The following is a 57,275-nucleotide window of genomic DNA, read 5'->3' on the forward strand; positions in this document are numbered from 1 at the left end:
TCGCGGGCGGCTGAGCGGGCCGTCCGGCCCTCACGCGGAGCCCTCCCCGGCCTGCGGTTTCGTAAGACCGTGAAAAAAATGATCGATCAAATGAGTCGTGAAGGTCACAGACATCTTCCGGATGGGCAAGACAGGGGGCAGGATGGCAGGTTGGCGGCACTCAGTGCCGTCAATAGGCCCAATGGTCGACCCCGAGTGCACTCTCCTGAGCCGAATGGGGGAGGGTAGAGACAGTCAGGGCAACCTCGAAGATGAGGCACAACGTCGGTGAGGGAAGACGTGAGCGACAACTCTGTAGTAGTGCGTTACGGCGACGGCGAGTACACCTACCCGGTGATCGACAGCACCGTCGGCGACAAGGGCTTCGACATCGGCAAGCTCCGCGCCCAGACCGGTCTGGTGACGCTGGACAGCGGCTACGGCAACACGGCCGCGTATAAATCCGCCATCACCTACCTCGACGGCGAGGCGGGCATCCTCCGCTACCGCGGCTACCCGATCGAGCAGCTGGCCGAACGCTCCACCTTCCTGGAGGTCGCCTACCTGCTGATCAACGGCGAACTGCCGACGGTCGACGAGCTCTCGTCGTTCAAGAACGACATCACGCAGCACACCCTGCTGCACGAGGACGTCAAGAACTTCTACAAGGGCTTCCCGCGCGACGCCCACCCGATGGCCATGCTGTCCTCGGTCGTCTCGGCGCTGTCCACCTTCTACCAGGACAGCCACAACCCGTTCGACGAGACGCAGCGCAACCTCTCGACGATCCGGCTGCTCGCGAAGCTTCCGACGATCGCCGCGTACGCGTACAAGAAGTCGATCGGGCACCCGTTCGTCTACCCGCGCAACGACCTCGGCTACGTCGAGAACTTCCTGCGCATGACGTTCTCGGTGCCGGCCCAGGAGTACGAGCTCGACCCGACCGTCGTCTCGGCGCTGGACAAGCTGCTGATCCTGCACGCGGACCACGAGCAGAACTGCTCGACCTCCACGGTCCGCCTGGTCGGCTCGTCGCAGGCGAACATGTTCGCCTCGATCTCCGCCGGCATCAACGCCCTGTGGGGCCCGCTGCACGGCGGCGCCAACCAGTCGGTGCTGGAGATGCTCGAGGGCATCCGCGACGCCGGCGGCGACGTCGACTCCTTCATCCGCAAGGTGAAGAACAAGGAGGACGGCGTCCGCCTGATGGGCTTCGGCCACCGGGTCTACAAGAACTTCGACCCGCGCGCCAAGATCATCAAGGCCGCCGCGCACGACGTCCTCTCCGCTCTCGGCAAGTCCGACGAGCTGCTGGACATCGCGCTCAAGCTGGAGGAGCACGCGCTCTCCGACGACTACTTCGTCTCGCGCAGCCTCTACCCGAACGTGGACTTCTACACCGGCCTCATCTACCGGGCCATGGGCTTCCCGACCGAGATGTTCACGGTCCTGTTCGCCCTGGGCCGGCTGCCGGGCTGGATCGCCCAGTGGCACGAGATGATCAAGGAGCCGGGTTCCCGCATCGGCCGCCCGCGCCAGATCTACACGGGCGTCGTCGAGCGCGACTTCGTCCCGGTCGAGGAGCGCTGAGCCGCCCCCTCCGCGTCCTGGAGCCCCGTGTCCGACCCTGGTCGGGTGCGGGGCTTCCGTACGTCACGGAGGCGTCGCGGGAGACAGGGAGCGTGGCATAGAAGAAGGCGCCCTGGCGGCGGTCCCCCCACGGGCCGACGTCCAGGGCGCCTTCCCATGTCCCGGTGCGGATTCCCCCCACGGGATCCGGCCGGGCGTCTGTGAGGACAGCGCCTGAATCGCTGTTGAGCACAATGAGCGGAACTCGACGTACTCATGTATGCGGTTGTTCTGTGCGGTCTGCCGGGACAGCGCACGCTCGGGAGGGCCGCTCAAAGCTTCCCGAGATGCGTGCCCCGGCAACGCAACTCCGAGGAAGTCCCCCAAGACATCCTCAGATGCCAGTGGGCGCCCCCCAAGACGCCGCCTGACATCGCCAACTTAGACCCTCGAACCCCTTCGATGGTTACGTTCACATCACTGTGATCTGCGTCTCTTGCATATGTCCGTTAGATGCGCAAGAGCCCCGATACGGCGATCGGGTCCCCAGCGTAAGGATGATGCGTGAGCCTTGTGAAGAGCTTATGTGAGCCTGGCGGCGGACTCCAGGGGGGTCCGGGGTGTTCTTCCTACGAATTCACCGGAACGTTCGCAGACGCAGACTGTTGGTCACCACGAACACGGACGAGAAGGCCATCGCCGCGCCCGCGATCATCGGGTTCAGCAACCCGGCCGCGGCCAGGGGCAGCGCGGCGACGTTGTAGCCGAAGGCCCACACCAGGTTGCCCTTGATGACGGCCAGGGTCCGCCGGGACAGCCGGATCGCGTCCGCGGCCACCCGCAGGTCACCGCGGACCAGGGTCAGATCGCTCGCCTCGATCGCCGCGTCCGTGCCCGTGCCCATGGCCAGACCCAGATCGGCGGTGGCGAGCGCCGCCGCGTCGTTGACGCCGTCGCCCACCACGGCCACCGACCGCCCCTCGCGCCGCAGCCGCCGTACGGCCTCCAGCTTGTCCTCGGGCAGGACCTCCGCGATCACCTGATCGATACCGACCGTGTGCGCGACCGCCTCGGCCACCCGCCGGTTGTCCCCGGTCAGCAGCACCGGTGTGAGCCCCAGCGCGCGCAGCGCGCGCACCGCCTCGGCGCTGCTCTCCTTCACGGTGTCCGCGACCGCCAGGACACCCCGTGCCACCCCGTCCCAGCCGACCACGACGGCCGTACGGCCCTCCCGCTCGGCCTCCTCCGCGGCGCGGGCCAGCTCGGAGGGCAGGGCCGCCGTGTTCTCGGCGAGGCGGCCCACGGCGACGTCATGGCCCTCCACACGCCCGCGTACACCCTGCCCGGGAACGTTCGTGAAGTCCTCCACCGCGGGCAGCCGTCCGGCCCGTTCCTCGGCGCCCGCGGCGACCGCGCGGGCCACCGGGTGCTCCGAGGCGTGCTCCACGGCGCCCGCGAGCCGCAGCAGCGTCTTCTCGTCCACTCCGTCGGCGGCGTGCACGCCCTGGAGCGTCATCCGGCCCGTGGTGACCGTGCCCGTCTTGTCCAGCAGGACGGTGTCGACGCGGCGCGTGGACTCCAGCACCTCGGGACCCTTGATGAGGATGCCGAGCTGCGCGCCGCGCCCCGTGCCGACCATGAGGGCCGTGGGTGTGGCCAGGCCCAGCGCGCACGGGCACGCGATGATCAGCACCGCGACGGCGGCGGTGAACGCGGCGGCCGTGTCGTCGGTCGCGCCGAGCCAGACGCCGAAGGTGGCGACCGCGAGGGCGACGACCACGGGCACGAAGACGGCGGAGATCCGGTCGGCGAGCCGCTGGACCTCGGCCTTGCCGCTCTGTGCCTCCTCCACCAGCTTCGCCATGCGCGCCAGCCGCGTGTCCGCGCCGACCCGGGTCGCCTCCACGACGAGCCGGCCGCCCGCGTTGACCGTGGCCCCGGTCACGGCGTCCCCGACGCCCACGTCGACCGGCGCCGACTCCCCGGTCAGCAGGGCGGCGTCCACGGCGGAGGCGCCCTCCACGACGGTGCCGTCGGTGGCGATCTTCTCGCCGGGCCGTACGACGAACCGGTCCCCGACGGCCAGCCGCGCCACCGGGACGCGGACCTCACGTCCGTCCCGCAGGACGCCGACGTCCTTCGCACCCAGCTCCATCAGGGCGCGCAGCGCGTCACCCGCGCGGCGCTTGGCCCGTGCCTCCAGATGGCGGCCGAGGAGGATGAAGGTGATCACCCCGGAGGCGACCTCCAGATAGATCTGGGAGGCGCTGTCCCCGCGGGACACGGTGAACGTGAAGCCGTCGCGCATCCCGCTCATACCGGCGTCGCCGAGGAACAGGGCCCACAGCGACCAGCCGTACGCGGCCAGCGTGCCGACCGAGACCAGGGTGTCCATGGTGGCGGCGCCGTGCCGGGCGTTGGTGAACGCGGCCCGGTGGAAGGGCAGTCCGCCCCACACCACGACCGGGGAGGCGAGGGTGAGCGCCAGCCACTGCCAGTTGTCGAACTGCAGGGCGGGGACCATCGACAGCAGGACGACCGGCAGGGACAGCAGCGCGGAGACGGTCAGGCGCTGCCGGTAGGCGTCCGGCCCGGTGTCCTCGGGGGTCGCGGCGGGCTCCTCGGGCGCGGGCCGGGGCGGCTCCGGCTCGCGGGCGGTGTACCCCGTCCGCTCCACGACGGCGATCAGGTCGGTGACGGAGACGCCGGCGGGGTGGCTGACCTTCGCCTTCTCGGTCGCGTAGTTCACCGAGGCGGTCACGCCGTCCATGCGGTTGAGCTTCTTCTCGACGCGGGCCGCGCAGGACGCGCAGGTCATCCCGCCGATGAGCAGCTCGACCTCGGAGGCGGCGGCGGTCCCGGCGGCGGCCGCCGGAGCCTCGGCTATGTCCGGTTCGCCGGTGGTGGTGCGGGGCATGGCGGGATCAGATCCGGCCGACCAGTTCGAAGCCGGCCTCCTCGACGGCCTCGCGCACGGCGGCGTCGTCCAGCGGGGCGGCCGAGACCACGGTGACCTCGCCGGACGCGGCGACGGCCGTCACGGAGCTGACGCCGGACAGCTCGGAGATCTCACCGGACACGGCCCCTTCGCAGTGCCCGCAGCTCATGCCGCTCACCTTGTAGACGGCGGTGACGGAACCGGTGGTGTCGGTCTGGGCGGTCATGTCGTTCTCCTCGTCGAGGCGTGTGGGGCGGAGGGGGCCGACGGGGTCCCCTTCCCCAGCAACCGTATACCCCTATGGGGTACTGCTCAAAGAGGGGTCGAGCCTGTCGGTGCAGCACGCTTGTTCGGTGGGTACCGCGCTGACGCGCCGGGATGCCGGGCCCCTCACGTCGCGGGCAGGGGCCCCTGGGCGTCCGCGTGGCCCATCCGGTCGCCGACCAGCGGCCCGAGGTAGCGGATCAGGACATGCTTCAGCTCCCGCACGTACGCCTCGCGCTCGGCGCCCTCGTGGGCGAGGACCAGTTCCAGGCCCGTCTTGTACAGGCCCAGGCACATCTGGGCGGTGCGGTTGAGTTCGGCCGGGTCCGCGCCGGGCAGCAGCGAGGAGAGCAGGGCCTCGACACGCCCCAGCAGGGTCGCGTGCAGGGCGTCGTGCTCCTCCGCCATCCGGCCGGGGATGTCCGGGCCGTGCATCAGGGTGAAGAACACCGGATGCTCGCAGTTGAACGCGATGAACCGGTCCACGGCCGCGGTGACCGCCTCCTCCAGAGAGGTCGTGGGGTCGACCGGGGCGAGCGCCTCGCCGTACGTCTCGCGCATCTGCCGCATGAGGCGCCCGCCCAGCTCGATGGCGATCGCCTCCTTGTTCGGGAAGAACTGGTACAGGGTGCCCGGCGAGACGCCGGCCTCGCGGGCGATGGCGTTGGTGCTGGCCGCCGCGTAGCCGGTGGTCGCGAAGACGGCGGCCGCGGCCTCCAGCAGCTGGGCGATACGGCGCTCACCGCGGGCCTGACGGCGGCGCGGCTGCTCCTTCTCCTGGCTGTCCCGGCCGTCCTGGCTGTCCAGGCCGTCGCGGCCGTCCTGGCCGTCCTTCTCCCGGTTGGCGGACACGCGTCATCCCCAGCTTTCCGAACGCGATTGACAAACGCGAGTCACCGCTCGCATTCTTGTAAACGCGAGCGATCGCTCGTGTTTGCCAGTCTATGGCAGTGACGCTTCCATGCTGCCCTCCTTGCGCACCACCGGATCAGGGTGAAGGGGACACCGCACCATGAAGGACGCCGACAGCTCACCCCGGGTCGGAGGCTGGACCCGCTTCGTGACGGCCCGGCCCCGGCTGTCCCTGCTGGTGGCCCTGGTGGTCACCGCGCTCGCCGTGCTGGCCGGCAGCGGGGTCGCCGACCGCCTGGGCAGCGGCGGCTGGGAGGACCCGGACGCCGAGTCCACCTACGCCACCCGGGCCCTGGAGCGGGCGTTCCCCGCCTCCCAGCCCAACCTGCTCCTCCTGGTCGACGCGGGCGAAGCCTCCGTCGACGCCCCCGCGGTCGCCGCCGAGGCCGAGAGGCTCGCCGCCCGCCTGGCGCGCGAGAAGGGTGTCGTCGGAGTCGGCTCCTACTGGCGGGCGGACCCCGCCTCGGCCCCCGCCCTGCGCGCCGAGGACGGGCACGAGGCGCTGATCGCCGCCCGCATCACCGGCGACGAGAAGCAGATGGGCGAGACCCTGGACCGCATCGCGCCCGAGCTGCGGGGCGCGCACGGGCCGGTGCGGGTGTCCGTCGGCGGCCCCGTCGCCGTGCGGCACGAGATGCAGACGACCATCCAGGAGGACCTGATCCGGGCCGAGGTGATCGCCCTGCCGGTCACCCTCGTGCTGCTCGTCATGGTCTTCGGCAGCGCCGTGGCGGCCCTGCTGCCCCTAGGTATCGGCATCGTCGCGATCCTCGGCACCAACGCGGTGCTGCGCGGGCTCACCGAGCTCACCGACGTGTCCGTCTTCGCCATGAACCTCACCACGGCCCTCGGCCTCGGACTCGCCGTGGACTACGCCCTGTTCATCGTCCGCCGCTTCCGCGAGGAACTGGCCGCCGGGGCGGAACCGCTGACGGCGGTCGGCACCACCCTGCGCACCGCCGGGCGCACCGTCCTGTTCTCGGCGCTCACGGTCGCCGTCTCCCTCGCCGCGATGCTGCTCTTCCCGCAGTACTTCCTGCGGTCCTTCGCCTACGCCGGTATCGCGGTGGTCCTGCTGGCCGCGGCGGCCGCCCTGATCCTGCTCCCGGCGGCCCTGATCCTGCTCGGGCACCGGGTCAACGCGCTCGACCTGCGCCGGCTCTTCCGGCGTGGACGGCCGCCGGCCGCCGAGGGCGCCGCGCGCGCCCAGGGCGGGGCGTGGGCCCGTACCGCGCGGGTCGTCATGCGCCGCGCCCCCTTCTTCGCCCTCGGCACCACCGCGGTGCTGGTCCTGCTCGGGCTGCCCTTCCTGGGCGTGAAGTTCGGCACCGCCGACGACCGGCAGCTTCCGTCGAGCGCCGAGTCCCATGTCGTCCAGCAGCACATCCGCGACGGCTTCCCGGGCAGCCCCGGCGGCGGCCTGGAGGTGCTCGCCGAGGGGCGGGCCACCCCGGCCGAGTACACCGCGTACAAGGAGCGGATCTCCGCGCTGCCGCAGGTGCTCCGGGTCGACGGGCCCCTGGTGCGGGAGGAGACGGCGTACTTCACCGTGCTGCCCGAGGGCGAGGCGGTGGACGACCCGGCCCAGGCCCTCGTGGACGAACTGCGCGCCGTGCCGGCGCCGTTCGACACCAAGGTGACCGGGGCGGCGGCGGTGCTCGTCGACTCCAAGGACGCCATAGCCGAGCGCCTGCCGGCGGCGGCCGCCTTCATCGCCGTCGTCACCCTGCTGCTGGTGTTCCTGCTGACCGGCAGCGTGCTGATCCCGCTCCAGGCCGTGGTGCTCAACGCGCTCAGTCTGACGGCGATGTTCGGCGCGGTGGTCTGGGTCTTCCAGGACGGGCACCTGTCCGGCCCGCTGGGCTTCACCAGCCCCGGCTCGATCGAGACGACCCTGCCGGTGCTGATGTTCTGCGTCGCCTTCGGACTCTCCATGGACTACGGCGTGTTCCTGCTGTCCCGCATCAAGGAGGAGTACGACGCGACCGGCGACCACGAACAGGCCGTCCGGCACGGGCTGCAGCGCACCGGCGGCCTGATCACCGCCGCCGCCGTGATCCTCGCGGTGGTGATGGTCGCCATCGGCACCTCCCGGGTGACCAACACCAAGATGCTCGGCCTCGGGATCGCGCTGGCGGTGCTGATGGACGCGATGATCGTCCGCAGTCTCCTGGTCCCGGCGGTCATGCGGCTCACGGGCCGGGCGACCTGGTGGGCACCGGGACCGCTGCGACGGTTCCACGAGCGCTTCGGCGTGAGCGAGTCCGACGGCCCACCGGCGGGCGCGGCGGCCGTCGAGAAGCCGGACCGGGTGCGGGACAAGGTGACCGCACGCGGATAGCGTGACGCGGGCCCGCCGGGGAGCGGGAGTCCGAGGGCCGAAGGAGTCGGGGATGCGCGCAGTGGTGTTCGAGCGGTTCGGGGAGCCGGCACGGGTGCGGGACGTGCCCGACCCGGCCCCCGCGCCGCACGGCGTGACCGTGCGGGTCGAGGCGACCGGCCTGTGCCGCAGCGACTGGCACGGCTGGCAGGGGCACGACCCGGACATCGCGCTGCCGCATGTCCCGGGCCATGAGCTGGCCGGGGTGGTCGAGGCCGTCGGCGACCGGGTGACCGGCTGGCGGCCCGGCGACCGGGTCACCGTGCCGTTCGTCTGCGCCTGCGGATCGTGCGGGGCGTGCGCGGCGGGCGACCAGCAGGTGTGCGAGCGGCAGACCCAGCCCGGCTTCACCCACTGGGGCTCCTTCGCCCAGTACGTGGCCCTGGACCACGCCGACGTCAACCTGGTCGCCGTGCCCGAGGAGATGTCCTTCGCGACGGCGGCCTCCCTGGGCTGCCGGTTCGCCACCGCGTTCCGGGCGGTCGTGCGGCAGGGACGGGTCGCGGCGGGGGAGTGGGTCGCCGTGCACGGCTGCGGCGGGGTCGGCCTGTCCGCGGTGATGATCGCGGCGGCCTCCGGCGCCCGGGTCGTCGCCGTCGACGTGTCACCGCACGCCCTGGACCTGGCACGAAAGTTCGGGGCGGCGGAGTGCCTGGACGCGTCCGGCACCCCCGACACCGCGGCGGCCGTCCGCGACCTCACCGGCGGCGGCGCGCACCTGTCCCTGGACGCCCTCGGCTCCCCGGTCACCTGCGCCGCCTCCGTCGGCTCGCTGCGCCGCCGCGGCCGGCACGTCCAGGTCGGCCTGCTCCCCTCGGAGTCCGGCACGACCCCCGTCCCCATGGCCCGGGCGATCGCCCTGGAACTGGAGATCCTCGGCAGCCACGGCATGGCGGCGCACAGCTACCCGCCGATGCTGGAGCTGGTGCGGGCCGGTGTGCTGCGGCCGGATCTGCTGGTGACGTCGACGATCCCACTGGACGACGTGCCGGGCGCGCTGGAGGCGATGGGAGCGGCGCCGGGCGCCGGGGTGACGGTCATCGAGCCGTGGAACCGGACCCGCTGAGAGGGGGGAGGTCCGGGAGATCCGGGTGCCCCCGATGGGCCGCCCACTCCCGTGCGAGCATCGCCATCAGCACCCAGTCCATCCACCGGCCGTCCCGGAAGTCGGCCTCCCGCCGCACGCCCTCCCGCACGAAGCCGACCTTCTCGTAGACCCGCAGGGCGCGGGCGTTGTGGCCGTACACCTCAAGCTCGATCCGGTGCAGACCGAGCTGCTCGAAGCCGTGGCCGACGATGAGCCGGGTGGCCTCGGTGCCGAGCCCCTGCCCGCGCCCGCGCGGCCCGATGAGCGTGCGGAACGTGCAGCCGCGGGCGCGCGCGTCCCACTCGTACAGCACGACCTCGCCGACGAGTTCGCCGGTGGCCCGGTCGGTGACGGCGAGATCGAGACGGTCGGTCTGCTCGGACCGCGAGCCGTACCAGGAGCGCAGCCGCTCCTTTGTCAGCTCGGCGGGGGGTTCGCCGGTGAAGCGGACGACGTCGGGATCGTCGATGATCTCCGCCATGACGGCGGCGTCGTCCGCCGTGAAGGGCCGCAGCACGGTCCGTTCGCCGGTCAGCACGGGTTTGACGGAGAAATCGCTCATGGACACGACTGTGCCCCACGGGTCGGGTGGGGCACAGGTGGTTTTCCGGGGGTCAGTCCGGCCTCAGGCCCCGGTTGCGGGGCCGAGACGCCACCCAGGCGCGGACGGTGTCGGCGTACCAGAAGGGCTTGCCGCTCTCGACGTGGTCGGGCGGGGGAAGCAGTCCGTGTTTGCGGTAGGAGCGCACGGTGTCCGGCTGCACCTTGATGTGCGCCGCGATCTCCTTGTACGACCAGAGCATTCGGTCGGTCATCGGTGGCACCTCCTCGCGCGCGCCGCGGTGGCGACCGGGGGCCGGCCGTCGGGGGGACCGGGCGCTGCGCCTGGCGTTCACAAGCCTGTGTCCGGTCAACGACACTCCGTGACGACGGGCAGGGCCTGTGCGCCGGGTGTGACGCACGTCCCGCGGACATGCGACATGTGTGACACGGAGGTGGTGTTTGTGACAGGCGTGCAGCAAAGGCGCACGCGGGCGTACCGGCGCGGCGTGTTGACACCCGGGCCGTTCGCCTGCGCCTCGCCGACCCGCGTTCGCGGCGCCCTCGTTCGAATGTCTGGACAAAACATTGACATGCCCTCCCGGGCGGGCTACAAAGCCGTGGAGGGCCGCCTCGCTGCGCCGGCCCGCGACTCGTGACGAGGGAGACCGAGGGCACCGATGGCGTACGACGTGATCACCATGGGCCGGATCGGGGTGGACCTCTACCCGCTGCAGACGGGGGTCCCGCTGCCGCAGGTCACGTCCTTCGGCAAGTTCCTCGGCGGCTCGGCGGCCAACGTCGCGGTCGCCGCCGCCCGCCTCGGCCGCCGGACCGCCGTGATCACCCGCACCGGCGACGACCCCTTCGGCACCTACCTCCACGAGGCCCTCCAGGGCTTCGAGGTCGACGACCGCTGGGTCACCGCCGTCCCCGGACTGCCCACCCCCGTCACGTTCTGCGAGGTCTTCCCGCCGGACGACTTCCCGCTGTACTTCTACCGGCAGCCCAAGGCCCCCGACCTGGAGATCGACGCCCACGAGCTCGACCTCGACGCCATCCGCGACGCACGCGTCTTCTGGGTCACCGGCACCGGCCTGAGCGAGGAGCCCAGCCGGACGGCGACGCTCGCGGCCCTCGCCCACCGCGCCAAGTCCGGCGTCACGGTCCTCGACCTCGACTGGCGCCCCATGTTCTGGAAGGACCCGGAGGCGGCCCGCCCGTTCTACGCCGAGGCGCTGAAGCACGCCACCGTCGCCGTCGGCAACCTCGACGAGGTGGAGGTGGCGACCGGCGTCCGCGAACCCGACGCCGCCGCCCGCGCGTTGCTGGACGCCGGGGTCGAGGTCGCCGTCGTCAAGCAGGGCCCCAAGGGTGTCCTCGCCGTCGACCGGGACGGCGGCCGGGCGGAGGTGCCGCCGCTCCCCGTGACGGTCCTCAACGGCCTCGGCGCCGGTGACGCGTTCGGCGGCTCCCTCTGCCACGGCCTGCTGGAGGGCTGGGACCTGGAGAGGGTCATGCGGCACGCCAACGCGGCCGGCGCCATCGTCGCCTCCCGCCTGGAATGCTCCTCCGCCATGCCGGCACTCGGCGAGATCGAGGCCGCGCTCGCCGCGGGGGCCGTCCGGTGAGCGTCGACGTCGCGGAGCTCTTCCGGCCGCGCCCCCGACACCCGCGGGCCGTCGCCGAGGCGGCGGCCCGCCGGCCCCTGCCCGGCGACTCCGGCCGGCGGCGTGGCCGCCGCCGTGGACACGGCCCTGGGGCTGCTGTGAGCCCGCCATGACGACGGGCCGGACGCCCGGCCGCGCAGGCGCGTGGACCGTCCGGCCCGGCACGACGCCGGCCCGCCCCTCGTGGCGCCGGCGCACCGAACGCCTCCGGCGCGGCAGGCCGCTTTGCTTTGGCAGGAGCGAAGAGCGAGCGACGACTCCCCGCCCGCTACGGCCCCGCGCCGGAGGTCCCCGACCCGGATGGGGAGGACACGGCCGTACGGGAGGAACGACGGGCGCCCCGCCCCCCGTCGGCCCGGCCGCCGGCGCCACCGGCCCCGGTACGCGGGTGCCGCGCGCGAGGACCGTACGGGACCCGCGAGAGGCGCCCGCCGCCGACACTCCCACATGTGTCTACGCCGGGACCGAAACGGCCGACACTGTGTCGGGCCCGCCACCCGCGCGGGCCTGGTGGGATGTACCTGTGGCCGAGACCGCGACCGGAGCGTCGGCGGTGAAGGCCCGAGAGCTGTACGAACGGCACGTGTCCTCCCGACGCCGCCATCTGTGAAGGAGTAACCGGGCATGACGAAGATCGTCAACCACTGGATCGGCGGGAAGACCGCCGAAGGCGCCTCGGGCACGTTCGGGCCGGTCACCGACCCGGCGACCGGCGCGGTCACCACGAAGGTCGCCTTCGCCTCCGTCGAGGAGGTGGACGCGGCGGTCGCGGCCGCCAAGGAGGCGTTCCTGACCTGGGGCCAGTCCTCGCTGGCGCAGCGCACCTCGATCCTGTTCCGGTTCCGCGCGCTGCTGGACGCGCACCGCGACGAGATCGCCGAACTGATCACCGCCGAGCACGGCAAGGTGCACTCCGACGCCCTCGGCGAGGTGGCGCGCGGCCTGGAGATCGTGGACCTCGCGTGCGGGATCACCGTGCAGCTCAAGGGCGAGCTGTCCACGCAGGTCGCCAGCCGCGTCGACGTGTCGTCGATCCGGCAGCCGCTGGGTGTCGTCGCCGGCATCACGCCCTTCAACTTCCCGGCGATGGTCCCGATGTGGATGTTCCCCATCGCCATCGCGTGCGGCAACACCTTCGTGCTCAAGCCCAGCGAGAAGGACCCGTCGGCCTCGGTCAGGCTCGCCGAGCTGCTGGCCGAGGCCGGCCTGCCCGACGGCGTCTTCAACGTCGTCCACGGTGACAAGGTGGCCGTGGACCGGCTGCTGGAGCACCCGGACGTCAAGGCCGTCTCCTTCGTCGGTTCCACGCCGATCGCCCGCTACATCCACACCACCGCCTCCGCCAACGGCAAGCGGGTGCAGGCGCTCGGCGGTGCCAAGAACCACATGCTGGTCCTGCCGGACGCCGACCTGGACGCGGCCGCCGACGCCGCCGTGTCGGCCGCCTACGGCTCCGCCGGTGAGCGCTGCATGGCCATCTCCGCGGTGGTCGCCGTCGGCGCGATCGGCGACGAGCTGGTGGAGAAGATCCGCGAGCGCGCCGAGAAGATCAAGATCGGTCCCGGCGACGACCCGGCGTCCGAGATGGGCCCGCTGATCACGGCCGTGCACCGCGACAAGGTGGCGTCCTACGTGAAGGGCGCGGCCGACGAGGGCTGCGAGGTCGTGCTCGACGGCACCGGCTACACCGTCGACGGCTACGAGGACGGGCACTGGATCGGCATCTCGCTGCTCGACAAGGTGCCCACGTCCGCGAAGGCGTACCAGGACGAGATCTTCGGCCCCGTCCTGTGCGTGCTGCGCGCCGAGACGTACGAGGAGGCCCTGGCCCTCGTCAACGCCTCGCCGTTCGGCAACGGCACCGCGATCTTCACCCGGGACGGCGGCGCCGCCCGCCGCTTCCAGCTGGAGGTCGAGGCCGGCATGGTCGGCGTGAACGTCCCGATCCCGGTCCCGGTCGGCTACCACTCCTTCGGCGGCTGGAAGGACAGCCTCTTCGGAGACCACCACATCTACGGCAACGACGGCACGCACTTCTACACCCGCGGCAAGGTCGTCACCACCCGCTGGCCCGACCCGGCCGACGCCCCCACCGGCGTCGACCTGGGCTTCCCGCGCAACCACTGATGCCGCACCCGGGGCCGTCCGCGATGCGGACGGCCCCGTTTTTTTGGGCGGGCCCGCTGCGGTTCCCGCAGCTGCGAAACCCGTACGGCGCGGGCCTTGATGCGACGTTAACGCGCGAAATCATGATCACGAACAACTGATTCCGTAGCTGAACACCCATTGACGTGACGGTTTCCGTCGATGTTGCATCCCCCTCGTGACCGACACCCTCACCCCCGCCGAGGCCCCCGCCGCCGAGGCGCCGGGCAGTCCCCGGCAGCTCAAGCGCTCCATCGGCGTGGTCGGCGGCACGCTGCTCACGCTCTCCTGCGTGACCCCCGCGTCCACGCTCTTCGTGGTCGTCCCCGACCTCTTCGGCTCGCTCGGCACCGCCACCGCCCTCACCATCGCGGTCGGCTCCCTGCTGTGCGTCGCCGTCGCCTTCTGCTACGCGGAGCTCGGCACCCTCATCCCGAGCGCCGGCGGCGAGTACGCGATGGTGTCCACGCTCGCCGGACGGCTCGCGGGCTGGCTGGTGTTCGTGCTCTCCCTGCTGGTCGTCATGGTCGTACCGCCCGTGATCGCGATGGGCACCGCCGACTACCTCGCCCCGATCGCCCACCTCGACCCCGCCCTCACCGGCGCCGGCGTCATGCTGCTCGCCACCCTCGCCGGCCTGCTCGACCTGCGCGCCAACGCCTGGATCACCGGCGTCTTCCTGGTCCTGGAGGTCATCGCGGCGGCCGTCGTGGCCGTTCTGGGCTTCGCCCACGCCGAGCGCGGCCCCGCCGGCCTGGCCTCCCTGGAGGTGGCCGGCGCGGACGGCCGCACCGACACGGTGACGGCGCTGCTGGTCGTCTCCGGGCTCGCCATCGCCCTGTTCATCACCCAGGGCTTCTCGACCGCCGTCTACCTCTCCGAGGAGCTGGAGAACCCGCGCCGCAACGTCGCCCGCACGGTCCTGGCCACCCTCGCCATCTCCACCGTCATCATCCTGGTGCCGGTCGTCGCCATCACCCTGGGCGCCTCGGACGTCGCCGAGCTGACCGGCGGCGACATCTCCGCCATGGTCACCGCCTGGTCGAACTCCGCCGTCGGCACCTTCGTCAGCCTCTGCGTGGCACTGGCCATCGTCAACGCGGGCATCGTCATGGTCATCCAGAACTCCCGCGTGCTGTTCGCCTCGGCCCGCGACAAGGCATGGCCCCGGCCGGTCAACGAGGGCCTCGCCCGCCTCGGCCGCTTCGGCTCGCCGTGGGTCGCCACCCTCGCCGTCGGTGTGCCCGGCGCCGCCCTGTGCTTCGTCAACCTCGACACCCTGTACGGCGTCACAGGCGTCTCGGTCACCGGGATGTACCTGCTCGTCGCCGTCGCCGCCCTGCTCGCCCGGCGCGGGCGGCACCACCACACCTCCGCCTGGCGGATGCCGCTGTGGCCCGCGGTGCCGGTCGTGCTGATCGTGGTCCTCGGTTACATCCTCACCCAGCAGGAACCCGTCCATCTGGCGTGGACCGGCGGCATCACCGCCGTCGCCACCCTCTACTGGGCGCTGTACCTGCGCCCGCGCCGCACCACCCGCTGGCTGGTGACCCTGCCGGACGACGCCCGGGACTGACCGGCGTACCGCGGCTGGTGTACGCGGACGGCACCGCGTACGTCCACAGGAGGTGACGGAGTTCGGTCCCTGGTCGGCAACCGACCGACAGCTTCGACCCGTACCGTTGTCGCATGGATCTTCGACTGCCCGGACGGGGCGCACTGCGCGGGCCGCGGCGGCTGCTGGCCGCCGCGGCCGCCGTCGTGGTGCTGGCCGGCGCCGGGACCTTGACCGCGGTCGCCTCCGGCGGCGACGCCCCGCCGGTACGGCGTGCCGACCGGGTCATGGCGATGGACGGCGGAGTGCGCGTCGACACCTCGTACTTCACCGCGCCGGGCGGCGGGCGGCGCCCCGCGGTCCTCCTCGGGCACGGCTTCGGCGGCAGCAAGGACGACGTACGGCAGCAGGCCGAGGAGCTCGCGCGGGACGGGTACGCCGTGCTCACCTGGTCCGCCCGCGGCTTCGGCAGGTCGACCGGTGAGATCGGCCTGAACGACCCGAAGGGCGAGGTCGCCGACGTCTCCCGGCTGCTGGACTGGCTCGCCCGGCAGCCCGAGGTCCGGCTCGACAAGAGCGGCGACCCGCGCGTCGGCATGGCGGGCGGCTCCTACGGCGGCGCGATCGCGCTGCTGGCCGCCGGACACGACGACCGCGTGGACGCCATCGCCCCGGCCATCACCTACTGGAACCTCGCCGACGCCCTCTTCCCGAACGGGGTCTTCAAGAAGCTGTGGGCCGGCATCTTCGTCAACTCCGGCGGCGGCTGCGCCAAGTTCGAGCCCGTGCTCTGCGCGATGTACGAGCGGGTCGCCGAGTCCGGCGTCCCCGACGCAAAGGCCCGCGCCCTGCTGGAGGAGCGCTCCCCGTCCGCCGTCGGCGACCGCGTCAAGGTGCCCACCCTGCTGTTCCAGGGCCAGTCCGACTCCCTCTTCCCGCTCGGGCAGGCCGACCGGGCGGCCCGCGCGATCCGCGCCAACGGCGCCCCCGTGGACGTCGACTGGATCGCCGGCGGGCACGACGGCGGCGACCTGGAGACGTCCCGCGTCCAGGCCCGCACCACCGCCTGGTTCGACCGCTACCTCAAGGGCGACAAGAGCGCCGACACCGGCCCCGCCTTCCGGGTCACCCGCACCGGGGGCATCGACTCCACCGACGGCGAGGCCCAGCTGCGGGGCGCGAGCGCCGGCTCCTACCCCGGACTGGCCGCCGGCGTGCGGCCCGTGCCGCTCACCGGGGGCGAGCAGTCCGTCGCCAACCCGGCCGGCGCCAGCCCGCCCGCCGTCTCCGCCCTGCCCGGCCTCGGCGGCTCCGGCGGTCTCGCCCAGCTGTCGTCGCTCGGCGTCGGGGTCTCGCTGGACTTCCCCGGCCAGTTCGCCCGCTTCGAGTCCGCGCCCGTCGCGGACAACCTCCACATCACCGGCTCCCCGACGGCCACCGTGCACGTGCGCTCCAGCGGCGGCGACGCCGTCCTGTTCGCCAAGGTCTACGACGTCGGCCCCGACGGACGGCAGCAGGTCCTGCCGTCCCAGCTGGTCACCCCGCTGCGGGTCACGGACGCCAAGTCCGGCAAGGACGTGCGGATCACCCTCCCGGCCATCGACCACGACGTGGAGAAGGGCCACCGGCTGCGCCTGGTGCTGTCCTCCACGGACCTCGGCTACGCCTCCCCGGCCGCCCCGGCCACGTACGCGGTCGCCCTGAAGAGCGAGCTGTCCGTCCCGACGGCCCCCGGCGTCACCAGCGCCGCCGCCCCCCTGCCGTCCTGGGTGTGGTGGCTGCCCGCCACGGGCGCCCTGATCGCCCTGGCCCTGCTGCTGACCGCCCGCCGCCGCACCGCGGCCCCCGCGCCCGACCCGGAGCTGGCCGAGGTCCCGCTCCAGATCAGCGGCCTGAGCAAGCGGTACGCCCGCGCGCAGGACCGGTACGCGGTGCGGGAGCTGTCGTTCCGGGTGGAGAAGGGCCAGGTGCTCGGCCTCCTCGGCCCGAACGGCGCCGGCAAGACGACGACCCTGCGCATGCTGATGGGCCTGATCAAGCCGGACGCCGGGGAGATCCGGGTCTTCGGGCACGCCATCCGCCCCGGCGCCCCGGTCCTGTCCCGGGTCGGCGCGTTCGTGGAGGGCGCCGGCTTCCTGCCGCACCTGTCGGGCCGGGAGAACCTGGAGCTGTACTGGAAGGCCACCGGCCGCCCGCCCGAGGACGCCCACCTGGACGAGGCCCTGGAGATCGCCGGGCTCGGTGACGCCCTGGCCCGCGCGGTGCGCACCTACTCCCAGGGCATGCGCCAGCGCCTCGCCATCGCCCAGGCCATGCTCGGCCTGCCGGACCTGCTCATCCTCGACGAGCCGACCAACGGCCTCGACCCGCCGCAGATCCGCGAGATGCGCGAGGTGATGATCCGGTACGCGGCCGCCGGCCGCACGGTGATCGTCTCCAGCCATCTCCTCGCGGAGGTGGAGCAGTCCTGCACCCATCTCGTGGTCATGGACCGCGGCCGGCTCGTGCAGGCGGGCCCGGTCGCCGAGATCGTCGGCTCCGGAGACACCCTCCTCGTCGGCACGGCCACGGCCGTCGACACACCCGTCGTAGAGAAGGTCGCCGCGCTGCCCGGTGTGGTCTCGGCCGTCCCCACCGACGAGGGGCTCCTGGTCCGGCTCGACGCCGACGGCAGCGCCGAGCACCTCGTCGCCGAACTCGTCCGGCTGGAGGTGCCCGTCCGGTCGGTCGGCCCGCACCGCCGCCTGGAGGACGCCTTCCTCACCCTGATCGGAGGTTCCGCATGAGCACGCTCACCGAGCGCACCGAGGTCGCCTCCGGTTACCGGGCGGGCCGCACCCTGCCCGTGCGGGTCGAACTGCTCCGCCAGCTCAAGCGGCGCCGGACGCTGGTCATGTTCGGCATCCTCGCCGTGCTGCCGTTCGTGCTGGTCGCCGCGTTCGCGATCGGCGGCGAACCGGACGGGCGGGGCGACCGCATCACCCTGATGGACACGGCCACGGCCTCCGGCGCCAACTTCGCCGCGGTCAACCTCTTCGTCTCCGCGGGCTTCCTGCTCGTGATCCCGGTCGCGCTGTTCTGCGGGGACACCGTCGCCTCGGAGGCCGGCTGGTCCTCCCTGCGCTATCTCCTCGCCGCCCCCGTGCCGAGGGCCCGGCTGCTGTGGTCCAAGCTCGTGGTCGGCCTCGGCTTGAGCCTGGCCGCGATGGTGCTGCTGCCGGTGGTCGCGCTGGCCGTGGGCACGGCCGCGTACGGCTGGGGTCCGCTGCAGATCCCCACCGGGGGCTCGCTCGCCACGGGTACGGCGGCGCAGCGCCTGCTCGTCGTCGTGGCCTACCTCTTCGTGTCCCAACTGGTCACCGCCGGGCTGGCGTTCTGGCTGTCGACGCGGACGGACGCCCCGCTGGGCGCGGTCGGTGGCGCGGTCGGCCTCACCATCGTCGGCAACGTCCTGGACGCCGTCACGGCCCTCGGCGACTGGCGTCACTTCCTGCCCGCGCACTGGCAGTTCGCCTGGGCGGACGCCGTCCAGCCGCACCCGGAGTGGTCCGGCATGATCCAGGGCACGGCGGTCTCCGTGACGTACGCCCTGATCCTGTTCGCGCTGGCCTTCCGGCACTTCACGCGCAAGGACATCGTGTCGTAGGTCGACCGTCCCAAGTCATCGGCAGGTCGACGGAGGATCACCCGCCGGTCTCGGCGGAGGCTCACCGTGCCCTCTTCGAGACCCATCCGCAACGCACCATGGCGCACGTTCCGGCCCCCTGGCCCGTCACAGTCGCAGAAGTCGACGTCGACGGAACCAGGGGGCATGGACGATGGAGCGACACCGCGCACGACGGCTGAGGGGTGCGCTGCTCGCGCTCACGGCGGGCGGCCTGCTGCTCAGCGGGTGCAGCGCGCAGGACGGCGGTCACTCGTCGGCGGACCGGAGCGTCACGGACGACCGCTTCCCGGTCGCCCCGGAACCCGGCGGAGGCTCGGTCGGGCAGAAGAACGGCGACGACAGCGACCGCGAGTTCGCGCCCGAGCCCGACCTCGTCTCCACCTTCGCCCTGGACGTGGACACCGCCTCCTACGGCTACGCCCGCCGCACGCTCGCCGAGGGACGGCTGCCCGACCCGGCGACGGTCCGCCCCGAGGAGTTCGTCAACAGCTTCCGCCAGGACTACGACCGCCCGGACGGCGACGGGTTCACCGTCACCGTGGACGGCGCCCGCACCGCGCGCGAGGACTGGTCCCTGGTGCGGGTGGGACTGGCGACCAGGCCCGCCGCGGACGCCGGGCGGCGCCCGCCCGCCGCCCTCACCTTCGTCGTCGACATCTCCGGCTCCATGGCCGAACCGGGCCGTCTGGACCTCGCGAAGGACTCCCTCGGCGTGATGACGGACCGGCTGCGCGACGACGACTCCGTCGCCCTGGTCACCTTCAGCGACGAGGCCGAGCGGGTGCTGCGGCCGACCCGCGTCGGCGGGCACCGGGACGAGATCCACGACGCCGTCGACAGCCTGGAGCCCACCGACTCCACCAATCTCGGCGCCGGCGTGGAGACCGGGTACGAGACGGCCGAGGACGGCCTGCGCAAGGGCGCCACCAACCGCGTCGTGCTGGTCTCCGACGCGCTGGCCAACACCGGCGACACCGACGCGGACACCATCCTGGAACGCGTCTCCTCCGAGCGCCGCGAGCACGGCATCACCCTCTTCGGGGTGGGCGTCGGCAGCGACTACGGCGACGCCCTGATGGAACGCCTCGCCGACAAGGGCGACGGCCACACCGTGTACGTCTCCGGGGAGCGCGAGGCGCACCAGGTCTTCAGCCGGGACCTGCCCCGCAACGTCGATCTGACCGCACGCGACGCCAAGGCCCAGGTCGTCTTCGACCCGGAGACGGTCAGGGAGTTCCGGCTGATCGGCTACGACGACCGGCAGGTCGCCGACGAGGACTTCCGCGACGACCGCGTCGACGGCGGCGAGGTCGGCCCCGGCCACACCGTCACCGCCCTGTACGCCGTGCGCACCGCACCGGACGCCGAGGGCCACCTGGCCACGGCGGGCGTCCGCTGGCTCGACCCGCGCACCCGCGCCCCGCACGAGGAGTCCGGCGCCATCGAGACGGGCGCCCTGGAGGACTCGGTGTGGAGCGCGAGCCCCCGCTTCCAGGTCACCGCCACGGCGGCCTACTTCGCGGACGCCCTGCGCGAGGGCGACGACCGTCCGGGTTCGCTGCCCGGACGGATCGGCCTCGGCGAACTCGCGGAGCGCGCGGACGAGTTGAGCTCGGTCACGGAGGACCAGGACGTGGCCCGGCTCGCCGAGGCGATCCGGTGGGCGAGCCGTCTCACCGGCAGGGACTGAGGGCGCCGGCCCCATTGACCTTTACTTACGCCTGAGTAAGTTTACTCTCCGGTAAGTACGACGGCACCGGGAGCCGACATGGGCGTACGCAAGGACCTGAAGCGGGCCCCACACCGCACCGAACTGCTGGAACGCACCGAGGTCGAGGTCGTCGAGGACGCCGGGGGAGTGGTGCGCGAGGCCCGCACCCCGGCCCTCGCGTCCCGCCCCACCACCGGCAGCACCGCCGACCTGCCCTACACCAACGCGGCCGAGGCGCCCGACGCCGTGGTCCTGCGCCGCCACACCGGCGACGGCTGGCGGCCGGTGACCGCGGCGGAGTTCGCCCGTGAGGTCACCGGCGTGGCCAAGGGGCTGATCGCCGCCGGCCTGGAGCCCGGCGGCCGGGTCGCCGTGATGTCCCGCACCCGCTACGAGTGGACCGTGCTGGACTTCGCCATCTGGGCGGCCGGCGGCCGGACCGTCCCCGTCTACGCCACCTCCTCCGCGGAGCAGGTGGAGTGGATCGTCCGCGACTCCGGGGCCCGGTACGTCGTCACCGAGACGGCGCAGAACACGGCCACGGTGACGGCGGGCACCGAGGCGCACGAACAGCCCCCGCACGTCTGGGAACTGGACGACGACGCCCTCGGCGCGCTCACCGCCCTCGGCCGCCACCTGCCCGACGAGGAGGTCGCCGAACGCCGCGCCGCCCTGACCCCCGACACGGTCGCGACGATCTGCTACACCTCCGGCACCACCGGCCTGCCCAAGGGCTGCGTCCTCACCCACGGCAACCTGCACGCCGAGGCCGCCAACACCGTCGAACTGCTGCACCCCGTCTTCCAGGCCGTCACCGGACAGACCGCCTCGACCCTGCTCTTCCTCCCGCTCGCCCACATCCTCGGCCGCACCATCCAGATCGCCTGCCTGATGGGCCGTATCGAGATCGGCCACTGGCCCAGCATCAAGCCCGACGAACTGCGGCCCGCCCTGCGGGAGTTCCGGCCCACCTTCCTCGTCGGCGTCCCGTACCTCTTCGAGAAGATCCACGACACCGGCCGGGCCACCGCCGAGAAGCTGGGCCGCGGCGCCTCCTTCGACCGCGCCGACCGCGTGGCCGTCCGGTTCGCCGAGGCCCACCTGAACCACTTCCTCGGCACCGGCAAGGGCCCCGGCGTCGGACTCCGGGCCGCCTGGGCCCTGTACGACCTGCTGGTCTACCGCCGGGTCCGCAAGGAGCTCGGCGGCCGCCTGCGCTACGCCATCAGCGGCGGCTCTCCGCTCGACCGCAACCTCAACCTGTTCTTCTACGCCGCCGGCATCCTCGTCTACGAGGGCTACGGCCTCACCGAGACCACCGCCGCCGCCACCGTCGTCCCGCCGCTCAGGCCCCGCCCCGGCACCGTCGGCCGGCCCGTCCCCGGCACGGCCGTCCGCATCGCCGACGACGGCGAGGTGCTCATCAAGGGCGGCATCGTCTTCGGCGCCTACCGCAACGACCCGGCCGCCACCGACGCCGTGCTGCGCGACGGGTGGTTCGCCACCGGTGACCTCGGCGCCCTCGACGAGGACGGCTACCTCACCATCACCGGCCGCAAGAAGGACATCCTCGTCACCTCCGGCGGCAAGAACGTCTCCCCGGCCGTCCTGGAGGACCGGCTGCGCAGCCGCCCGCCCGTCGGACAGTGCCTCGTCGTCGGCGACGGACGCCCCTTCGTCGGCGCCCTGATCACCCTCGAACCGGACGCGGTGGCGCACTGGCTCGCCGTACGGGGGCTGCCCGCCGGCACCCCGATGTCCGAGGTCGTCCGGGACCCCCGGATGCGCGCCTACGTCCAGAAGGCCGTCGACTACGCCAACGAGGCCGTCTCCCGCGCCGAGTCGATCCGCGCGTTCCGGCTCGTCGAGGGGGAGTGGACCGAGGAGAACGGCCTGCTCACCCCGTCGCTGAAGGTGAAGCGGCACGCCGTGACGCAGGTGTACGAGGCCGACATCGAGGCGCTGTACGGCAGCTGATGGCCCGTTCGGCGGCGCTCCGATGGTGCCGTCCCGGCGCATGTGACTTCCTGTCACCTACAGGGGAGGTGCCCCGCCGAGGAGGACGCATGGCCCGTGACCGCCGACGGTCCGCACGGAGAGGACCGGCGCTGATCACCGCCGCGGTGATCGCCGCGGCGGCCCTCGCACCGGGCACGGCCCTGGCGGCGGGCGCCGCCTCCCACCCCGACCCGTCCCGCCCGGTCCCCGCGGCCCACCCCGCACCTCCGGCCGCCCCCTCGCCGCAGCCGCCGCAGGGGGTGCACGCCCCGGCCGGGGTCCCCGCGCACGGGACCGCGTTCGGGGCGTACCTGCACTACGGGCCCGCCGGGGTGCAGCGGATGCAGCAGCTCGGCCGCTGGCTCGGCGGCCAGGAACCCCGCGTCGGGCACACCTATCTGCCCGGCGACCTGTGGACCAACATCGAGGGCGGGCACGGCTTCCTCGACAGCTGGGCCGCCTGGCGGCGCGCCAAGTCCGACCGGATGCTCGTGCTCAACGTGCCGATGATGGAACGCAACGAGCGCGACCTCCCCGACGCCACCGTCCGGACCCTGCTGCGGCGCGCGGCGTCCGGCGCCTTCGACGAGCACTTCGAGACCCTCGCCGAACGCCTGGTCGACCTCGGCATCCCGGACACGGTCGTCGTGCTCGGCTGGGAGATGAACGGCACCACCTACACCCACCGCTGCGGCCCGGACCCGGAGAGCTGGAAGCAGTACTGGCGCCGCATCGTCCGCGTCATGCGCGCGGTCGACGGACAGCGCTTCCGCTTCGACTTCGCCCCCAGCCGGGGCATGGACGCGATCCCCTGGCCCGAGTGCTACCCCGGCGACGACGTCGTCGACATCGTCGGCATGGACGCCTACGACCAGCCGCGCGGCCTCACCTTCGACGAACAGGTCTCCGAGCCCTACGGCCTGCAGCACCACGTGGCCTTCGCCCGCCGCCACGGCAAGCCGATCTCCTACCCGGAGTGGGGCCTGTTCCGCAACGGCGACAACATCACGTACATGCTGCGCATGCTGGCCTGGATGGACCAGCACAAGCCGCTCTACAACACCATCACCGACTACTGCCCGCACGGCGTGTGGCTGTGTTCCGACAACCCCCGCGCCTCCGCCCTGTACCGCCTCCTGCTCTCCGCCCCGCTGTACTCCCGCCCCCGGCCGGCCCCCGTCACGCCGGACGCCACCCCGTCCCCGGCCACCCTCCCGGCCCCGGCGGCACCCTCCGCACCCTCCGCCGCGCCGGAGCCGGCCGCCGCGGCGACGCCGGCCCCGACCCCGGCGCCCACCACCCCGCAGGCCCCGCACTGCACCCTCCTGGACCTGGAGAAGTGGCTGGAGCAGCAGATCGGCGGCCGGCTCTCCGCGTGCCTGCAGTGGGCGGAGCGCTACCGCTGAGTCGCCGGCTCGGCGTCCTTGCGCAGCGCCTCCTTGGCCCGCCGCCGCGCGGCGGCCTCCGCCAGCGCGGCCCCCAGCAGCGGGGACGTGCGGCGCCGGGCCAGCAGGAACCGCTGGTTGACGACCGTCGTCGGCAGCCAGCGGTACTTGTACGGCTCCGCGCCCCGCAGCAGGCTCAGCGTGCGCAGCCCGCCGGACCCGAGGTGACCGGTCGCCCCGTGCAGCAGCATCGTCGCCACGTCCACCCGGCGCTGCCGCAGCCCCGGGTCGAAGCCGTACAGGTACATGCCGGCGAGCGCGCCCGACAGCAGCGAGATGTTGACCGCCACCACCGAGCCGTCCAGCACGAACTCCGTGGTCGCCGCCTCCCCGGAGCGGGCCAGCGGGACCGTCGCGCGGACCAGGTGCTCCATGAACCGCGGCCGCAGATGCTCGGGCGACACCTGCCGGCCCTGCCACTGCAGCCGGTGCAGCTCCAGGAGCCGGCGCAGCGCGGCCTCCGTCTCCTCGTGCGGCACGACCCGCCACTGCACCCCGAGCCGGGACAGCTGGCTGACCTTGCTGCGGATCCGCCGGGCCCGGGCCGTCGGCAGCCGCCCCACCAGCTCCTCCATGGGAAGCGCGGGCAGCTCCAGGCAGAGGGAGTCGCGCAGCCGCTGCCGCGGACCGCGCCAGCACTGGAACACCCGCTCCATCGCACCGCCCGGCCGCACCTCGCGGAAGTCCACCAGCGCGGTGCGGGCCAGGTCGGCCAGGGCGTCCGCGAGCGCGGTCGCGGCCGGCGCGCCCGCCGACTCGTCGACCAGCACATCGCAGAAGTCGGTGATGGCACCGCCGAGCGGCACCAGCGCCGGCAGCGGGCTGTGCACCCGCATCAGCGGCGCCGCCGCCACCAGGTCGTCACCCCGGCGCACCAGGACCAGCCGGAGCCGGCCCGGCCTGCCGTACGACAGCCACCACGAGTGCAGCCAGGCGTGGCTCTGGAACGCCGTCGCCGACGGGCATGCCCGGTGCAGCCGGCCCCATGCCTCGGCCAGCCCCGCGAAGGCGTGCTCGTCGGTGCACACCTCCACGGTCGGCTTCCGTGCGGAGGCGGTCATCCGCGCGTCTCCTGGGCGTCGGCGGCCCCGGCGGGACCCGGTACCGAGGCCCGGCCGAGGTCCTCCTCCGCGCCCGGCTCACCGGACCGCCGGCGCGGCCGGGCCAGCATCGCGAGACCGCCGAGCAGGCCGCCGGCGCTCGCGCCCACGAGCGCGGTCAGCCCCGGCGACGCGGACGACGGCTCGCCCGGCCGCAGCGCACGGGACAGGCTCTCCAGCCGGATACCGGTCCGGTCCTTGGCGTAACCGGCCTCGGTGACCAGCGAGCGGGACACGGCGTTGGCGATGTCGACGGCCTGCGCCGGGCTGGACGAGGTCGCCGAGACCGCGACCATCGGCGCGTCCGGCGACGTCGCCACCTCCACGCTCTCGCGCAGCGTCGACACCGGCACACCCGCCCACATCTGGGCGTCCCCGAGCACCGCGAGCTGGGTGGCGACCCGGCCGTAGGCCTGCGCGAAGCCCAGCGCGTCGGTGCAGTCGGCCTCGGTCGTGCCGTTCGGCACGGCCACCACGGAACTGGTCGCCGTGTACTGCGGGGGCTTCACCAGCCCGTACGCGCCACCGGCCAGGGCACCGGTCAGCGCCGTGGCGGGCACCAGCGCCCACACGGGCAGCCGGCCGAGCCGGGCACGGGCCCGGTGCCACAGCGGAGCGCGCTCAGCGGGGTTGTCTGTCATGAGGGACTCACTTCCAGGTTCGAGCCGGCCGAAGCGGCCGTGTACAGATCCATCAGCTGCCGCGCGGTCCGCGCGATGTCGTAGTGCCGCACCACGTCCGGGGCGCACCGGTCCACCGGCCCGGCCGCCCGCAGCCGCAGCAGTTCCCGCGCGTACGCCCCGGGCCCGCCGACGACCCGCCGCGCGCCGGGCACCGCCCGCGCCGGCAGGTCCTCGACGGCCGGGCAGCTCGCGTACCGCACGGGCAGCCCGGCGGCCAGCGCCTCCAGCACCGCCAGCCCGAAGGACTCCTCCGGCGACGGCGAGGCGAGCACGTCCATCGCGGACAGCAGGGCGGGCAGGTCGGGCGCGCCGTCGTGCGGGTCGGGCAGGTACGGCCGTTCACCGGTCAGCACCAGCCGGCCGGCGACGCCCAGTTCCCGGGCGGTACGGCGCAGCGCCGCCTCCTCGGGCCCGCCGCCGACCAGCAACAGCCGTACGTCGTCGGGCAGCTGTGCCAGCGCCGCCACCAGCAGGTCGAACCGCTTGCCGGGCGCGAGACGCCCCACACCGCCGACGACGTAGGCGTCCTCGGGCAGCCCGTAGTACGCCCGCGCCTCCTTGCGGCGCACCTCGTCGTAGCCGAACCGGGGCGCGTCGATGCCGTTCGGGATGACGCGGATGCGCTGCCCCGGCACCCCCCAGCGCCGCAGCCGCTGCGCCACCGTCGGCGAGACGGCGACGGTGACCCGGCCGAGGCGCTCGCCCGCCAGGTACAGCGCCCGCACCCCGGCGCTGTGCGGGCGCCCCTCCAGGCGGGTCGCGCCGATCGAGTGCTCGGTGGCCACGACGGCCCGCACCCCGGCGAGCCGCGCGGCGAGCCGGCCGTACAGGCAGGCGCGGTACAGGTGCGTGTGCACCAGGTCGTAGCCGCCGCCGCGGATCAGCCGGGTCAGCCGCGGCACGACGTCCAGGTCCCGGTTGCCGCCCATCCCGAGGTGGGCGACCCGGACGCCGTCGGCCGCCAGACCGGCGGCGACCGGGCCGGGGTTGGTCAGGGTCACCACGTCGCAGCGCGCCGGGAGGTGCCGCAGCAGCAGCCGCAGCTGCTGTTCCGCGCCGCCGACGCCGAGACCGGTGATGACGTGCAGGACCCTCACGCCGCCTCCAGGGCGCGGCCGTACACGCGGGCCAGCCGCCGCTTCAGCTCCAGGCGCACCGAGCCGTCCGCCTGCCCCATGTGGATCCGCGGCAGCGCGAAGTCCCCGCGGCCCGGCGGACCGGGCACGATCGCGCAGGCGTAGCGGTAACCGGCCCGGCGCACGGCGTCGACGGCCCGCTCGTCGTGGTAGCCGTACGGGTAGCAGAACCCCGCCACGTCGTCGCCGACCACGGCCTCCAGCCGAAGCCGGCTCTCGGCCACCTCGCGGTGCAGCACCTCGTCCGGCGCCCGGGTCAGATCGAGATGCGTCAGCCCGTGCGAGGCGACCTCCATCCCGGCCGCCGCCGCCGTGCGCACCCCGTCCTCGTCCAGCAGCGGCTTGCGGGGGCCCGTCGGCTCCCACACGTTCGTGCCGCCGAGCAGGCCGGGCAGCACGAACACCGTCGCCGAGAAGCCGTGGCGGCGCAGCACGGGCAGCGCCTCGGTGACGAAGTCGGTGTAGCCGTCGTCGAAGGTCAGCCCGACCAGGCCCCGTTCGGCGCCCCGGTCCCGGGCCGCGAGGAGCTCGCGCACGCTCACCCCGCGCAGCCCGCGCCCGGCCAGCCAGGCGAGCTGCCGCTCCAAGCGGGCCGGGGTGACGGTCACGTTGTGCGGGTCGTCGGGGCAGGTGGAGACCGAGTGGTACATGGCCACCCAGGCGGCGGAGTCCCGCCTGCGGCGGCCGCCCACGGCGGGCTGGGGCACGGGTTCGGCCACGCGCGGCGCGGCGGAGATGTCAGCGACCATGGCGGAGCTTTCGTGTGAGAGGGCTGCGGACGGATTGCGGGACGGGAAGCAGCAGGGACCGGGCGCCCGCCGCGTCGAGGAGCCACGCCAGCGCCACGAACACGGCGCCCGCACAGGCGAAGCCGGCGGCGGCGGACACCGCGGGAGCGTCGGCCAGACCGGCGCCGAACAGCCCGGCCGGGGTGGCGCCCACGGCGGCGCCCACCGGGCGGGCCAGCGCGCCGGCGACCCGGGGGACGCGCACCGGCACCGACTGCGGGCCCAGCCCGAGCAGCAGGAGCAGCGCGGTCAGGGTGATGCCGGCCGCGTTGGCGGCGGCGATCCCGCGCGCCCCCCACGGCTCCACGGCCCAGGCGCTCAGCCCGACGGTGGCGACCACGCCGATGGCCATGGCGGCCGGCGGGTACCAGCTCGTGCGTCCCGTCGAGAAGTACGACCGCACGAGCGCGCCCACCAGGGTGTGCCCGAGCAGCCCGAGCGCGTACACCCGCATCACGGCGGCGGTCGCGGCGGTGTCCCCGGCGGTGAACGCGCCCCGCTGGAACAGCAGTTGCACGATCGCCGGCGCGCAGGCCACCACGACGCTCGTACCGAACAGCACCAGGCAGGCCATCAGCACCAGGTCCCGCTCGACCCGGTCCCGGGCCCGCCGGATGTCGCCGTCGGCGACGGCCCGCGCCACCACCGGGAAGGTCACGACGCACACCATCATCGCGAGCGACATCGGCAACTGCGCGACCTTCTGGGCGTAGTTGAGGTGCGAGATGGCACCGGCCGGCAGCCCGGAGGCGAAGTACCGCTCGATGAGGACCTGCGACTGGCGGCCCACCGCGAACAGCAGTACCGCGCACACCAGGGCCGGCGCGAAGGCCCGCACGCCGTCACGGTCCCCGTCCGGCGCCTCCGGGACGCCGGCCTCGTCCGCCTCGTCCGCCTCGTCCGCCTCGCCGGGCCGCCGCGCCAGGCGCCGCCACAGCGACGGCGCCAGCGCGAGCGCCATGGCGCAGCCCCCGAGCGCGACCCCGAGCGCCGCCGCCCGCACACCCCAGTGCGCGGCGAGCACGAACATCGTCGCGATGATGACCGCGTTGTACGCGATGTAGATGGCGCCCGGCGCGAGATAGCTGCGGTGCGCGCGCAGCGCCGCGCTGCAGTACCCGGCCAGCCCGAAGCTCAGCACACAGGTCCCGGTCAGCCGGGTGCAGGCGACCGCGAGGGATGCGTCGGAGAGGCCCGGTGCGAGGACCGCGACCAGCAGCGGAGCCCCGAGCACGAGCAGCGCGGCCGCGCCGGCGAGGGCCAGGCACAGCCGCGGCAGCGAGGCCGCCACCAGGGCGCGCACCGGGTCGGGTCCGAGCGGCCCGCGCCCCCGCCGCGCCAGCGCCAGGCTGAACGCCGGCACGAGCACGAACGCCATGCCGTCCTCGATCAGCAGCGTCGACGCCATCTCCGGGACCGTCCAGGCCACCAGGAACGCGTCGGTCTCCGCCCCCGCGCCGAAGAGATGCGCCAGCGTCTGGTCCCGGCCGAGCCCGAGCACCGCCGCGGCCATCGACAGCGCGGCCGACAGCAGCGTCGCCCGCGCGAGGAAACGGCCCGAGACGGCACCGGCCGTGCGGGACGCACCGTCCGGCGCGGGACCGGCCGGGCGCGGGACACCGTCGCCCGCCGGAGAGCCCCCGGTCCCGTCCGCCGCGTCCGTGCGCTCCGCCGCGCCGGACCTCACCGGGCCCCCGCTTCCCGGGCCGCGTCCCCGGACAGCGCCCACCAGGCGGCCAGTCCGAGGCAGATCGCCGTCAGCACGGTGGAGGGCCCGCCGATGTCGGCGTACAGGAAGTTGACGAGCTGCCAGAGCAGCAGCCCGCAGGCCGCCAGCGCGCAGTCCTGGACGCGGCCCGCGCCGCGCCGCAGCCGGCGCAGCGCGCACACCAGCAGCGCCAGCCAGCTGCCCGCCACCGTGACCACGCCCAGCAGACCCTGCTCGCTCAGCAGCAGCAGGTACATGTTGTGCGGCGACAGCAGCGGCTGGCGCACGAAAGCCTGCCCGGCCCCCTCGGTGTCGCTGCCCGACGACAGCGCCAGCGAGGCGTGCCCGTCACGGTGCGCGGGGAAGCTCTTCAGACCCACACCGGTCAGCGGGTGCGCGCTCCACATGTCCGTCGCGGCCGCCCACATCGTGTACCGGTCGACGACCGACTGGTCCGGGGCGTCGGTGACCTGCGTGATGCTGGTCAGCCGCTCCTCCAGTGCCGCCGCGCCGACCCCGAACCCGCCCACCAGCACCACGGCGGCCGCGACCACGCCGGCGAACACCTTGGCCGCCCGCCGCACCCCGGCCAGCAGCAGGACCACCCCGCAGGTCACCGCCGTGGCGATCCACGCGCCCCGGCTGAACGACACCGCGAGCGGCACCAGCAGCACCGCCGCGCACCCGGCCGCCACCAGCCGCTGCCGCACCGAACGGGTGCCGAGCGCCAGCCCGGTCGCGGCCACCACACCGAGCGCCACGACGTTGGCCATCCCCATCACGTCCGACGGACCGAACGTCCCCACCGCCCGGACGAAGGCGCCCTGGTACGACGCCCCGGTCCCGGTCAGGTACTGCTTGACCCCGATCCCGCCCTGCCACAGCGCCAGACCGACCAGCGACCACAGCAGCAGCCGCGCCCCCCGCCGGTCGCGCACCAGCAGCGTCACCGCGACCGGGATCAGTACGAACACCTGGAGGTGGCGGGCCAGTCCGGTCAGCGCGTCCCCGGAGGTCGCGGCGCCCGTCGCGGCCAGCGCGATGCCCACCACCGGCAGCCCGAGCACCAGCGCGGCGGTCCGGGTCAGCGGCCGCCGCCCGCGCACCAGCGCCTGCCCGAGGGCACACAGCACGGCCAGTGCCGAGGCCGCGTCGGCCGGGGCGACGGAGCCGCCCGACCGGACCGGCAGACCGAGCAGCACCACGACCGCCACCACCGGCAGCACGGGCAGCAGCGGCACGACCGGGCGCAGCCGGGGCGGCACGGGCAGCGAGGGCGTGACCCGGGACAGGACCTCGGGGGACGTCGTCATCGCAGCTCAGCTCCCCGTCGGCCGGACGAACTGGGCCGCCGTGCGCAGCAGGATGCAGATGTCCTGCCACAGCGACCAGTCGTCGATGTAGGCGTTGTCGTAGCGGGCCCGGTCCTCGATCGAGGTGTCGCCGCGCAGCCCGTTGATCTGCGCCAGCCCGGTGATCCCGGTGCGCATCCGGTGCCGCGCCTGATAGCCGGGGTGGGCCTGGCTGAACCGGTCGACGAAGTAGGGCCGTTCGGGCCGAGGGCCGACCAGGCTCATGTCCCCGCGGAAGACGTTCCACAGCTGGAGCAGCTCGTCCAGCGAGGTGTGGCGCAGGAAGTGGCAGAAGCGGCTCATGTCCTGCTGGTTCGCCACGCTCCAGCGGGTCGCCGCCTCGTGCTCGCTGGCGGGCCGGTGCGTGCGCAGCTTCAGCATCGTGAACGGCCGCCCGTCGCGCCCGATCCGCTCCTGGCGGAAGACGACGCCGGGCCCGTCCATGACCCGCAGCGCCAGGGCGCACCCCAGCAGCACCGGGCCGGTCAGCACCAGCAGCGCGCCCGACAGCAGCACGTCCAGCAGCCGCTTGAGCCCCGCGCCGGGCCGCCGTCCGTCCTCCTGCCGCAGCGGCCGGCGCGGGAACCCGGCCAGATGCCCGGTCCGGCCGCCGAGGCCGTACGGCCCGCGGTCGGCGTCCAGCTCCCACAGCGCGCACCCGGACGCGGCCAGCCCCCGCAGCACCGCCGCCTGCTCCACCCGGGTCGCGGCCCCCACGACCAGCACCGCCCCCACACCGTCGCGGACCACCGCCCGGCGCGCCTCCAGGGCCGTCGTGAACACCGCCGGCCCCGTCTCATCGGCCATGTCGCCGAGGGCGTCCGGGCCGTCGGCGACCAGCCCGACCGGCCGCACCCCGCAGTCCGGGCGGCGCAGCAGCGCGGCGGCCACCTGCCGGGCCGTCTCGAGCGGACCGACGACCAGCGCCGGACACGGCCGCCGCCGCAGCGCCCGGCGCCGCAGCCCCTGCACCACCGCCCGGCCCGCGCACGCCGCCGCGCAGTGGACGGCGACCACGGCGACCAGTGCCGACGGCGACAGCGACCGCAGCGGCGACAGCGCCGCCAGCACCGCCCAGCCGACGGCGATCCGGCCGCAGACGGCCGGCACGTCGTCCAGCGCCCCCCGGACCAGCGAGGTGTCGTACAGCCCGGCCCACCGGTTCAGCGCGAGCACCCCGACCGCCAGCACGGCGAGGAGCAGCGGATGCCGGTGCGCGGCGGGCAGCGCCGGCGCTCCGGCCAGGACCGCGCCGGCGTCGGCGAGCCACAGCGACAGCCGCGCGTCCGGCCGCCGGCGGCGCGGCCCGCGCCCGGCGGCCGGACCCCGTCCGCCGGAGAGGCCGCCGGGGGCGGGAACGGAGAGGGCGCCCTCGGGCGCCCGGTGCTGCCCCGCGGGCGAGGCGACGAAGCTTTCCGCGGTCATGTGGTGATGCACTTCCTGCCCTCGTAAGGTCCGACGACCGGCGCGGTGGGACCACCGAGCAGCTCGCGGTACACGTCGGTCACGGCGTCCGTGGCGCGCCGCAGATCGTGGGCGGCGAGCGTGTGGGCCCGGGCCAGCGCGCCGAGCTCGGCGCGCAGCGGCTCGTCGAGCAGCAGCGCCGTGAGCGCCCGGGCCAGCGCGACCGGGTCGTCCGGCGGCACCAGGCAGGCCGCACGCGCCGCGGACGGCAGGCTCTCGCGGGCCCCGTCCACGTCCGTCACCACGACCGGCCGGCCGCACGCCATCGCCTCCAGCGGCGCCAGCGCCATGCCCTCCCAGCGCGACGGCAGCACCACGACGTCGGCGGCCCGGTACCAGGGCGCGGCGTCCGCCACGGCCCCCGCGAACCGCACCGAGGCCGGCGCGCCGCGGCGCAGCCGCTCCCCGTCCGGACCGTCACCGACCAGCACCAGCCGCGCCCCCGGTACCTGCCGCGCCACCTCCGGCCACGCCCCGAGGAGCACGTCCTGCCCCTTCTGACGGCACAGCCGGCCCACGCACACCACCAGCGGCGCACCCGCCACGTCCGCACGCCCGCCCTCCGGCCGGAACCTGCCGGTGTCCACCCCGTTGGGGACCACCCGCCACTCGGCCCGGACGCCGTGCCGCCGCCCGGTGCGCCGCTCGGCCTCGCTCACGCACACCACCCGCCCCGCCCACCGCGCCCCCCACCGCTCCCAGCCCAGCGCCACCCGGTTCACGACGGGACCGGCGGCCTCGAACGACCAGGCGTGCGGCTGGAACACGGTCGGCACGGCGCCGCGCACCGCCAGCCGGGCCGCGAGCCCCGCCTTCGCGCTGTGCGCGTGCACCAGGTCGGGCCGCACCTCACGCACCAGCCGCGCCAGCCGCACCACCTCGCCGGGCAGCCGGGGCCCCGGAGCCCGGGTCGCGTCCCAGCGCCGTACGGCACAGCCCAGCGCGGTCAGCGCGTCCGTCAGGGTGCCGCCGGGCGGCGCGGCCACCGTCACCCGCCATCCGGCGGCGAGCTGAGCCGCCGCCAGGTCCGTCACGACCCGTGCCACACCACCCGCGACGGGCTGGGCGACATGCAGGATGTGCGGCACAACGCGCATGACCGAGGCTGCCCTTCCGGAGAAAAGAGTTCGAACCAGCAACACGATGTGTGGCGCGCGTCCCCGCCATAAGATTCCGCACCCGTTCACCTGGCTCTGTGGACCAAACGGCCTTTTGGACAGATGAGATGAACAGCACCAGCCACTTATCCATATTTATCGCCGATAGGGTCGGCGATCGTGGAGCGGATCCGTTTCGCGAGTGGTTTCCCGCGCCGGACCACCCGTTTGGAGCCGTGGCCGGGACGGTCTCCGGCGTCCACCCGATCAGCGCGTCCCGTGCCCTGTTCGGGGTCGCCGAATTCGACAGCGAGGTCATCGGGGGAGACGGTGATCGCACGACCCGAAACTCGCCGGAGGGAAACTCCATTGCGTGCTCCGACCACCCGGCACATCGCCACCTCGGCCCTGTGCGCGGCTCTCCTCCTGGGTGCGGTGGCGCCGGCCCTCGCCGCCCGCCCCGACGACACCCGCCCCGCCTCCCAGACGGCCGCCGCGGACCAGCGGGCGGTGCTCCGGGGGCAGACCGGCGCGTTGGCCGGCCTCGGCACCGTCCTGACCCCCGTGACCCGGCTGCTGGACTCCGCGCTTGCCGCGGACGACGACCCGCTCACCGCGGCGGAGGCGAAGAAGCTCGCCGACGCGGCCCGGGAGGCCGTCGCCCAGGCCCGCGAGGAGGCGCTGGCCGAGGCGGAGAAGGAACTGGCGGCCGCCCGCGAGGACGTCGAGGAGGCCCGTAAGGAGGCCGCGGAGGCGCGCGAGGATGCCCTCGCCGAGGCCGGCGTGGACACCGGGGCCACCGCCTCGAACCTCACGCCGGGCGCCCTCGACGCCCTGGGCAAGGCCGTGGACGGCCTCCTGACCGCCCTGCTGTCGGGCGGGACCGAGCAGGTGGACCCGGCGGCCGACGACGTGGTGAAGAAGCTCGTGAACGTCTCCGTCGCCACCCTGCTCGACCGCGGCCTGCCCGCCGCGCGCCTGCCCGGCCTGCCGCCCGCCGAGACCGGGACCGGTGCCTGAGGCGAAGCAGCCGCCGATTCCACGGCCCGTCGTGCCGGCTCCCGCCGGCCCGGCGGGTCTATTCGTATGAGTTCCAGGAACTTGACGACCGCGGAGTTTCCGTCGACTTCTCGTGTCGTTAGCCCGGGAGAACCACGTACGGATTCACCTGGAAAGGCACATGATGAAGAATCTGAAGGCCGCTGCCGTGGTCGCCGGATCGCTCGCGATCGCCGGCGCCGCTGTTCCCGCCTCCGCCGTGAACATGCCCGGGAGCGGCCTCGCCGACCATGGCACGGCGGTCGCCCGGAGCCTTCCCTCCGCCGCGAAGAACGTGCAGCGCACGGCGGACAAGGTGAAGGCCAACGTCCAGGACTCCGGCGTCGTGAAGACCCCGGTCTTCGGCGGCACCCTGCCCAACCCGGTCGACGGCCGGCTGCTCGGTGGCCTTCCGCTCAACAGGTGACGTCGCCGCGTCGTCCGGCGCGACGCGAAGGGCCGGCTCCGTACCCACGGAGCCGGCCCTTCGGCATGTACGGGGAGTGCCCGGACACGCCGATGGCGGTCCACCGAGAACCGGGGACCGCCATCGGACGACGCTGCGCTCAGAACGGACCGCTCAGAACAGCAGGCCGCCGACGTACACCGACTCGCGGCTCTGCTCGACCTTGCCGGTGTTGCAGCCGACGTACTTCGAGTTCGGGGCGATGACGACGCCGAGGACGGCACCGTTCGACCACGGGGCGATGCAACGACCGTCGATCAGGGTGCCGTTGACGACGGCAAGCCCCTGCTGCGGGCCGTTCACGACGACCGGGGACGAGGAGAAACCGCTACCGCCCTTGACGGTGGTGTCGCCGTTGTCCGCCGCGGCGGAGCCGCCGGTCGCGAGAACGATGCCCGCGGCGATGGCCGAAATGGCCGTAACCTTGTTACGCATGTACTGAGCCTTTCCGGGCTGCGTGTGGGTTTACCTGCTGCGAATTGCTCGGAGCAGGAGTCAGAAAAGGAGGCCGCCCTTGTGGAAGGAGCCGCGGCCCTGCTCGACCTTGCCGGTGTTGCAGCCGACGTACTTCGAGTTCGGGGCGATGACGGCGGCCAGGACGGCACCGTTGGACCAGGGGGCGATGCAACGGCCGTCGACGGCGGTGCCGTTGAGGACGACGACTCCCTGCTGCGGCGCGTTCACGACGACCGGGGAGGACGAGAAACCGCTACCGCCCTTGACGGTGGTGGTGTCGTTGTCGGCAGCGGCCGAGCCGGCGGTCGCGAGAACGATGCCCGCGGCGACCGCGGAAATGGCCGTAACCTTGTTGCGCATGTGCTGAGCCTTTCCTGGCTGCGAGGTGGTTTTACCTGCTGCGACGCGATCGGAGCAGGAGTCAGAAGAGCAGGCCGCCGCCGTGGACGGCCTTGCGGCCCTGCTCGACCTTGCCGGTGTTGCAGCCGACGTAGTGCGAGTCGGGCGCGATGACGGCCCCGAGAACGGCACCGTTGGACCACGGCACAGCGCAGCGAAGGTCGACGAGGGTGCCGTTGGCGATCAGAACGCCCTGCTGCGGCGCGTTCACGACGACCGGCGACGAGGAGAAGCCGCTCCCGCCCTTGACGGTGGTGGTGGAGCTGGTGCTGGAGCCGTCGCCGCCGTAGGAGCCGCCGGCGGAGGCGATGCCGGCGCTGCCGACGACGGTGCTGAGGGCGAGGGCCGTGATGACCGCGAACTTCCTGGGCAACTCGGTTCCTTCCTGAATTCACGGTTGCGCACGCTTACGAAAAGGAAACCCGTATATGCAGGCATAAGTCACGCGAGAACAATCAAACGCGCAGAGATTCCTTCGGATGGCTCAATGAGCGCGCTGGGCCGCTCAGTCCGCTTTAGGCTCATTCCGGGGCCGTCCGTGCAAATTACCGCCGAGCCCCGAATAGGGCTCCGCTCACGGCCCGGCGGGCGGCATGCCACCGGCCCACCGGCAAGGGGAGGGCCGGTGGGCCGGAGAGTTGGTTCACGGGGCCGGTCGGCCGGCGGGCCCGTCGTCCACGGAGCTGGAATCGCGGGTCCGTATCCAGCGCCCGGGCCTGCCGCCGCGCTTCGGCCGCCGAGAACCGGATCAGAGTCTCAGAAATTCCGGAGCCGGCTCTCGCCGGTCCGCCGACGCCTGAGAAGGCCGGGCCGTCACTTCTTGGGGAGCAGGGTGCCGAGTCCGGCGGAGGTCGGCGCCTTCAGCGGGTGCACCTCGACCGAGCCGCTGCCCGCCGGGTTCTTCACCGGGATCGTAGGGCGCCGGGCGGCGTTCGGGTCCATGCCGTCCAGGTAGATGCCGGACACCGAACCGGACTTCCGGTCGAACGCGGTGCCGTTGGCGACCTTGCCCTCCTTGGCCAGCCGCGTCACGGCATCGGTGGCCGGCAGGACCGCCGGGGACACCTTGGTCGGGGACATCAGCCCGAGCGGACCCGTGGACGAGCCCGCACCCCCCGTGGCGGCCGACGCCGCGACGGCCGAACCGCCCACAAGACCCGCTCCGATAGCCAACGCCGCAGTGGTGAAAATTGCCTTCTTCATGACTCACCTCGCATGAAAGTTCCTCTGATCCAACGGTGGGAGAACATAGCAGTCCCGATGTGGCAAAAATGCGGCCCGTTGCGCCATACGCGTGAAAGTGGTCGGGGTGAAGAATGCAATACGCAGAGGCATTCGGAGGGATTGCCATCTGGTCCGCGAATCAATTCATCGTATGGTGCCCCTAGTTCTGGTACACCACGTGCATGATCGGAAAGCTGAATTTCAGTGCGCTCGCCACCATGATCACCGAGGGTGTCAAGTTCGCGGCACCCCGGAACCCCGACCGGACCCTCGTCTGGGCGGAGGAGTTCGACGCCCCCGTCGACTGGGGCGCCCGATGGGTCGGTGACCGGACGAGCGCCTACCGCTACTGCGACCACAACCCGGACGACAACAAGCTCGACTGGCTCGACCCGCACTGCGTCACCGTCTCCGGCTCGGTGGCGACGTTCGCCGCCGCACCGTGCGGCCGCACCCTGGAGAACGGCCGGCCCGCCTGGCGCACCGGCCTGCTCACCACCGAGTACTCCGAGGAGGGCTTCCAGGTCAGGACCGGCGACCACATCGAGACCCGGGTCCTGCTGCCCTCCGCCACGGGGGCCTGGCCGGCCCTGTGGACCTGGAAGGACGGCGCCAACGAGGTGGACACCTTCGAGTACCACCCGGACAACCCGCATCTGCTGGAGCTGTCCAACCACGTCCGCGCCGCCACGAGTTACCACACCGACGGCGCCGCCATCGCCCCGGACACCTGGGTGACCATCGGCACGACCTACGGCGCACGGTGCGTCGAGTGGTACGTCAACGGCCAACGCGTCTACGCCGACGGCACCGGTGTCGGCCCCGACTGGTCGGCGTACCTGGTGCTCAATCTGTCGCTGTGCGCGGGGGAGCACCACCCGCCGCCCTGCGGCCCGGCGCCCATCACCTTCGGCGTGGACTACGTGCGCGTCCACCGCTGACCCCGCCGGCGTCGCCCGATCGGGCGGCCGGCCCGCACCGGGTCGGCCGCCCGGGTGAGCGCGGGCCTGACCGCCGCCGTGCCGTCGATAGGGTCGCGCGATGGCCACCGACACGAGGGCGCGCGGCAGCCGCCCGTTCGCCCTGCTGCTCGTCCTGTGCGGAGCGGCCGGGCTGCTCGCCTCCTGGGTCATCACGCTCGACAAGTTCAAGCTGCTGGAGGACCCCGACTTCACCCCGGGTTGCAGCCTCAACCCGGTGCTGTCCTGCGGCAGCGTGCTGGACAGCGACCAAGCCGAGGTGTTCGGCTTCCCCAACCCCATGCTGGGCCTGGTGACCTACGGCATCGTCGTCTGCGTCGGCGCGAGCCTGCTCGCCGGCGCCGCGTTCCCGCGCTGGTACTGGCTGACGTTCGAGGCGGGCTGCCTCTTCGGCGTCGGGTTCGTCTCCTGGCTGCAGTTCGAGTCCCTGTACCGGATCAACGCGCTGTGCCTGTGGTGCTGCCTGGCGTGGATCGCCACCATCACCCTGTTCTGGTACGTCACGTCCTTCGTCGTCCGCGCCGGCCTCCTGCCCGCCCCCGCGCCGGTGCGGTCGTTTCTCGCCGAGTTCACCTGGGTGCTGCCGGTCCTGCACATCGGGGTCGTCGGCATGCTCGTCCTCACCCGCTGGTGGGATTTCTGGACAAGCTGACTATTGGTGCGCCCGGGGCGACACGGCCCTCCTCGGGCGCCGGAGGTGACCGCGCGGCGACCCGGACTGTTACTCGTACGAACAGCCGAACAGTACGAAGGGGTGAGCCATGGAGTTCAGCGCGGGCCAGGAACCGCCGAGGGCGCGGCGGACGGACACCTCCGCGACCGGTGAACCGGTGCCACGGACCCGCAGGGACGCGGGCCGCTGGCTGCTCACCTCCGCCGTCGTCACGCTGGCCCCGCTCATCACCGCGTCCCGCCCGTACCCCACCGGCCCCGTGCCCGGCGCCGACGCCCCCTTCGACGAGACATACCTGGGCCGCCGTATCCGCGGCGCCCCGGTCGACCTCGGCAGCCGCGCCGCCCCCGCCGTCGAATGGCGGGTCACCGTCGACGGGCGCCCCCTGCACCTGATGCGCCGCGCCGACGGCTCCTGGCTGAGCATGGTCGACCACTACGGCTGGTACGGGACCCCGCTGGAGGCGACCCGCGCGGCCGTCGACGAGCTGGGCCCGCGCGGACAGCTGCGCGACCTCGCCCCCGGCCCCCTCCACGGCGGGCATCCGCACAGGGAGGCACAGTATGGCGTACGTGCGTAAGGACGTCAGCCGGCTGACCCGCACCGAGCGCCGGCGGTTCGTCGAGGCGCTCCTCGAGATCAAACGACGCGGCGTGTACGACGAGTTCGTACGGCTGCACATCGCGCACTTCGTCGGCGACGGAGACCGGGGCCTGCGCGCCGCCCACATGGCGCCGTCCTTCCTCCCCTGGCACCGCAGGTTCCTGCTCGACCTGGAGAACGCCCTGCGCCGCGTCGACTCCTCGGTGACCGTGCCGTACTGGGACTGGACGCGCGACCGCGGCACCACCGGCGTGCCCTGGACCGACGACCTGCTGGGCGGGAACGGCCGGTCCGGCGACCGGCAGGTGATGACCGGCCCCTTCGCCCACCGCGGCGGCCACTGGACGATCCGGGCGGGCGTCTCGGACGGCACGTTCCTCACCCGCGACCTGGGCCGCTCCCGCGGACCGATCGACCTGCCCACCAAGAGGGATCTCCAGCAGGCGCTGGACGACCCGGTCTACGACGTGGCCCCCTGGAACTCCACCTCCCCGCGGGGCTTCCGCAACAAGCTGGAGGGCTGGGGCCGCGGCCGGGACTCGTGGCGCAACCACAACCGTGTGCACCGCTGGGTCGGCGGTCACATGGTCGGCGGCGCGTCCGTCAACGACCCCGTCTTCTGGCTGGTCCACGCCTTCGTCGACCTGCAGTGGCAGCGCTGGCAGCAACGCCACCGCAAGCACCGCTACCTTCCCGCGCGCCCGCCCGGCCGGGACAGCGACCAGTACCGGCGGATCGTCTCCCGGCACGAGAGACTGCCGCCCTGGGACGTGACCCCGGACGAGCTGGAGGACGTCTCCGCGATCTACCGGTACGCGTAGCGCCCGCTCCCCGGCGGAAAACTCGCTCGGCGCGGCCCTGCCGGGCGCACTAGCCTCCCCGCATGGCCACCGAACCCGACACCGCGGAACAACTCGTCCGGCTGTTCGCCGAGGAGAGCCGCGCCCGCGCCTTCGCCGCCGTGGCGCTGGGCGCGGGAAGCCCCGAAGAGGTCGCGCGGACCGCCGGTCTGTCCCCGAGGGAGACGGCCGCGGCTCTGCGGCGCCTGCGGGAGCAGGGCGCGGTCACCACGGGCGACGACGGAGACCTGCGCGTGGCCTACGAGGTGTTCCGCGCGCGAGCACGCGCGGACGCCCGGCGCGGACCCGGCACGGACGAGGGGGGCACGGGGCAGACCATGGTCCTGCGCACCTTCGTCCGTGACGGCCGGCTCGTACGGCTGCCCGCGCGCTGGGCCCGCAAGAAGCTGGTCCTGCGCCACATCGCCGAGCAGACGTTCGAGCCAGGTGCGGAGTACCCCGAGCGCACGGTCGACGCCAAGCTGCGCGTCTGGTGCGAGGACAGCGACGAGATCGACCATGTGACCCTGCGCCGCTACCTGGTGGACCTCCACCACCTGCACCGGAGCGAGGGCGTCTACCGGCGCCCCGCCGCACCCCCGCACGACGAGGCCGCGGGCGCCTGACCCCGTCCCGGGCCGGCCTCAGGGGAGCCGCCGTACCGGAGACCCGTCCAGGTAGGCCCGGATGTCCTCCACGGCCTGCCCGTAGTACGTCGCGTAGTTGGCCTGCGAGACATACCCCAGGTGCGGGGTGGCGAGCAGCCGGGGCGCCGTGCGCATCGGATGGCCGGCGGGCAGCGGCTCGACGTCGAAGACGTCCACGCCGGCACCCGCGATACAGCCCTCGTGCAGGGCGGCGAGCAGGGCGTCCTGGTCGACGATCGCCGAGCGGGAGGTGTTGACCAGGTACGCGGTCGGCTTCATCAAGGCGAGTTCGGGCGCCCCGAGCAGCCCCCGGGTACGGTCGCCCAGCGCGAGGTGGATGGACACGAAGTCGCTGTCGGCCAGCAACTCCTCCTTGGACGCGGCCAGATGGACGCCCACCTCGGCGGCGTACTCCTTGGTGAGGTTCTGGCTCCAGGCGGTCACCCGCATCCCGAAGGCCAGACCGACCCGGGCCACCCGGCTGCCGATCCTGCCGAGGCCCAGCAGCCCGAGGCGGCGGCCGTGCAGATCGGCACCGACCGTGCTCTGCCACGGCCCGCCGGACCGCAGCGCCCCGCTCTCCTCGACGATCCCGCGCGCGAGGCCCAGCAGCAGCGCCCAGGTCAGCTCGACGGGCGGGGTCGAGGAACTGGCCGTACCGCAGACCGTGACGCCGTGCGCCTCGGCGGCGGCGTAGTCGATGACCGAGTTGCGCATACCGGACGCGACCAGCAGCTTCAGCCGGGGGAGGCGGGCGAGGAGGGAGGCGGGGAAGGGGACCCGCTCGCGCAGGGTGACCACGATGTCGAAGTCGGCCAGCGCCGCCGCCAGGCCGTCCTCGTCCGGGAAGTGCGTGGTGAACGGCACGACCTCGACGTCGTCCGCGACCGGCGACCAGTCGGCGATGCCGGTGGCCACGTCCTGGAAGTCGTCGAGCAGGGCACAGCGCAGACGCACGGGATCACTCCTCCGTCGGTTCCGTTGGGGGGACTCTACGGAAGGGGGTGCCGGGACCGGCGCTTGCACGGTGATCCACAGGGAGGGCTCCACGTCGCCGCGCGTACTCGTCGCGGGGAAGCGGCTTCGGGGGCCGCGTCGCTCGGCGTCGAAGGAGGGCGGGGCGCTTCGCCCGAGGTGCGGCTGCTCCTGCGGGACCGGGCGGAAGGGACGGGGCGAGGGGCGGAAAGGACGAGGCGAGCGCTGCCTGCGCCACGCTTGGCGGCGGTGCTCACGCACACGATCCGCCGGTCGGACGGCGACCTGGACGGGGATCTCTGGAGATCCGTACGGCCCTGCGGCGGCTCTCAACGGAGAGCTGACGCTCACCGCCCGCAGGACGCGCCGGAGCGCCTGTGCCGCCCCGGTCGTGTGCGTCGACGCTCTCGTGCCCATCGGCCGGAGGGCCGATGCGGTCCAGGGCGCTTTCGTCCGGCACGGTGGGAGTTGATCTGGGCATGTCGCTGTCTGACGCCCGGTGGGCGCGGATCGAGCCGTGGCTTCCGGACCGGACGCCGGAGAGGGGTGGCGTCGGCGGGACCACCGTGGGGTGATCGACGCGATCGCCTTCACGTTCCGGACGGGGACGCAGTGGGTCCCCCCGCCGGAGATACGGCGACCGGCGAGGCGTCCACGACCGACTGCGGATGCGGGTCGTCGATGGCACGGATCGTGGCCAGGCTCACCCGGGGGAGTGAAGATCGGGAACTCGTCGACTCAGAGGGCCGTCGTGGATCGGGTGTACCGCGCCCGGAGTACGGGACGGCCGGGCGCCACCAGGCCCGGGGAAGGCCCCGCCCGGGCCTGGTGCCCCCTGCCCGGCCCGGCGCGGGCAGCCCGAAGTGACGGGACGGAGTTCCGCTGCGGTTGCCGCCCCTGCCCCCACCGCGTTACCTGGAACAGGGCGGAGCGAGGCTCACGGAGCGCGAGGAGCGGTGATGATCACGCAAGACCAGGTCGATCGAATTCTCCGGCTGAACGGGAACGGACTTCCGTTGGTCTCGCTCTACATCCCCGCGGAACCGGACAGGGTGGGCCGCCGCGCGTTCCTGACCCGGGTGGCGAGCCTGCTGGACAGCATCCGGCCCCTCGCGGAGGACCGCTCACTCGACCACGCCGCGCGGCTCTCGCTCCGCGACGACATCGCGAAGATCGAGAACTCGCTCGAGGAGGAGCCCCACAGACCGGGCGCCGTCGCCGTCTTCTCCTGCAGCGGCAACGGCGTCTACGAGCAGGTGTGGCTGCCGCGAAGCACCCGCGAACGCGTCGTGGTGGACGCCGATCCGTACGTCCGTCCGATGCTGGGCGTGCTCGACGAGTACTACCGCACCTGCGCGGTCATCGTGGACAAGGGGGTCGGCGAGGTCTGGGAGCACTACATCGACGAGGCCCGGGAGCTGGAGACGATCCGCGACCGTACGCTGCGCAAGCCCAACTACGCCGCGGGGCTCGGCGTCGAGGCCCGGGTCCGCAACAAGGCCGACGAGCTCAGCAAACGGCACTACCGGCGGCTCATCGGCGAGCTGAAGCAGCTGTTCGGGACCGGGCGCTTCGACCTGCTGGTCGTCGGCGGCCACTCTTATGAGGTACCGGCCTTCATCGAATTCTTCCCGCGCGAACTGCGGGACCGGCTCATCGGCAGCTTCACCGTCGACCGCGAGACCGCCACGCCCGAAGACATCAAGCAGAAGGTGCAGGAACTCGTCTCCGACCACGCACACCAGGAGCAGCGACAGCTCGTCGGCGAGATCCTCGAAGCCAAGGCGGCCCGGCGGCCCGCCGCCGTCGGGCTCGACGAGACGCTGTGGGCGGCCTCGCTGGCCGCGATCCGGACGCTGGCGGTGGACGAGGGGGCGGCTGCCCCAGGCGTCCTCTGCGACCGGGACGGGCTGCTTGCGCGCTCGGGAAAGACCTGCCCGCTCTGCGGGGAGCCGCTGCGCGAGGTCCCCGACATCATCGACGAACTGACCCAGACCGTCATCGACGACGGCGGCGAGGTCCGGCACATCGAGCCGGAGACGGAACTTCGCGCGCACCAGGCAGGGGCGCTGCTGCGCTTCGAACTTCCCCCGCAGTAGGCCGGCGCAGATAGTTCGCTGGATCCTTTGACCACGTCGCAAATCGGAGTAATGCTTGTCAATAGGACCGGTCAACCACGACAGGGCTCCCTCGCGGAGCACCTGTCGGGCACCGGCCAGGTCCCCGGCGAGTTCTGAGAGACGAGTAGTCGGTTGATCGGAGATTTCCGGGGACCGTCTGTGTACACGACGCCCTCGGGCCCGGATCGACGACCCGGGCCCACTCTCGTGGCTGTACCTTCTCGGCGGTGCGCAGGCATGCCGTCACCCCGGTCGACGTCAGCCGCGGCACAGCGCCGAAGCGACGAGCCGCGGCCCGTCCCCGACGCCACCCCTCGGTTCTCGCCCTGGAAACAGAAGATGGCCCGGCTTGAGTCCCTCGTCTTCGATGTGCTGCCGCAGGATGCGGGTGAGACCGGGATGCCCCGGCACCGCGCTCCACCGCGAGCCGAAGCAACCCGGTGGCAGCCGGACGGCGGCACCGGAGTCTCCCCATGACTGACAGGGGCGGGCACCTGGGCTTCGTCGTGTGTGGCTGAACTTACCGTGACCAGCAAAAACGCCCTCCCGGGGGAGGGCGGAGACTGGGCGCCCCGGCAGGACTCACTCTGCGGCCAAGCGCTTGGCGTGATCACTGGCGCACTCCCTCTGATCTGCGCTTCTCGGAGGTAAAGCGGGAAACTTCGGCGTCTTCGACACGCATTCGACAGAGGAGCGGGCGACACAGGTCGGCTGAAGCCGCACGCCCGGGGTATCCGCTTGGACATGCTTGCCTTAATCGCCTACCGCTCGTACCACGGCGCAACGACCGTGTGGGCCTTCGTCGTTGCCATTCTCATCGTGCTGGTGGCGGGTTGGTACGTCCGGCATCGCAGGTAGGTGCGAAACCCGCCTTGGGGGCGAGGCTGGGGGACTACAGGCGTGACCTGAGGATCCCCGTCTCGGTCAACGTGGGGCGGTCTGCACCCTGGAAGACCTCGCCACTGCTCAGCTCGGTGACAGTCCGGGCATAGTTCGTACAGATCGCCCCACCAGCGCCGCCCGCGGTTGTCCCAGATCCGATATCCGCCGGGCACGCCTCGGGCGACGTATCGCCGCTTCGCAATGACCCTCGCCGGGCTTGGCGGAGTGCTCGCAGGGCAGTGCTGGCCCCTCATGTCTTCGACTCGCCGACCGGTAAGCGGGTGTACGGCAACGGGCACACTCGCCTGACCAAGTGGCTCAATAACGGGGTGCCGCCCGCTCAGGTGGCCGAGTGGGCCCGGAGTCTCCCCATGATCGGCAGGGGGGTGCCCGGGGCTTCGTCATGTCGGGCGCTACCTGCTCTGAACAGCAAAAACGCCCTCCCGAGGGAGGGCGGAGACTGGGCGCCCCCGGCAGGACTCGAACCTGCGGCCAAGCGCTTAGAAGGCGCCTGCTCTATCCACTGAGCTACGGGGGCCGGTTGTGGTGGCCTCGTTCGTGGTGCCCGGGTCTGGGCCGTTCCGTGACGTTGCCGGGGACAAGGATAGGGCTCCCGCATCCGTGTCCCTCTCGCTTCGCCTCCGTGGCTCGATGTGGAGGTTCAGTGAAGCGGTCCTGATAATCGCAGGCAGGTACGAATCGTGCACTGCTTTTGGCCTCTCGCGCACCGGGTGTTGTGCACTCGTTATGCCTGGACTATGCCTCTGTCCCGGTCGTCCCTTCCGTCCCTTGTGTCTTATCGGCACGCAGACATGGTCATATGCTTCAGAAATCCCCTAAAATTGGGCATTCTTCGCATGTGGTGACCTTGGACGTACGGCCTCAGCTGCTCGACGCACTTTCCGCCCTGCGCGACCGTGTCGCGGCCGCACGCTTCCCGCTGCCCCTGGCAGGGGCGCCACGCGCGCGTGCCAACCGTGACGAACTGCTCGCCCAGCTCGACGACTATCTGGTGCCCCGCCTCAAAGAGCCCGAAGCGCCACTTCTGGCCGTGGTGGGCGGGTCCACCGGCGCCGGCAAGTCGACGCTCGTCAACTCTCTCGTGGGCCGGCGCGTGACCGAAGCGGGGGTGTTGCGACCGACGACACGCACCCCGGTGCTGGTCTGCCATCCGGAGGACCATCACTGGTTCAGCGGGATGCGTGTTCTGCCCGACCTCACGCGCGTGTGGGCCCCCGAACAGGATCCGGCCGAGGAGCTGATGCTGCCCGGTGAGGAGACCGAGCGCGTCCTGCGGATCGAGACCGCGGACACGCTCCCGGCGGGACTCGCCCTCCTCGACGCGCCCGACATCGATTCCCTGATCGCGGACAACCGCGCCCTGGCCGCCGAGCTGATCTGCGCGGCCGACATCTGGATCATGGTCACGACGGCCGCCCGGTACGCCGACGCCGTGCCCTGGCACCTGCTGCGCACCGCCAAGGAGTACGACGCCACCCTCGTGACCGTCCTGGACCGGGTCCCCCACCAGGTCGTCTCCGAGGTGTCCCGGCAGTACGGCGCGCTGCTCACCAAGGCCGGACTCGGCGAGGTGCCCCGCTTCACCGTCCCCGAACTGCCCGAGTCGGCGTGGGGCGGCGGACTGCTTCCGGCCACCGCCGTGGCACCGCTGCGCACCTGGCTCACCCATCAGGTCCAGGACCCGTCGGCCAGGACCCACGCCATGGCCCGTACCGCCAACGGCCTGCTGGACTCCCTCAAGGCCCGCATGCCCGAGCTGGCCGGTGCCGCCGCCGCCCAGTACGCCGCCGCGCTCCGGCTGACCGGCGCGGTCGACGCCGCCTACGACAGCGAGTACGCACGCCTGCGTGGCCGGCTCCAGGCCGGTGCCGTGCTCGCCGGGGACGCCCTGAAGCGGTGGCGGGCCTTCCCCCTCGACTGCACGGCGGGGGAACTCCTCGACTCGCTGGTCGAGAGCCTCAGCACCCTCCTGCTGTGCGCCGTCACCGCCGCCGACGAGCGCGTCGACGACGCCTGGCGGCGCGAACCGGCCGCGGCCGCACCCGAGCTGACGGCCCGGGACCCCCGGCCCGAGAGCGTGGAGCACCGCATCGGCGTGGCGGTACGGCGGTGGCGCCGGGAGCTGGAGGAGTACGCCGAGGACGAGGTCACCGATCTCGAGCGCAGCGTCGCCCCGGACCCCGAGGTCGTCACCGCGCTCGTCGCCACGGCGCTGCTCGGCGGGCGCCGGGCACGGTCCGCCGGGGAGGGGCTCGCGGAGCGGATCGGGGCCCACGGGGCGCTGCGGCTGCGCGACCGCGCCGGACGGCTGCTCAACGAGCACCTGGACCGGGTCATGCTCAGCGAACGTGAGCGCCGGCTCGCGCCTCTCGACGCCCTCGAGGTCCACCCCGACCCCCAGGCCGAACTCATCGCCGCGTTGTCCGTACTGCAGAAGGAGAGGTGACCGGTGACTGCCGTCACTGACCAGGACCACACGGAACACACCGATCAGCAGCAGGAGGACGGCGGCCGCGGCGTCCCCGGAGAGAGCGCCCCGCGCGGTGGCTCTCCGGCGGACGGCCTCCCGGCCGTGGGCGCTCGTGCGATGGAAGGACCCGGCTCGCACGAGGCCGTCGCCCAGGAGTCGGAGCGGCGCAAGCTCTGGAGGAAGCCCGTGAAGCGGGAGGCCCCGGCGGGTGGCGACCGCGCAGACGACGGCCACACGCGTGTGGCGGCCGACAGAGACCCCGCGCGCGGGACCGCCCCCGAGGCACGGGGCCGTACGGATGCCGACACGCCGGTGCCCGACGACGCCCCGGGCCACCCCGTCGGCGTACCCGAGCCGGGAGGCCGGCAGGAGGCCGGGACGCCGTCCGCGCGGGGCGGCGGTACGCAGGATGCCGGGGAATCGGGGGAGGACGGCGGCTCGCCCCGTCGTACCGCCACCGGTGACGGTACGTCCTCGGCGTCCGGGGCTGCCGACGGTTCCACCGCGGACACCGCCTCCGGATCGTCCTCCGGCGGTACGGAGTCCTCGACGCCCTGGGACGACGGTCTGATCGCGCGGCGCGTGAACGAGACCACCACGGGGGAGCAGACCGCGATCGTGGAGCCCCGCGCGTCCGCGCCGCACGCCGTGACGCCGCTCGCCTACGACGGGCCGCTGCGCTCCCGACTCGACGCGCTGCGCGAACTCGTGGGCCTCTCGCGTACGCGGCTCGACAACCGGACGCTCTCCGAGGCCGGACGGGTCCTCGACGAGGCGGCCGCCCGGCGCAGACTGTCCGGGCAGCACACCGTCGTCGCCATCGCGGGTGCCACCGGCAGCGGCAAGTCCCAGTTGTTCAACGCGCTCGCCGGCGTGACGATCTCCGAGACCGGCGTACGGCGGCCGACCACCGCCTCACCGCTCGCGTGCAGTTGGAGCGACGGCGCGGCGGGACTCATCGACCGTCTCGGCATCCCGCCCCGGCTGCGCCGCCGGCCCGCGCAGAACGCGGCGGCCGACGGCCAGCTGCGCGGACTCGTCCTGGTCGACCTGCCGGACCACGACTCCGCGGCCGTCCAGCACCGCGAGCAGGTGGACCGGGTGCTCGGGCTCGTGGACGCGGTCATCTGGGTGGTCGACCCCGAGAAGTACGCGGACGCGGTCCTGCACGAGCGCTATCTGCGGCCCATGGCCGGGCACGCCGAGATCATGTTCGTCGTCCTCAATCAGATCGACCGGCTGCCCGGCGAGGCCACCGACCAGGTCCTCGATGATCTGCGGCGGCTCCTCGACGAGGACGGCATCGCGCTGGGCGAGCACGGCGAACCGGGTGCCGTCGTCCTGGCACTGTCCGCGCTGACCGGGGAAGGCGTCGGCGACCTGCGGGAGGCGCTCGGGCAGTTCGTGGCGGAACGCGGGGCCGCGGCGCGCCGGATCGCCGCCGACGTGGACGCCGCCGGGTGGCGGCTGCGGCCGGTGTACGCGGCGAGCAGGCGGACGGGTCTGAGCGAGGAGGCGCGGGACGAGTTCTCCGCCCGGCTCGCGGACGCCATCGGGGCCACCGCGGCGGGGGAGGCCGCCGAGCGGTCCTGGCTGCGCAACGCCAACCGCGCCTGCGGGACGCCCTGGCTGCGGCTGTGGCGGTGGTACCAGGACCGGGGCGAGTCGACGACCGGACGGCTGTCCCCGCGGGTGCAGGCGGACGAGGAGGCCACGGCACGCCAGCGGGTCGAGCAGGCGGTGCGGACGGTCACGGAGCAGGCGTCGGCCGGGCTTCCCACGCCGTGGGCGCAGGCGGTGCGCGAGGCGGCCGTACGGGGCGCCCAGGGGCTGCCCGAGGCGCTGGACGATCTGGCGGCGCGGGCCGGACTGCCGCCCGGGCGGCCGCCGCGGCCGGGCTGGTGGCCGGCGGCCGTGCTGGCGCAGGCGTCGATGACGATCCTCCAGGTCGTCGGCGGGCTCTGGCTGGCGGCGCAGATCATCGGCGTCATGGCGCCCAACCTGGGCGTGCCGGTGCTGCTGATGGTGGCCGGCATCATCGGCGGGCCGCTCGTCGAGTGGGGCTGCCGGATGGCGGCCCGAGGACCCGCGCGACGCTACGGCCAGGAGGCGGAACGGCGGCTGCGGGAGGCGGCGGCCGGGTGCGGACGGGCCCGGGTGCTGGATCCGGTGGCGGCGGAGCTGCTGCGGTACCGGGAGGTCCGGGAGCAGTACGGGAGGGTGATGGGGGTGGGGTCGCCGGCGAGGTGACGAGGCCGGACGGATCGAGGGTGGCGCGGGCGTGAGGGGGTCACCCACGTCACCCACCCGAGTGCCGGAGATTTCCACAGGTCCGGCCGTGGTCCACAGGGCTCAGCGGGCTCGGCCCGACGGAGGCAGTCTGGCTCCGCGGCGATCGCGACGGACGTGATCGGCCGCGGCGCCGGCGGCGCACCCCGGACGTACCGGGGGCGAGGCCGGCAGGCCGGACGCAGCCGTACGGGACGGGCCCGTACGCGTTTCGGCCCGGCGTACAGCGGCCGGGCCGGGGAGGGGTTCGAGATGAACGAGACGATCATCTGCGCGGTGGGCAACGTGGCGACGCAGCCGGTGTACCGGGAGCTGCCGACGGGGCCGTCGGCGCGGTTCAGGCTGGCGGTGACCTCGCGGTACCTGGATCGCGCGAAGAACGAGTGGACCGACGGACACACCAACTTCTTCACGGTCTGGGCGAATCGGCAGCTCGCCACGAACGCGGCCGCGTCGCTGAACGTGGGGGATCCCGTCGTGGTGCAGGGCCGATTGAAGGTGCGGTCGGACGTGCGCGAGGGGCAGAGCTGGATGTCGGCGGACCTCGAGGCGACGGCGATCGGACACGATCTCGCGCGCGGCACCTCGGCGTTCCGGCGTGCGTCCAGGCCGGAGCCGGGCGCCGCCGCCGCGACCGGGCACCCCGAACCGGATTGGGAGACACCGCCGTCGGCAGGACCGGAGGCTCAACACGCGGAAGAGGTCGTGACGGTGACGTGAGGTCAGTCACAGATCCGAGCTGACCGGACTGCGGCTTATCGGCGAATGCGTTCCGAACGACCCCGGTGGATTTGTCGATAAGCCCTGCTCGCAAAGGATCTTGGCGATAACGATTACGAGTCGGATCGGCCGTCCGGCGGGATCCCGGGGAAGCGTGGTGCGCCGCGTACCTAGGATGCCGGGCATAGCTCACGGGGCTTCTGATTCTGCTGGTGGGACCGTACCCCCCACGTCAACGGGTCCTGCTCGAAGGGGAATTAAGTGTTTGCTGCGTTCTCCGCGCTGTCGGTGCGCGGGCGAGGGGCGGCCCGTTTCGCCGCCACGACCCTGGTGTCCGGACTGGTCGCCGCATCCGTGGCGGTCGGCGCCGGCACCGCCGCGGCCGACGGGGCGACGCTGAGCCAGGGCGGGGCGACCGCCACCATAGGCGGCCTGAAGACGTACGGCGCCGCGGTCGTGCACACCGGCACCGGTGACCAGCAGCTCTCGGCGGGCCTGTTCGAGATGTCCGTCGACGGCGGCGGCGCCCTCCAGACCTACTGCGTCGACATCCACAACCCCACGCAGCGCGACGCGAGATACCACGAGACCCCGTGGAGCAGCACTTCACTGGGCGCCAACAAGGACGCCGGCAAGATCCGCTGGATCCTGCAGAACTCCTACCCGCAGGTGAACGATCTCGCCGCGCTGGCCGACCGGGCCGGGGTCGACGGGGTCCTCTCCGAGCAGGACGCGGCGGCCGGTACGCAGGTGGCCATCTGGCGCTACTCGGACGGCGTGGACGTCGAGGCGGTGGACCCGCAGGCCGAGCGGCTCGCGGACTACCTGGAGGGGAACGCGCGGAACACGGCCGAACCCCGGGCGTCCCTGACGCTCGACCCGCCCGCGATCTCCGGGCACCCCGGTGAGCGGCTCGGCCCGGTGACGCTGCGCACGGACGCGGCCAGCGTGTCCGTGACCCCGCCTGCGGACGCCGCGACCAGCGGGGTGCGGATCGTGGACCGGGAGGGCCGGGCCGTCACCTCGGCCGTGGACGGCAGCCAGCTGTTCTTCGACGTACCCGAGGACGCCGCGGCGGGCCAGGCCGAGCTGTCCGTGCAGGCCTCGACGACCGTGCCGGTCGGACGCGCCCTGGCGGCGGACAACCGCAGCCAGACCCAGATCCTCGCCGGTTCCAGCGAGTCGACCGTCTCGGCGACGGCGAGCGCGACCTGGGCGAAGACCGGGGCCATACCCGCGCTGTCCGCGGTGGAGAACTGCGACAAGGGCGGCGTGGACATCACCGCCTCCAACAAGGGCACCGAGGCGTTCACCTTCGAACTGCTCGGGACCGAGTACACCATCGCGGTCGGTGAGTCGCGCACGGTGACGGTGCCGCTGCAGGAGGACCAGGCGTACGACTTCACGATCCAGGGGCCGGGCGGCTTCCAGAAGCGGTTCGCGGGCGTCCTGGACTGCATGACGCGGGCTGGCGAGGCCGACGCTGCGGGCAGCACCACACAGACCCTGACCGAGCCCAGCCCCGTCACGGTCGGCTCCCCGGTCGACGACACCAACCTCGCCGCGACCGGCGGCTCGGACATGACCCCGCTGATCGCGGGCTTCGCCATCGGCCTGGTCGTGATCGGCGGTGCGGTGCTCGTCATCGTCCGCAAGAGGGAAGCCCGGACGCAGGGCTGACGTCGCCCGCGGCCTGCGGCCCCCGGGGAACCGCAGGCACCGGACCGGCCGGGGCGGGCGAACGGGCCGTGTGTTACTTGCCGCCGTAGGGCATGAAACAGCCCCTCACCAGTGGTTTTCCTGTCGATGAGGGGCCGTGTCAGGAGGCTTGGGCCGTCTCTGGGCCGTCGCCCTGCTAAACCGCGCTCTGAGCGGCGGTCCGTCCGGCCATGCCGCCACCACCGGCGCCAACTCCGCCGCGCGGGGCCTGCGCGCTGTGGCCGTCGGCCTCGAACCTCCCGTCCCGCAGCTCGAAGCGCTCGGGGAGCGAGCAACCGATCGACGGGGTGATCAGCAAGCTCGCGGTAACGGGCGCGGGGTCGGTGCTCGCCGTCGAGAACTCGCAGATCGCGCCCCGCCCGGTGACTGGGAACCAGAACCAGCCGTCCGCCGCGCCGACCCGTACCTCGTCCGACAGTACGAACCGGCCGTGCTGCCGAACGAAGGCTTTCAAGCGGACGGAGGCTTTCAGCGGGTCGACGGTGGACCGAATCGCGGTCAGGGTGAACTTGACGTTCTCGTCCGCGTCCAGGACCGAGGACGCGATCTGCCTGGTCTCGCTCGCCCGCCCGCCGTTTGTGCGCCCGTGGTCGGCTTCGGAGCTTTCGGCAGGGGCACTCAGCATGGCGGCGGTCGCCGCGGCGGTGACCAGCACCGCACTGCCGCGCGCGAGCGCGGCCACTTGTATCGGCATGATTCCTCCTTGATGGTCATGCGCCTCATTCGCGCAAAAATGCCACCTTTTCCTTTCCATCCGACAACGGGAAAACCACGTGAATCACCCGTTCGCGCGGCGCCGCGTCACCCGGTCGCCAACCGTCTCCGGTGCGCCGGGGCACCCAGACGAGGCACGGCCAGTCGTCCGGGTCAGAGGCGATCGGCCGTACGCGTCTCCATCGCGGGGTGCACCGGGCCGAACGAAGGAGCGGTGAGGGTGGCGAAGACGCGCGGGTGATCGCGGACGGTGGCGGGGATGTCGCGGCGGTCGTCCCCGGCGAGGCTCGCGCGGATGAGGTGGCAGGTGTCGCCCGCGTAGGTCCGGGCGCAGGACGGGCAGCGGGAGGCGCGGCGGTTGCCGCAAGGGAGGCGGAGCCGTCCGCCTGGCTCGCCCTCGGTGGAGTTGTGGGTCTGGCCGTTGGTCTTGTCCTTGTGGAGGGTCCAGCCGGTCAGGTGGATGGGGTCGGCGCAGCCGCCGGTGCGGCGGATCTGCTCTTCCCAGCGGTGGTAGTCGGGAGCCGAAGCCACCTTGAGCAGGTCGCCGAGGGGGGTCGGGTCGAGCGGCGTCATCGCGCTCTTCTCGATGAACGAACTCCGCCGTATCGGGAAACACGGCGGTGGGAACCGGACATGTGCCCAGCGGGCACGATCGCGGGTCTCGTGCCTATGGTCGTGACATGTCTGTCTTCATCAAGCTCGTTGAGGTCGGGGATCCCGAGGGCTACACCGACCGCACCATCTCGGATGTCGCCTATGAAGATGTGGCGAACGAACTCAGCTACGCCTACGACCTGCATTCCGGCGGAGTCCTGAGGGTGATCCGGGTGCCGGTCGGACTGCCCGCGGCAGTGGAATGCGTGTTCAGTCCTGGAGTGTGGTTCAGGGTGCAGGGCCGCTGGCACGGGGCGGGCGGTTCCGATGCCGCGTAAGGGCGGCGGCAGCTGTCATACGGCGAACGGGTAGGTCTCGGGGATCTCGCCATCCCGCAGTCGGCCGTGCGCGTCAGGGATTCGACTGCCCGGGTCTCGTCGATGTGGATCTCTTACACCGCCGTTTCCCGGCTCGTCTGCCCTAGCGTGGACCGCGAGCGCCCAACCCCTAGTACCGGCCGGGACGCGTGGCGGGTCAGGTCGGGTCCAACAGGGTCCTGACCGTCGCCGGGTCGGCCTGCGGCGGCGCGCCCCTTTACGAGGAAGGCGAAGAGAGCGGGCGGTGACTGGCATTTTCGGCACCGACCGCCGGATTCGCCCCGGCATTTCGATCACCGTTTGCGGCAGTGCATGCGCGGTACCCGTGATGGGCTGCGGGATTGGAGGCGCCATGGACAGCAACGAGTTCATCCGGCTCGTCAGCCAGCGGGCCCACGTCCCCGAGGAGCAGGCCAGGGAGCTGACCCGGGCCACGATGCTGACGCTGGCCGAGCGGATCACCGGCGGCGAGGCCAGGCACTTGGCCGGCTTTCTGCCTGCCGAGATCGCGCCGCCCCTGGTCCCACCGGAGGATGTCGCCCAGAAATTCGGCGTTGCCGAATTCGTCCGCCGAGTGAGCGAGCGTGGGGGTGTCGACGAGACCGTGGCGCGCAGGGGCGTTGCGGCGGTTTTCATGACTCTGAGAGAGGCCGTCCCCGACACGGAGTTCCAGGATCTGATGTCGCAACTGCCCAACGAATTCCAAAACATATAGCGTCGGACAGCCCGGCTCCCGGAACACGGTTGCGCGCACCCCATGCGGATCGCTCCCGCTGCGGACACGCCATGAGCATGGCTCGCAAGCGCTTGTTTCGACATCCACCGGGCCGGTGGGAGGCTTGGAAGAAGCGGTGGTGCGGCATGTGGCCTTTACGGTGCCGTATTCGAGGGCCCGGCGCACGTGGCCGGTTTGCCATGCCCGTCGCGTGTGATGACGCACATTCCATCGACGTCACGATAGGGGACCTGACATGAGTACTCAGACGCCCCACATCAGCTCGCCCTCCCGGGTTCCGGCCGGCGCCTCGCCGACCGGGGACGGCATCGTCGTCGGAACGGGGCCGGTACAGGTGGATGCCTTCATCGACTTTCTATGCCCGTTCTGCAAGCAGTTCGAAGGCAGGAGCGGGCCACTCCTCGACGAATTGGTGGCCGACAAGGCGATCAGTCTCGTCTACCATCCGATGGGTTTCCTCGACGACTTGTCCACCACCCGGTACTCCTCCCGCGCCTCGGCGGCCTCGGGCTGCGCGTCCGATGGCGGCCACTTCATGGAGTACCTGTACGCGTTGTTCGCCAACCAGCCCCCCGAGGGCGGGCCGGGCCTGTCCGATGACGAACTGGTCGAGCTCGGCCGCGCGGTGGGACTGACGGACAGCTCATTCGCCGAGTGCGTTCGGCAGGGCGTTTACCTGGACTGGAGCGCCTACGTGACGGCCATGGCCATCCAGCGGGGCGTGGGCGGAACGCCGACCGTGGCGGTCCAGGGGGTCGCGGTGCCGGCCAACCCCGCGACCATCCTCGCGGCGGTCCGCGCCGCCCTCGCCGGTGTCGGAGGATGAGGCGCCCGCGTTCCCCGCGTCGCAGCCACGCCGGAGAAGGAAGCTCATGGGAGAACGCGGACCTTCCGAGCTTCTTGGAGGCCTTGGCCGCCTCGATCGACGATGCGGACGGTCATGATCTAGCGATGGACGAGTACCCGAGGCTCACGCGCCCTGAAGCGTCGGCCGGAGATGTGGTGCGGCGGAGCCGGCCGGCGACCGTAGCTGCTCCGACCGTAGGGACCCGGATCATCGGAGAGGTCGTGCTCCGTCAGCCGTTCGGGATCTTCATACGTATAGTTCGGGATTTTCATACGTATAGAAGGTGTGCCCGTTGCCTTGGGGCCGGCTGAGGTCACAGCCATGCCGCCCGGGATGGAGCTGCCTGCCGTGGGCCGTCGTCTGCTGGCTCGACGCACGCAACCACAGGTGAGGGTCCAGCTCGATGACTGGCAGGCGGATGACGAGTGATCGTTCCTGGGCGTCTCTGGGCCGTGCGGGGCGCCCGAGGCCGACCAACGGCGACCGACACTGGCAGAGAGCCACCGCCGCCACCAGGGAAACCCCAGGTCAGAGCCGCGTGACCATACGCGTTTCCGCCCAGGGGTGGCGGTCAGGCAAGATGGGGTGTATCTGCCCACTGCCTGATTTCAAGCTGCCGGACGGTTTCTCTTGGCTGAGTTCATTTACACCATGCGCAAGGCGCGCAAAGCGCACGGCGACAAGGTGATCCTCGACGACGTCACCCTGAACTTCCTCCCTGGTGCGAAGATCGGCGTCGTCGGCCCGAACGGCGCCGGTAAGTCGACGGTTCTGAAGATCATGGCGGGCATCGAGCAGCCGTCGAACGGTGACGCGTTCCTGTCTCCCGGCTACACCGTGGGCATCCTCCTGCAGGAGCCCCCGCTGAACGAGGAGAAGACCGTCCTGGAGAACGTCCAGGAGGGTGTCGCCGAGATCAAGGGGAAGCTCGACCGCTTCAACGAGATCGCCGAGCAGATGGCGACCGACTACTCGGACGCGCTGCTGGAGGAGATGGGCAAGCTCCAGGAGGAGCTGGACCACGCCAACGCCTGGGACCTCGACGCCCAGCTCGAGCAGGCCATGGACGCCCTGGGCTGCCCGCCCGGCGACTGGCCGGTCGCCAACTTGTCCGGTGGTGAGAAGCGCCGCGTCGCGCTGTGCAAGCTCCTGCTGGAGGCACCCGACCTGCTGCTCCTCGACGAGCCCACCAACCACCTCGACGCCGAGTCGGTGAACTGGCTGGAGCAGCACCTCGCCAAGTACGAGGGCACCGTCGTGGCCGTCACCCACGACCGGTACTTCCTGGACAACGTCGCCGGCTGGATCTGCGAGGTCGACCGCGGCCGTCTGCACGGCTACGAGGGCAACTACTCCAAGTACCTCGAGACCAAGCAGACCCGTCTCAAGGTTGAGGGCCAGAAGGACGCCAAGCGGGCGAAGCGGCTCAAGGAAGAGCTCGAGTGGGTGCGGTCCAACGCCAAGGGGCGGCAGGCCAAGTCCAAGGCGCGTCTGGCCCGCTACGAGGAGATGGCCGCCGAGGCGGACAAGATGCGGAAGCTGGACTTCGAGGAGATCCAGATCCCGCCGGGCCCGCGTCTGGGCAACGTCGTGGTCGAGGTCAACAACCTCACCAAGGGCTTCGGCGACAAGCTGCTCATCGACGACCTGAGCTTCACGCTGCCGCGCAACGGCATCGTCGGCGTCATCGGCCCGAACGGCGCCGGCAAGACCACGCTCTTCAAGATGATCCAGGGCCTGGAGACGCCGGACTCCGGTTCGATCAAGGTCGGCGAGACCGTCAAGATCTCGTACGTCGACCAGAGCCGCGAGAACATCGACCCGAAGAAGACGCTGTGGGCCGTCGTCTCCGACGAGCTGGACTACATCAACGTCGGGCAGGTCGAGATGCCGTCGCGGGCGTACGTCTCCGCCTTCGGCTTCAAGGGCCCGGACCAGCAGAAGCCGGCCGGTGTGCTGTCCGGTGGTGAGCGCAACCGCCTGAACCTCGCGCTCACCCTGAAGCAGGGCGGCAACCTGCTGCTCCTCGACGAGCCGACCAACGACCTCGACGTCGAGACGCTCTCCAGCCTGGAGAACGCGCTGCTGGAGTTCCCCGGCTGCGCCGTGGTCGTCTCCCACGACCGGTGGTTCCTGGACCGTGTGGCCACGCACATCCTCGCCTACGAGGGTGACTCCAAGTGGTTCTGGTTCGAGGGCAACTTCGAGTCGTACGAGAAGAACAAGATCGAGCGGCTCGGAGCGGACGCCGCCCGTCCGCACCGTGCCACCTACAAGAAGCTGACCCGGGGCTGATCG

48 protein-coding genes, 1 tRNA gene and 3 pseudogenes (1 of these 52 running past the window's edge) are annotated in these 57,275 nt (G+C 72.6%); 31 read left to right on the forward strand and 21 right to left on the reverse strand.

What is annotated here, in order from left to right; all coding sequences use genetic code 11:
• Positions 1-14, forward strand: partial view of an ATP-dependent RecD-like DNA helicase gene (locus ABZ899_RS01055; RefSeq protein WP_361338910.1) — the 3' end only. The gene continues 2,242 nt to the left of window position 1, outside the view; the window shows 14 of its 2,256 coding nt (coding positions 2,243-2,256); the start codon falls outside the window, past its left edge; the stop codon is at positions 12-14.
• A 265-nt stretch (positions 15-279) separates the two neighbouring features.
• Positions 280-1,569: a citrate synthase gene (locus ABZ899_RS01060; protein WP_361338912.1), complete on the forward strand. Its 1,290-nt coding sequence runs from the start codon at positions 280-282 to the stop codon at positions 1,567-1,569.
• 616 nt (positions 1,570-2,185) lie between these two features.
• On the opposite strand, the gene ABZ899_RS01065 is transcribed toward ABZ899_RS01060, so the two are convergent.
• The 3 genes from ABZ899_RS01065 to ABZ899_RS01075 all read right to left on the reverse strand — a co-directional run bounded on the left by ABZ899_RS01065 (position 2,186) and on the right by ABZ899_RS01075 (position 5,557).
• Positions 2,186-4,465, reverse strand: a complete 2,280-nt coding sequence (locus tag ABZ899_RS01065) for a heavy metal translocating P-type ATPase (protein WP_361338915.1) — start codon at positions 4,463-4,465, stop codon at positions 2,186-2,188.
• A gap of 7 nt (positions 4,466-4,472) precedes the next feature.
• Positions 4,473-4,712 (reverse strand): cation transporter, encoded by a 240-nt coding sequence (locus ABZ899_RS01070; RefSeq protein WP_361338918.1) that lies wholly within the window; start codon positions 4,710-4,712, stop codon positions 4,473-4,475.
• Positions 4,713-4,876: 164 nt separating this feature from the next.
• On the reverse strand, positions 4,877-5,557 hold the full coding sequence (locus ABZ899_RS01075; protein WP_361339526.1) for a TetR/AcrR family transcriptional regulator: 681 nt from the start codon (positions 5,555-5,557) through the stop codon (positions 4,877-4,879).
• Positions 5,558-5,762: 205 nt separating this feature from the next.
• On the opposite strand from ABZ899_RS01075, the gene ABZ899_RS01080 reads away from it, so the two are divergent.
• Both ABZ899_RS01080 and ABZ899_RS01085 read left to right on the forward strand, forming a co-directional pair.
• On the forward strand, positions 5,763-8,003 hold the full coding sequence (locus ABZ899_RS01080; protein WP_361338920.1) for an MMPL family transporter: 2,241 nt from the start codon (positions 5,763-5,765) through the stop codon (positions 8,001-8,003).
• 52 nt (positions 8,004-8,055) lie between these two features.
• The gene (locus ABZ899_RS01085; RefSeq protein WP_361338923.1) at positions 8,056-9,108 is read left to right on the forward strand and encodes a zinc-dependent alcohol dehydrogenase family protein; all 1,053 of its coding nucleotides are present in this window, start codon (positions 8,056-8,058) and stop codon (positions 9,106-9,108) included.
• Here the strand turns inward: ABZ899_RS01085 and ABZ899_RS01090 are convergent.
• Together ABZ899_RS01090 and ABZ899_RS01095 are read right to left on the reverse strand one after the other, a co-directional pair.
• On the reverse strand, positions 9,080-9,691 hold the full coding sequence (locus ABZ899_RS01090; protein WP_361338925.1) for a GNAT family protein: 612 nt from the start codon (positions 9,689-9,691) through the stop codon (positions 9,080-9,082). The genes ABZ899_RS01085 and ABZ899_RS01090 overlap by 29 nt on opposite strands.
• 52 nt (positions 9,692-9,743) lie before the next feature.
• Positions 9,744-9,944, reverse strand: coding sequence for a MerR family transcriptional regulator (locus ABZ899_RS01095; RefSeq protein WP_361338928.1), 201 nt, complete (start codon positions 9,942-9,944; stop codon positions 9,744-9,746).
• 405 nt (positions 9,945-10,349) lie between these two features.
• On the opposite strand from ABZ899_RS01095, the gene iolC reads away from it, so the two are divergent.
• From iolC to ABZ899_RS01150, 11 genes and pseudogenes are all read left to right on the forward strand, one after another.
• On the forward strand, positions 10,350-11,300 hold the full coding sequence (iolC, locus tag ABZ899_RS01100; RefSeq protein ID WP_361338930.1) for a 5-dehydro-2-deoxygluconokinase: 951 nt from the start codon (positions 10,350-10,352) through the stop codon (positions 11,298-11,300).
• Positions 11,234-11,398: pseudogene (locus tag ABZ899_RS01105) on the forward strand (deoxyribose-phosphate aldolase); the annotation flags it as partial. The gene iolC and the pseudogene ABZ899_RS01105, both read left to right, overlap by 67 nt.
• A 120-nt stretch (positions 11,399-11,518) precedes the next feature.
• A pseudogene (locus ABZ899_RS01110) lies at positions 11,519-11,632 on the forward strand (5-deoxy-glucuronate isomerase); the annotation flags it as partial.
• Between the two features lie 38 nt (positions 11,633-11,670).
• Positions 11,671-11,949, forward strand: a pseudogene (locus ABZ899_RS01115) (3D-(3,5/4)-trihydroxycyclohexane-1,2-dione acylhydrolase (decyclizing)); the annotation flags it as partial.
• Between the two features lie 14 nt (positions 11,950-11,963).
• Positions 11,964-13,466 (forward strand): CoA-acylating methylmalonate-semialdehyde dehydrogenase, encoded by a 1,503-nt coding sequence (mmsA, locus tag ABZ899_RS01120; protein ID WP_361338933.1) that lies wholly within the window; start codon positions 11,964-11,966, stop codon positions 13,464-13,466.
• Between the two features lie 196 nt (positions 13,467-13,662).
• Complete coding sequence (locus tag ABZ899_RS01125) at positions 13,663-15,060, forward strand: APC family permease (protein ID WP_361338936.1); 1,398 nt, start codon at positions 13,663-13,665, stop codon at positions 15,058-15,060.
• 113 nt (positions 15,061-15,173) lie between these two features.
• Complete coding sequence (locus ABZ899_RS01130; protein WP_361338938.1) at positions 15,174-17,825, forward strand: alpha/beta fold hydrolase; 2,652 nt, start codon at positions 15,174-15,176, stop codon at positions 17,823-17,825.
• Positions 17,822-18,685, forward strand: a complete 864-nt coding sequence (locus ABZ899_RS01135; RefSeq protein ID WP_361338941.1) for an ABC transporter permease — start codon at positions 17,822-17,824, stop codon at positions 18,683-18,685. Before ABZ899_RS01130 ends, ABZ899_RS01135 begins: the two co-directional genes overlap by 4 nt.
• A gap of 172 nt (positions 18,686-18,857) precedes the next feature.
• Complete coding sequence (locus ABZ899_RS01140; RefSeq protein ID WP_361338943.1) at positions 18,858-20,396, forward strand: von Willebrand factor type A domain-containing protein; 1,539 nt, start codon at positions 18,858-18,860, stop codon at positions 20,394-20,396.
• 78 nt (positions 20,397-20,474) lie between these two features.
• Complete coding sequence (locus ABZ899_RS01145; RefSeq protein WP_361338946.1) at positions 20,475-22,394, forward strand: AMP-dependent synthetase/ligase; 1,920 nt, start codon at positions 20,475-20,477, stop codon at positions 22,392-22,394.
• An 89-nt stretch (positions 22,395-22,483) separates the two neighbouring features.
• Positions 22,484-23,821 carry a glycosyl hydrolase gene (locus tag ABZ899_RS01150; RefSeq protein ID WP_361338948.1) on the forward strand — a complete coding sequence of 446 codons (1,338 nt, stop codon included), beginning with the start codon at positions 22,484-22,486 and terminating at the stop codon, positions 23,819-23,821.
• On the opposite strand, the gene ABZ899_RS01155 is transcribed toward ABZ899_RS01150, so the two are convergent.
• Genes ABZ899_RS01155 through ABZ899_RS01190 form a run of 8 tightly spaced genes read right to left on the reverse strand, consistent with a single transcriptional unit; the run spans position 23,812 to position 33,188 of the window.
• Entirely contained in the window at positions 23,812-24,921 is a 1,110-nt protein-coding gene (locus tag ABZ899_RS01155) for a GNAT family N-acetyltransferase (RefSeq protein ID WP_361338951.1), read from the reverse strand. The genes ABZ899_RS01150 and ABZ899_RS01155 overlap by 10 nt on opposite strands.
• A complete protein-coding gene (locus ABZ899_RS01160) occupies positions 24,918-25,601 on the reverse strand; it encodes a lipopolysaccharide biosynthesis protein (protein WP_361338953.1) in 684 nt (227 codons plus the stop codon). Before ABZ899_RS01160 ends, ABZ899_RS01155 begins: the two co-directional genes overlap by 4 nt.
• Positions 25,598-26,740 (reverse strand): glycosyltransferase, encoded by a 1,143-nt coding sequence (locus ABZ899_RS01165; protein ID WP_361338955.1) that lies wholly within the window; start codon positions 26,738-26,740, stop codon positions 25,598-25,600. The genes ABZ899_RS01160 and ABZ899_RS01165 overlap by 4 nt, the downstream gene beginning before the upstream one ends.
• Complete coding sequence (locus ABZ899_RS01170; protein ID WP_361338957.1) at positions 26,737-27,528, reverse strand: polysaccharide deacetylase family protein; 792 nt, start codon at positions 27,526-27,528, stop codon at positions 26,737-26,739. Before ABZ899_RS01170 ends, ABZ899_RS01165 begins: the two co-directional genes overlap by 4 nt.
• Complete coding sequence (locus ABZ899_RS01175) at positions 27,518-29,254, reverse strand: lipid II flippase MurJ (protein WP_361338960.1); 1,737 nt, start codon at positions 29,252-29,254, stop codon at positions 27,518-27,520. Before ABZ899_RS01175 ends, ABZ899_RS01170 begins: the two co-directional genes overlap by 11 nt.
• Entirely contained in the window at positions 29,251-30,588 is a 1,338-nt protein-coding gene (locus ABZ899_RS01180; RefSeq protein ID WP_361338962.1) for an O-antigen ligase family protein, read from the reverse strand. Before ABZ899_RS01180 ends, ABZ899_RS01175 begins: the two co-directional genes overlap by 4 nt.
• Before the next feature lie 6 nt (positions 30,589-30,594).
• Positions 30,595-32,052 (reverse strand): exopolysaccharide biosynthesis polyprenyl glycosylphosphotransferase, encoded by a 1,458-nt coding sequence (locus ABZ899_RS01185; RefSeq protein WP_361338965.1) that lies wholly within the window; start codon positions 32,050-32,052, stop codon positions 30,595-30,597.
• Complete coding sequence (locus tag ABZ899_RS01190; RefSeq protein ID WP_361338968.1) at positions 32,049-33,188, reverse strand: glycosyltransferase; 1,140 nt, start codon at positions 33,186-33,188, stop codon at positions 32,049-32,051. Before ABZ899_RS01190 ends, ABZ899_RS01185 begins: the two co-directional genes overlap by 4 nt.
• 369 nt (positions 33,189-33,557) lie before the next feature.
• On the opposite strand from ABZ899_RS01190, the gene ABZ899_RS01195 reads away from it, so the two are divergent.
• The gene (locus tag ABZ899_RS01195) at positions 33,558-34,208 is read left to right on the forward strand and encodes a hypothetical protein (protein WP_361338970.1); all 651 of its coding nucleotides are present in this window, start codon (positions 33,558-33,560) and stop codon (positions 34,206-34,208) included.
• 163 nt (positions 34,209-34,371) lie between these two features.
• Entirely contained in the window at positions 34,372-34,653 is a 282-nt protein-coding gene (locus ABZ899_RS01200; RefSeq protein WP_361339529.1) for a hypothetical protein, read from the forward strand.
• Positions 34,654-34,806: 153 nt separating this feature from the next.
• On the opposite strand, the gene ABZ899_RS01205 is transcribed toward ABZ899_RS01200, so the two are convergent.
• From ABZ899_RS01205 to ABZ899_RS01220, 4 genes are all read right to left on the reverse strand, one after another.
• Positions 34,807-35,127 (reverse strand): hypothetical protein, encoded by a 321-nt coding sequence (locus tag ABZ899_RS01205; RefSeq protein ID WP_361338972.1) that lies wholly within the window; start codon positions 35,125-35,127, stop codon positions 34,807-34,809.
• Between the two features lie 60 nt (positions 35,128-35,187).
• Positions 35,188-35,508, reverse strand: coding sequence for a hypothetical protein (locus ABZ899_RS01210; protein ID WP_361338975.1), 321 nt, complete (start codon positions 35,506-35,508; stop codon positions 35,188-35,190).
• 61 nt (positions 35,509-35,569) lie between these two features.
• Positions 35,570-35,920 (reverse strand): hypothetical protein, encoded by a 351-nt coding sequence (locus ABZ899_RS01215; RefSeq protein ID WP_361338977.1) that lies wholly within the window; start codon positions 35,918-35,920, stop codon positions 35,570-35,572.
• A gap of 440 nt (positions 35,921-36,360) precedes the next feature.
• On the reverse strand, positions 36,361-36,627 hold the full coding sequence (locus ABZ899_RS01220; RefSeq protein WP_361338980.1) for a hypothetical protein: 267 nt from the start codon (positions 36,625-36,627) through the stop codon (positions 36,361-36,363).
• Positions 36,628-36,953: 326 nt separating this feature from the next.
• Here ABZ899_RS01220 and ABZ899_RS01225 point away from each other — a divergent pair, with 326 nt between their 5' ends.
• The 5 genes from ABZ899_RS01225 to ABZ899_RS01245 all read left to right on the forward strand — a co-directional run bounded on the left by ABZ899_RS01225 (position 36,954) and on the right by ABZ899_RS01245 (position 40,492).
• Entirely contained in the window at positions 36,954-37,712 is a 759-nt protein-coding gene (locus ABZ899_RS01225; protein WP_361338982.1) for a beta-glucanase, read from the forward strand.
• 100 nt (positions 37,713-37,812) lie between these two features.
• Positions 37,813-38,403, forward strand: coding sequence for a vitamin K epoxide reductase family protein (locus tag ABZ899_RS01230; protein ID WP_361338985.1), 591 nt, complete (start codon positions 37,813-37,815; stop codon positions 38,401-38,403).
• Positions 38,404-38,512: 109 nt separating this feature from the next.
• Positions 38,513-39,004 carry a tyrosinase family oxidase copper chaperone gene (locus ABZ899_RS01235; protein ID WP_361338987.1) on the forward strand — a complete coding sequence of 164 codons (492 nt, stop codon included), beginning with the start codon at positions 38,513-38,515 and terminating at the stop codon, positions 39,002-39,004.
• On the forward strand, positions 38,988-39,848 hold the full coding sequence (locus tag ABZ899_RS01240; protein WP_361338989.1) for a tyrosinase family protein: 861 nt from the start codon (positions 38,988-38,990) through the stop codon (positions 39,846-39,848). The genes ABZ899_RS01235 and ABZ899_RS01240 overlap by 17 nt, the downstream gene beginning before the upstream one ends.
• 62 nt (positions 39,849-39,910) lie before the next feature.
• Positions 39,911-40,492 (forward strand): DUF2087 domain-containing protein, encoded by a 582-nt coding sequence (locus tag ABZ899_RS01245; RefSeq protein WP_361338992.1) that lies wholly within the window; start codon positions 39,911-39,913, stop codon positions 40,490-40,492.
• 18 nt (positions 40,493-40,510) lie between these two features.
• On the opposite strand, the gene ABZ899_RS01250 is transcribed toward ABZ899_RS01245, so the two are convergent.
• Entirely contained in the window at positions 40,511-41,470 is a 960-nt protein-coding gene (locus tag ABZ899_RS01250) for a D-2-hydroxyacid dehydrogenase family protein (protein ID WP_361338994.1), read from the reverse strand.
• A gap of 977 nt (positions 41,471-42,447) precedes the next feature.
• On the opposite strand from ABZ899_RS01250, the gene ABZ899_RS01255 reads away from it, so the two are divergent.
• Positions 42,448-43,587 (forward strand): hypothetical protein, encoded by a 1,140-nt coding sequence (locus ABZ899_RS01255; protein WP_361338997.1) that lies wholly within the window; start codon positions 42,448-42,450, stop codon positions 43,585-43,587.
• 1,368 nt (positions 43,588-44,955) lie between these two features.
• Here ABZ899_RS01255 and ABZ899_RS01260 read toward each other — a convergent pair.
• A tRNA-Arg gene (locus tag ABZ899_RS01260) sits at positions 44,956-45,028 on the reverse strand.
• A 321-nt stretch (positions 45,029-45,349) separates the two neighbouring features.
• Between ABZ899_RS01260 and ABZ899_RS01265 the strand changes: the two genes are divergently transcribed.
• The 4 genes from ABZ899_RS01265 to ABZ899_RS01280 all read left to right on the forward strand — a co-directional run bounded on the left by ABZ899_RS01265 (position 45,350) and on the right by ABZ899_RS01280 (position 51,670).
• A complete protein-coding gene (locus tag ABZ899_RS01265) occupies positions 45,350-46,957 on the forward strand; it encodes a dynamin family protein (protein ID WP_361339001.1) in 1,608 nt (535 codons plus the stop codon).
• 3 nt (positions 46,958-46,960) lie between these two features.
• Positions 46,961-49,231, forward strand: coding sequence for a GTPase (locus tag ABZ899_RS01270; protein ID WP_361339004.1), 2,271 nt, complete (start codon positions 46,961-46,963; stop codon positions 49,229-49,231).
• A gap of 291 nt (positions 49,232-49,522) precedes the next feature.
• The gene (locus ABZ899_RS01275; protein WP_361339006.1) at positions 49,523-49,990 is read left to right on the forward strand and encodes a single-stranded DNA-binding protein; all 468 of its coding nucleotides are present in this window, start codon (positions 49,523-49,525) and stop codon (positions 49,988-49,990) included.
• Between the two features lie 261 nt (positions 49,991-50,251).
• On the forward strand, positions 50,252-51,670 hold the full coding sequence (locus ABZ899_RS01280; RefSeq protein WP_361339009.1) for a Cys-Gln thioester bond-forming surface protein: 1,419 nt from the start codon (positions 50,252-50,254) through the stop codon (positions 51,668-51,670).
• Positions 51,671-51,845: 175 nt separating this feature from the next.
• On the opposite strand, the gene ABZ899_RS01285 is transcribed toward ABZ899_RS01280, so the two are convergent.
• Positions 51,846-52,391 (reverse strand): hypothetical protein, encoded by a 546-nt coding sequence (locus ABZ899_RS01285; protein WP_361339012.1) that lies wholly within the window; start codon positions 52,389-52,391, stop codon positions 51,846-51,848.
• A 185-nt stretch (positions 52,392-52,576) separates the two neighbouring features.
• Positions 52,577-52,996 (reverse strand): replication initiator, encoded by a 420-nt coding sequence (locus tag ABZ899_RS01290; RefSeq protein WP_361339014.1) that lies wholly within the window; start codon positions 52,994-52,996, stop codon positions 52,577-52,579.
• Between the two features lie 107 nt (positions 52,997-53,103).
• Between ABZ899_RS01290 and ABZ899_RS01295 the strand changes: the two genes are divergently transcribed.
• From ABZ899_RS01295 to ettA, 4 genes are all read left to right on the forward strand, one after another.
• The gene (locus ABZ899_RS01295) at positions 53,104-53,355 is read left to right on the forward strand and encodes a hypothetical protein (protein WP_361339017.1); all 252 of its coding nucleotides are present in this window, start codon (positions 53,104-53,106) and stop codon (positions 53,353-53,355) included.
• Positions 53,356-53,746: 391 nt separating this feature from the next.
• Positions 53,747-54,109 (forward strand): DUF2267 domain-containing protein, encoded by a 363-nt coding sequence (locus tag ABZ899_RS01300; protein ID WP_361339019.1) that lies wholly within the window; start codon positions 53,747-53,749, stop codon positions 54,107-54,109.
• Positions 54,110-54,365: 256 nt separating this feature from the next.
• Positions 54,366-54,956: a DsbA family protein gene (locus ABZ899_RS01305; protein WP_361339021.1), complete on the forward strand. Its 591-nt coding sequence runs from the start codon at positions 54,366-54,368 to the stop codon at positions 54,954-54,956.
• A 651-nt stretch (positions 54,957-55,607) separates the two neighbouring features.
• Positions 55,608-57,272: an energy-dependent translational throttle protein EttA gene (ettA, locus tag ABZ899_RS01310; RefSeq protein ID WP_361339023.1), complete on the forward strand. Its 1,665-nt coding sequence runs from the start codon at positions 55,608-55,610 to the stop codon at positions 57,270-57,272.
• The last annotated feature ends 3 nt before the right edge of the window (positions 57,273-57,275 follow it).

It is taken from the genome of Streptomyces sp. NPDC046859, from assembly GCF_040645135.1.
Classification (GTDB): domain Bacteria; phylum Actinomycetota; class Actinomycetes; order Streptomycetales; family Streptomycetaceae; genus Streptomyces.

Excerpts from the sequence above, each read along its gene's own strand:
- ABZ899_RS01065 (WP_361338915.1), bottom strand. The coding sequence starts at position 4,465 with ATGCCCCGCACCACCACCGGCGAACCGGACATAGCCGAGGCTCCGGCG.
- ABZ899_RS01070 (WP_361338918.1), bottom strand. The coding sequence starts at position 4,712 with ATGACCGCCCAGACCGACACCACCGGTTCCGTCACCGCCGTCTACAAG.
- ABZ899_RS01080 (WP_361338920.1), top strand. The coding sequence starts at position 5,763 with ATGAAGGACGCCGACAGCTCACCCCGGGTCGGAGGCTGGACCCGCTTC.
- ABZ899_RS01085 (WP_361338923.1), top strand. The coding sequence starts at position 8,056 with ATGCGCGCAGTGGTGTTCGAGCGGTTCGGGGAGCCGGCACGGGTGCGG.
- ABZ899_RS01090 (WP_361338925.1), bottom strand. The coding sequence starts at position 9,691 with ATGAGCGATTTCTCCGTCAAACCCGTGCTGACCGGCGAACGGACCGTG.
- ABZ899_RS01095 (WP_361338928.1), bottom strand. The coding sequence starts at position 9,944 with ATGACCGACCGAATGCTCTGGTCGTACAAGGAGATCGCGGCGCACATC.
- iolC (WP_361338930.1), top strand. The coding sequence starts at position 10,350 with ATGGCGTACGACGTGATCACCATGGGCCGGATCGGGGTGGACCTCTAC.
- mmsA (WP_361338933.1), top strand. The coding sequence starts at position 11,964 with ATGACGAAGATCGTCAACCACTGGATCGGCGGGAAGACCGCCGAAGGC.
- ABZ899_RS01130 (WP_361338938.1), top strand. The coding sequence starts at position 15,174 with ATGGATCTTCGACTGCCCGGACGGGGCGCACTGCGCGGGCCGCGGCGG.
- ABZ899_RS01135 (WP_361338941.1), top strand. The coding sequence starts at position 17,822 with ATGAGCACGCTCACCGAGCGCACCGAGGTCGCCTCCGGTTACCGGGCG.
- ABZ899_RS01140 (WP_361338943.1), top strand. The coding sequence starts at position 18,858 with ATGGAGCGACACCGCGCACGACGGCTGAGGGGTGCGCTGCTCGCGCTC.
- ABZ899_RS01145 (WP_361338946.1), top strand. The coding sequence starts at position 20,475 with ATGGGCGTACGCAAGGACCTGAAGCGGGCCCCACACCGCACCGAACTG.
- ABZ899_RS01150 (WP_361338948.1), top strand. The coding sequence starts at position 22,484 with ATGGCCCGTGACCGCCGACGGTCCGCACGGAGAGGACCGGCGCTGATC.
- ABZ899_RS01155 (WP_361338951.1), bottom strand. The coding sequence starts at position 24,921 with ATGACCGCCTCCGCACGGAAGCCGACCGTGGAGGTGTGCACCGACGAG.
- ABZ899_RS01160 (WP_361338953.1), bottom strand. The coding sequence starts at position 25,601 with ATGACAGACAACCCCGCTGAGCGCGCTCCGCTGTGGCACCGGGCCCGT.
- ABZ899_RS01170 (WP_361338957.1), bottom strand. The coding sequence starts at position 27,528 with ATGGTCGCTGACATCTCCGCCGCGCCGCGCGTGGCCGAACCCGTGCCC.
- ABZ899_RS01180 (WP_361338962.1), bottom strand. The coding sequence starts at position 30,588 with ATGACGACGTCCCCCGAGGTCCTGTCCCGGGTCACGCCCTCGCTGCCC.
- ABZ899_RS01185 (WP_361338965.1), bottom strand. The coding sequence starts at position 32,052 with ATGACCGCGGAAAGCTTCGTCGCCTCGCCCGCGGGGCAGCACCGGGCG.
- ABZ899_RS01190 (WP_361338968.1), bottom strand. The coding sequence starts at position 33,188 with ATGCGCGTTGTGCCGCACATCCTGCATGTCGCCCAGCCCGTCGCGGGT.
- ABZ899_RS01200 (WP_361339529.1), top strand. The coding sequence starts at position 34,372 with ATGAAGAATCTGAAGGCCGCTGCCGTGGTCGCCGGATCGCTCGCGATC.
- ABZ899_RS01205 (WP_361338972.1), bottom strand. The coding sequence starts at position 35,127 with ATGCGTAACAAGGTTACGGCCATTTCGGCCATCGCCGCGGGCATCGTT.
- ABZ899_RS01210 (WP_361338975.1), bottom strand. The coding sequence starts at position 35,508 with ATGCGCAACAAGGTTACGGCCATTTCCGCGGTCGCCGCGGGCATCGTT.
- ABZ899_RS01220 (WP_361338980.1), bottom strand. The coding sequence starts at position 36,627 with ATGTCCCCGACCAAGGTGTCCCCGGCGGTCCTGCCGGCCACCGATGCC.
- ABZ899_RS01225 (WP_361338982.1), top strand. The coding sequence starts at position 36,954 with ATGATCGGAAAGCTGAATTTCAGTGCGCTCGCCACCATGATCACCGAG.
- ABZ899_RS01230 (WP_361338985.1), top strand. The coding sequence starts at position 37,813 with ATGGCCACCGACACGAGGGCGCGCGGCAGCCGCCCGTTCGCCCTGCTG.
- ABZ899_RS01235 (WP_361338987.1), top strand. The coding sequence starts at position 38,513 with ATGGAGTTCAGCGCGGGCCAGGAACCGCCGAGGGCGCGGCGGACGGAC.
- ABZ899_RS01240 (WP_361338989.1), top strand. The coding sequence starts at position 38,988 with ATGGCGTACGTGCGTAAGGACGTCAGCCGGCTGACCCGCACCGAGCGC.
- ABZ899_RS01245 (WP_361338992.1), top strand. The coding sequence starts at position 39,911 with ATGGCCACCGAACCCGACACCGCGGAACAACTCGTCCGGCTGTTCGCC.
- ABZ899_RS01255 (WP_361338997.1), top strand. The coding sequence starts at position 42,448 with ATGATCACGCAAGACCAGGTCGATCGAATTCTCCGGCTGAACGGGAAC.
- ABZ899_RS01275 (WP_361339006.1), top strand. The coding sequence starts at position 49,523 with ATGAACGAGACGATCATCTGCGCGGTGGGCAACGTGGCGACGCAGCCG.
- ABZ899_RS01290 (WP_361339014.1), bottom strand. The coding sequence starts at position 52,996 with ATGACGCCGCTCGACCCGACCCCCCTCGGCGACCTGCTCAAGGTGGCT.
- ABZ899_RS01295 (WP_361339017.1), top strand. The coding sequence starts at position 53,104 with ATGTCTGTCTTCATCAAGCTCGTTGAGGTCGGGGATCCCGAGGGCTAC.
- ABZ899_RS01300 (WP_361339019.1), top strand. The coding sequence starts at position 53,747 with ATGGACAGCAACGAGTTCATCCGGCTCGTCAGCCAGCGGGCCCACGTC.
- ABZ899_RS01305 (WP_361339021.1), top strand. The coding sequence starts at position 54,366 with ATGAGTACTCAGACGCCCCACATCAGCTCGCCCTCCCGGGTTCCGGCC.